Origin of the sequence: Bacteroides sp. An269 (assembly GCF_002159755.1) — a bacterium.
GTDB classification, from domain to species: domain Bacteria; phylum Bacteroidota; class Bacteroidia; order Bacteroidales; family Bacteroidaceae; genus Phocaeicola; species Phocaeicola intestinalis.
The window spans coordinates 1-48,886 of sequence record NZ_NFJG01000016.1 but is presented as its reverse complement, the minus strand read 5'-3'; the positions used below and the strand labels follow the sequence as shown (position 1 = coordinate 48,886).

Below are 48,886 nucleotides of genomic sequence, written 5' to 3'. Positions count from 1 at the left end.
CGCTCCTGTTCTTCGTCAGATAGCCCGCTATCTTCCTCATCACAGAAGCGAAAATGCCTCAAAAACTCATCCCAAATCATCGCACGATAAATTCAAAACAGCTTCTTATGACGGATCAGTCTGAAGAACCAATACTGAAGAATCTGCTTGTTTTTATATTATTCATCGCCATATATGGATTCTTTACCAAATGTTCACGCGTTTTTCCGGAGCTACGTAAAGTGGATCGTTCGAAGTGATGTTGAAAGCATCATACCAAGCCTGGATATGAGGCAGGGCACCGTTTACACGCCATTCGCCCAACGAGTGAGGATCGCTCTTGGTATATACACGAATCTGTTCGTCGCGGATGTTTCCTGCCCATAACGTAGCATAGGCAATGAAGAAACGTTGTGCAGGTGTAAAGCCGTTTTTATCTTCCAACGGGGCATCTTTTGTGGCGTTTTGGAATGCCAGGTATGCGATGTTCAAACCTCCGTGGTCGGCAAGGTTTTCACCCAAGGTGAGCTGGCCGTTTCCGTGTAATCCCGGAAGTACTTCGATGTTGTTGAAGAAGTCCACCATTACTTGTGCACGTTCTTTGAAGCGGTCGGCATCTCCTGCTGCCCACCAGTCTTTCAGATTGCCTTCCTTGTCGAACTGACGTCCTTGATCATCGAATCCGTGAGTCATTTCGTGTCCGATTACTACGCCGATAGCACCGTAGTTGGCAGCATCATCGGCTTCCATGTTAAAGAATGGTGGTTGAAGGATTGCTGCCGGGAAGCAGATTTCGTTAGTAGAGGGATTGTAGTAAGCATTGACAGTTTGCGGTGTCATCAGCCATTCATCGCGGTCGACTGGTTTTCCCAAACGGGATATCATGTCGTTGAAGCCCCAGGCAGCAGCACGGCATACGTTTGCCCAATACGAGTCTTTCTGGATTTCAAGTGCTGAATAGTCTTTCCACTTGTCGGGATAACCCACTTTCACGCGGAAAGCATCCAGTTTTTCATGGGCACGCATTTTGGTGCTGTCGCTCATCCATTCTTGTGCATCGATGCGCTGTCCCAGTGCTGTTTGCAGGTTTTTTACGAGGTTGACCATACGTTCCTTGGCTGCAGCAGGGAAATATTTTTCGACATACATTTCGCCTACCAATTCACCCAATAAACCATCGACGCTATTAACGGCACGTTTCCAGCGTGGTTGATTGGCTTGTCGTCCGGACATCACTTTACCATAGAAGTCGAAGCGTGCAGTCACGAAATCATCACTCAATGTGGGAGCTGCAGCGTCAAGCAGGTTGTATTCCAAGTATGAAATGCTTTTGGAGAGCGGCAGGGTATTGATGAGCTTCGCTACTTCCTGAATGGGTTCTATTTGTTCTACGTTCAGTTCGGCAGGTGCTTCGATACCCAAAGCCTTCATAAAGGCATCCCAGTCAATGCCGGAAATCTGCTTCTTGAGTTCGGCATATGTCATTTTGTGGTAATTGGCTTCGGGGTCACGCAGTTCGGTTGCACTTTTCGATACTTTGGCAATGGCAGTTTCTATTTCCATTACGTCTGCTACCTTCTGTTGTGCATCGGTTTCAGTAAATCCGGCAAGGGTGAAAAGTTTTGTAATGTATTTTTTGTATTGCTCGCGGATGTTTTGGGTGATGCTGTCATTGTCGAGGTAATATTCTTTTTCGCCCAAGTTGATGCCGCCTTGTCCCATCTGGAAGATGTTCAGCACACTGTTTTTGGGATCGGCATAAACGTAGTAGCTGAAGAAAGTGCTTATACCTGCTGTACGTCGCATCTCGACTGCCATCGGGATGACCTGGCTTTTGTCAGTAAGTGCGGCTATTTTTTCAAGCATAGGTTTCACTGGTTCGCATCCTTGCTTGTTCAGTGTCACACTGTCCATTGCCATATTATAAAGGTCACCGATTTTCTGTGCGGCGGTTCCAGGTTCGTTTTGTTTGGCTGCAAGTTCTTCAATCAGCCCGCGCAGCTGCTTCTGATTGTTTTCTGCCAGTTGGTCGAATGTGCCGTAGCGTGAATATTCAGCGGTTAGCGGGTGTGCGTCGTTCCATCCTCCGCAGGCATAACGGAAGAAATCGGTACCGGCGGATACGGTAGTGTCCATATTCGCCAAATCAATGCCCGAAGTGTTCGTGGCATTCTTTTGTCCGGTGCAGCCGGCCATTGCCAGTGTGGCAAAAGCGGCTACTGCTACATAATGTTTTGTTTTCATATTGCTATTTTGTTTAAAAACTTAGTTTTGTCTTTATCATTACGAGTAAAAGAATTATGGGGGTGTTTTCCCTGTCAAGTGTAGGTTGAGAATTTATTTCAGTTCTTCCAGTTCAAGTGAAATGGTTTCCCATTCGGTCTCCGCTGCGGCTATCTGCTCTTTCAGTTTCTGATGTTCCTGGTAGAGTGACATGTCGGCTGCACCTTCGGGTGTTGCCATACGGTTTTCGAGTGCCGACACCTGCTGTTCCATTTTTTCGATAGATGTTTCCAGTTCTGCTACCTGTTTTTCCAGCTTGCGTATCTTGCGTGTTTGTTCTCGTTGGGCTTCGTAAGAAAGTTTGCCTTCACTGGGAGGGTCTTTTTCTTCCTTTTTCTTTACACCTTCGGATGTAGATGCGGAGAGATGAAGTTCATTCAGATTTTCTATTTTTTTCTTCTGTAAGAAATCGTATATGCCGCCGATGTGTTCTTTCACCAGTCCTCCGCCGAATTCGTAGACTTTGGTCACCAGTCCGTCGAGAAACTCACGGTCGTGCGAAACGACTATCACAGTGCCGTCGAATTCGCGTATGGCTTCTTTGAGTACATCTTTCGAGCGCATATCAAGGTGGTTGGTAGGTTCGTCGAGAATAAGCAGGTTGACCGGTTCGAGCAAGAGGCGTATCATTGCCAACCGGCTTCTTTCTCCTCCCGAAAGCACTTTTACTTTTTTGTCGGAAGCTTCGCCTCCGAACATAAATGCGCCCAGGATATCGCGTATCTTCAGGCGTATGTCTCCTTTTGCCACGCGGTCGATGGTATCGAATACGGTCAGGTTCTCGTCAAGTAGTTGTGCCTGGTTTTGGGCAAAATAGCCGATTTGCACGTTGTGTCCGATGGTGAGTTTTCCTTCATAGGGTATTTCGTCCATGATGCACTTGACGAGTGTGGATTTTCCTTCGCCGTTCTTGCCCACGAATGCTATTTTTTCACCTCGATGGATGGTAAGGTTCACATCGTGGAATACCACATGGGAACCGTACGCTTTCTTCAGGTTTTCGCATATCACGGGATAATTGCCCGAGCGGATGGCGGGTGGGAACTTGAGGTGTAAGGATGAGTTGTCTTCTTCGTCCACTTCGACAGGTACGATTTTTTCGAGTTGCTTGATGCGGCTCTGCACCTGTACTGCCTTAGTCGCCTTATAACGGAAACGTTCAATGAAGTCTTCAGTGTCTTTTATTTCTTTCTGTTGGTTTTCGTAGGCACGGAGTTGCTGTTCACGTCGTTCTTTGCGGAGGACAACGAACTGGTCGTAAGGTACCCGATAATCATAGATATGTCCGCACGATATTTCGATAGTGCGATTGGTGACATTGTTGATGAAAGCCCGGTCATGGCTGACCAGTACTACGGCTCCCAGTTCCATTTTCAAGAATCCTTCCAGCCACTGAATGCTCTCGATGTCAAGATGATTGGTAGGCTCGTCAAGCAGAAGCACGTCTGGATGGCGCAAAAGCAGTTTGGCAAGCTCGATGCGCATACGCCATCCTCCGCTGAACTCACTGGTAGGACGGTCGAAATCAGAACGGGCAAAGCCCAAGCCCACCAAGGTGCGTTCCAGCTCAGCCTGGTAATTATTGCCTCCCATCATTTGAAAACGTTCGTTTTCGTGTGTAAAACGGTCTATCAGTCCGTGATAGTCTGGCGAGTCATAATCGGTACGGTCTGAAAGTTCCTGGTTCATCTGTTCCAGGTGTTTTTTCATTTCGAAGATATGTTCGAATGCCATTTCTGCTTCGGCACGTACCGTACGTGTATCGCTCAGCACCATAACCTGGGGCAGATAACCGATGGTAACTCCGCGCTGTACCGCTACTGTGCCTTCGGTGGGACGTTGCATGCCGGCAAGTATTTTCAATAAGGTAGACTTGCCTGCACCGTTCTTGCCTACCAGGGCAATGCGGTCTTTCTTGTTGATAACAAACGATACATCTTTGAACAATGGAGTTACTCCGAATTCCACTTTCAAACCTTCTATAGAAATCATATAAATGCCTAGTCCTTTAGTTCTTGAGTTTGTAAGTCCTTAAGTCTTTTCGTTTTGCAAGCTAAACTTAAAAATTCAAAAACTTAAGAACTTACAAATTCATCTACTCATTATTCAGTATAGCGTTCGATGGTCTGTTCGCGGTCGGGACCTACTGATACGATTTTGATGGGAGTACCCAACTGGTCTTCAAGGAAGGAAATGTAGGCGTTGAATTCTTCGGGGAATTCGTCTTCACTAGTCATCTTGGTCATATCGGTCTGCCAGCCGGGCATTTCTACATATACCGGCTCTACACCTTCGGTGATATCGTAGGGGAAATAGTCGATTTCTTCTCCGTTCACTTTGTATGCTACACAAGCTTTCACGATGGGGAAGGCATCGAGTACATCACTCTTCATCAGGATAAGCTGGGTGACTCCGTTGACCATAATGGCATAACGCAATGCTACGAGGTCGACCCATCCACAACGGCGTTCGCGTCCGGTCACTGCCCCATATTCATGTCCAAGGTCGCGGATAGTTTTTCCGGTTTCATCGAACAGTTCGGTAGGGAATGGTCCGGCTCCTACGCGGGTACAATAAGCTTTCATGATGCCATATACTTCGCCAATTCGGTTGGGTGCCAGTCCCAGTCCCGTGCAGGCTCCGGCGCAAATCGTATTGGAAGAAGTAACAAACGGATACGAACCGAAATCAACATCAAGCATCGTACCTTGCGCACCTTCGCACAACACACTCTTGCCTTCATTCAGGAGGCGGTTTATTTCGTGTTCGCTATCCACCAAGTGGAACTGGCGCAGGTATTCGATACCTTCCATCCATTGTTTTTCGGCTTCGGTTATATCATACGAATAGTTCAGGCTTTGGAGAATTTTTTCGTGACGTGCTTTGGCAGCTGCGTATTTCTCGTCAAATCCATGCAGGATGTCGCCTACACGCAGACCGTTGCGGCTCACCTTGTCGGTATATGTCGGTCCGATACCTTTTCCGGTGGTGCCTACTTTCGATGCTCCCTTGGCAGCTTCATATGCTGCATCCAGCACCCGGTGGGTAGGTAAGATGAGGTGTGCCTTTTTCGAAATGTGCAGGCGTTCTTTCAGCGGATGTCCGCTTGCTTCAAGTGCTTCTGCCTCGCTCTTGAATAAAGCTGGGTCCAGCACCACGCCATTACCGATGATATTGACTTTATCGCCTTGGAATATCCCTGACGGAATAGAACGGAGTACATATTTTTGACCTTCAAATTCCAGTGTATGACCGGCATTAGGTCCTCCTTGGAAACGAGCAACAACATCATAACGCGGGGTCAGTACATCTACGACCTTCCCTTTACCTTCATCGCCCCATTGCAAACCTAACAATACATCTACTTTCATATAATCTAATTTTTAAGTTTTTGAAATTTTTCTTCTTTTCGCTACCATACACTTGTTGCATAGCCCGTATATATATAAGGAGTAGTGAGAGGCATGAAAACCTTTCAGTTTGGTATCTACGATGGCTTGTTTCAAGGTTTCATCTTCGAACTCGGAAACCTTGCCGCACGAAGTGCAGATCATGTGATGGTGAGTCTCGTTGTTGTACGAACGTTCATACTGCGATGTATTGCCGAACTGGTGCTTGATGACCAGTCCTGCATCAATCAGTAAGATAATCGTATTGTATAGCGTGGCACGGCTGACACGGAAACGTTCTTTTTCTGCCATATATGAATATAGCATCTCGATGTCGAAATGTCCTTTGATGGTATAAATCGTGTCGAGAATGGCATATCGTTCGGGTGTCTTGCGATGCCCGTTCTTCTGCAAATAATCAGTCAGAATCTGTTTTACCTTTTCTTTTATATTTTCTTCCATCCGCTCAGTCTCTTTCTGGGTCAAAGGTAATCTTTTTTACGTAATTTAGAAAGGCTACAAAGAAAAATTTCTATAAGAAACTGTCTTGAATTTATCATGTGCTGATTTGGGATGAGTTTTTAAGGCATTTCCGCTTCTGTAACTGGCGTTTTCTTTACCGGCTTTAACTTCTGCAAGTCCCGTATCATTCTTCTTTGTTTTTCTGTAGAGTGAACACGAATTCCAGTCCTCCACTCGGATTGTTCTTGGCGAAAATGGTTCCTCCGTGGAAGAGTACGGCGTTTTTTACGATGGCAAGTCCCAGTCCAGTGCCTCCAAGCTTGCGCGAGCGTCCCTTGTCTATCCGGTAGAAACGTTCGAAGATGCGGTTCAGGTGTTCTTCGGGTACGCCTACTCCTGTATCGGAAAAGCTGAAATAGTAGTATTTCTCGTCTTCGCGGAAACAGTTGATGCGGACGGTCACACCGGTTCCTGCGTATGCAATGGCGTTGTCCATCAGGTTACGGAAGATGGAATAGAGGAGCGAACTGTTTCCGTTGATGATAAGTCCGTAGGGCACTTTGTTGATGACCGTGATGTGTTTTTCTTCCAATGCCAGTGCCAGCTCGTTCAGCATATTCTTCAGCATCAGGCTCAGGTTTACCTGTTCGCGTTCTACCAGGTTCGGGGCTTCATCCATGCGTGTCAGCACCGAGATGTCACGCAGCAGGACGGTGAGTCGGTTGCTTTGCGCATAGCTTCGTTCGAGGAATGCCTGCATTGTTGCCGGAGGCAGGTTGGGGGTGTTTAGTATTGTTTCCAGGTATCCCTGTATGCTGCTGACTGGTGTCTTCAGTTCATGGGCGATGTTTTGGGTGAGTTGCCGCTTCAGGCGTGCCTGTTGTTCTTCCTGTGAGATGTCGTTGATGGATATTTCGAATGAGTGATCTTGGAAAATGATGCATTCTACCGAAAAAGAACGTCCGTTCTTGTCCACATGAAGCGATAGTTTTTTCTCTTCTTTGCTGAAGTTTCCGTCGTTGCGGTTCAAAAAGTCGGTAATGGGATGCAGTTCGGCAATGTTGAACACTTCTTCGGTCGAGGTCAGGTTGTGGTCGGAGATCGTGTTGGCATATTGGGTAAAAAGGTTGTTTACCAGTATTTCTTTTCGCTCGCGGGTGAAGACCCCCAATCCTTCATGTGAGGTTTGCAGGTGCGATATCAGTTTCTCGCGTTCGATATACAGAGCTTCTTTGGCACGGTGCAGGCGCTGGTATATCTTGATGATGTGTTGGGAGATTTCGCCCAGTTCGTTTTTGGGGAACGATTCAGAAATGTCGATCGGTTCGTTGCGGTCGGCACGTAGGGCGAATTGTTGCAGTCGGGTGATGGACATCCCCAACTTTCGGGTGTAGCGGTAGAACAGGATGACCAGCATCAGGCTGATGGTCAGTGTAAACCATACGAATTCCGAGTCGGCTTTGAGGTGCTTGCTTAGGCTTACGTTGTAGGGCAGTGCTGAGCGGATGATGAGTTGTTGTGAAGGATAATAGTGTGCCGAATAGAAATATTCTTGCCCTTCGATGCTGGCAGAGATGCGGTTGATGTCATAGCCGCTTCCATACATCAGTGCGTCTTGCACCTCTTTACGGGTACGGTGGTTCTCAAACTTGCTTACATCGGGTTGGATGTTGTCGTATATCACTTTACCTTGGGTGGTAATGATGGTTACACGGATATCGGGAATGATATGGGTAACAACGTATTGTTGCAATGAATCGGTATCGAGGGACTTGCACGAGGTGATGAAGTCATACATCCGGTTATTGTAATTCTGTAATTGCATGTTCAGCAAATCGCTCTTGTATGCTTTTTCACGCTGGTATTGAAAAACGAGGAAGCACGTCGCGAAGATGACGAACAGCAGGATGACCGACAGGAAAAGCCGTTTACTGAACGGTAACAGACGGTATATCAGTTTAGTCATAAGCTTTTTTTTAGGTACTAGTTGACTAGGTACTAGGTAGCTAGGCTCTAGATACATCGGCAGAATTGTTTAAACCTAGTACCTGATTCCTAGTGTCTGAAAATAATTTATTCGCATTCGAAGCAATAGCCGTATCCCAGACGGGTAACGATATGTTTGCCGTATTCGCCGATTTTCTTGCGCAGGCGGGTGATGTTAACGTCTATCGTGCGGTCGAGCACGTACACCTCATCGTTCCACACCTTCGAGAGGATGTCCTCGCGAGAGAACACACGTCCTGAGTTTTGGAGCAGCAGCAGTAGGATTTCGAACTCTTTCTTGGTGAGTGAAACTTCTTCGCCGTTGATTGTCACCTTTTTCTGTGGCACATTGATGACCAGTCCCTTGTATTGCAGTTCTTCACTGTCTTTCAGCTGGAGGTTGGCGGTGCGGCGCAATACGGCTTTCACGCGCATGATGACTTCGCGTAGCGAGAATGGCTTCGAGATATAGTCGTCAGCACCTAGGTTGAAGCCCGTGATGGTATCGTTTTCCGTGTCTTTGGCGGTAATGAAAATGATGGGGATGTTGGCGGTGTCTTTGTCTGCCTTCAGCATGCGCGCCATCTTGAATCCGGAAATTTCGCCCATCATCACGTCCAGCAGCAACAGGTTGTATTGCGTAAGGTCCAGTTTCAGGGCCTCTTCTGCCGAGTTGGCAGTATCGACTTTGTAACCCTCCATTTCGAGGTTGAACTTCAGGATTTCGCACAAATCGTCTTCATCGTCTACTACAAGGATTCGGTATTCGTTCATGGTTCTGTTTTTTTAGTTAATAATTAATAGTTAATAATTAATAGGGTATAATGGCGATATTTGCCTTTATTAACTATTAATTGTTAATTATTAATTAATAGAAAATCTGTGTAATCTGTGGTGAAAAATTCACTTGCAAAGATGAGGCTTTCTTGTTTCGGTATTGTGAAATAGGTATTACAATCCGGTTACAAAGTAGGGCGGGTAAACTCTCCGGCAATGGGACGGCTCAGCTCGTTGCGCACCTGTTGCGGGGTAAGCCCGTGCCCTAACAGGAACATCAGTTTGGTGAGCACACTTTCTACAGTCGAGTCGTATCCGCTGATGACGCCCGCGTCCAGCAGGTGCAGGCCGGTTTCGTAGCGTGCCATTTCCACCATGCCTGTAGGGCATTGCGAGATGTTGACGATAATGATGCCGCGCTCCGTAGCTTCTTTCAGCAGGCGGATGAACCAGGGCTTTTGCGGGGCATTGCCCGAGCCGTAGGTCTTCAGCACCACAGCCTTCAGTCCCGGGGTGCGTAAGACGCCCTGTACGATGTTTTCCTGTATGCCGGGGAAGATGGTGAGGATGATGACATTGGTGTCGAACACGAAGTGGGGGTGCATCGGCACATCGGGATGCGCTTTGCGGATGCGGTCGTATTCATACTTGATGTGGATGCCTGCCGTAGCGAGCGGGGGATAGTTGTACGAGCGGAAAGCGTTGAAGTTCTCGGCGTTGATTTTCGTCGTGCGGTTTCCGCGCAGCAGCAGGTTTTCGAAGAAGATGCACACTTCGGGCACCACTGCCGTACCGTCGGGATGCTTTGCTGCGGCAATCTCGATAGAGGTTATCAGGTTTTCTTTTCCGTCGGTGCGCAGCACGCCGATGGGCAGCTGGCTTCCTGTCAGGATGACCGGTTTGCTCAGGTTTTCCAGCATGAAGCTTAGTGCAGATGCCGTATATGCCATGGTGTCCGTTCCGTGCAGGATGACGAATCCGTCGAAGTTATCGTAATTGTATTGGATAATCTTGACCAGTTTTGCCCACAGTGCCGGTTCCATGTCCGATGAGTCGATGGGTGGGGTGAACTGGTACGAAGATATCCGGTAGTTGAACCGCCGCAGTTCGGGCACGTTTTCCTGAAGCTGGTCGAAGTTAAAGGCTTCCAAAGCCCCTGTTTCGGGGTTTTCTATCATACCGATGGTTCCGCCGGTATATATAAGGAGTACGGATGGATAGTCGGACTTAATCATAATTCGTGTCTGTTTTGTGCATGCAAAGGTACGAAATAGCGTGCGAAATCCGAAATGTTTTCTATGGTAAATAACAAAATGTTTGCCTTTGAGTGAGGAATTGAAAGCCCAGATGGGTATTATTGTGGCTAATTGATAGCTTATATCTCAGTCAGCTAAATTTGTAAATCAGTGTAGACAAGAAATGAATTTGTAATTCCGGATAGAATCATAGCAAGGCGCATCCGGTTGCGGAAGCCTGCGGATAGAGGTGCGTCGGCAACGCATATAGGTCCATCCGCTGTAAGATTATTAATCTTCAGGCTGCAAGATTATTAATCTTACAAGCGGAAGATTATTAATCTTACACCAGACGAGGTTGTCCCGTGTCTTGGGCAAAATGCGGATATTCATTAAAAATATTTCTTTGCCTGCACACTCCACGTGCAGACAAAATCAGGATGAACCATATAACAGACCTGATAACTTGCCGGCGGAAAAGATTTGTATGCACCAGCAACAAAATCCCCTTGCTGCTGAAGATGAAAAGGCATGACACGCAAGTGTTCCCTGAAATCGACTTCTTCTTCTCCCATCAGCTTGTAGAGCGTTTCCTTTGCCGACCAGTGCAAGAGCATATAATATAAGGTGGAGGTACGTGAATCTCCGGCAAACCCTTTTACCGCTTCCGTCTCTCCGTCCAGCTCTTCGGCACACATGAAACGGCCGGCAATCCTCAATACCCGGTCTGCCACCTGCTCGATATCCACTCCTACTTCGGCAGACGGATGCAGTGCTACAGCCACATACCCCCTGGTGTGAGAAATCGAAAGCCGATAGCTCTGGTCTGTAAGGAAAGGTTTGCCCGAAGGAAAATGCCCGACCTGTTTCTCTTCACCGCACAATGCCTTAAGCAATACACGCACCGCAAGATACTCGGTACGGCGTGACTCTGCACGCAGTGCGGACAGTTCAGCATCGTAAGGCAATGAGTCACCCAACATCGCACGCAACTCTCCGCCGGTTTCTTCCACCTTCCAGATGGCAAACACAGCGCCATCGCTTTTCCAACTCTTAAACAGCGACATTCTTCCGGGTTACTTTTACTTTCACAATACGATGGGCATTCATCTGAAGCACTTCGAACACAAAATCCTTGCAACGGATAATCTCATGCAGTGCCGGGAACTCTCCTTTCAGTTCGAGCACCAGTCCTGCCAAAGTATCGGCATCGCCAGCCAGCTCTTCGAAATCATCCGGGTCGACATCCAATATCTTATAGAAATCGGACAGCAACGTTTTCCCCTCAAAAACATACACGTTATCCGAAACCTTTACATAGCTGCGTTCTTCTTCGTCATATTCATCATTGATTTCCCCAACGATTTCCTCGATAATGTCTTCCATCGTGACCAGCCCCGATGTACCTCCAAATTCGTCCACCACAATCGCTATATGGATCTTGTTTGCCTGAAAATCACGCAACAGGTCATCAATCATCTTGGTCTCGGGCACGAAATAGGCAGGCCGTATCAAGTTCTGCCACTTGAAAGTGTCGTCTTTTTCCAAGTAGGGCAACAAATCCTTAATATACAGAATGCCCTTTATATTATCGCGCGATTCTTCATAAACGGGGATACGGGAGTATGCATTGTCCACCACACACCTGATGACTTCCGAAAACGGGGTGCCGATTTCCAAATCTACCATATCCAGCCGCGAAGTCATTACCTCTTTTGCCGTTTCCTCTCCGAAACGGATGATGCCTTCCAGCATATTGCTTTCTTCCGAAATCTCACGTTTGTCGGTCAGCTCCAAGGCTTGCGAAAGTTCGTCCACAGAAAGGCCGGTCTTTTTATGCTTCTGCGCCATCCTGTTCACAAAAAAGGCAGAACGTACCAGAATGTCTGAAAAGGGACGGAAAACCCTACGCAGGAAGACAATGAGAGGCGCTACTTTCCGGCAGAACCCCAACGAATCTTGTGCCGAATAGATGCGAGGCATAATCTCGCCGAACAATAACAGCAGGAATGTCAAGACGATGACACAAAAGACCAGCCGCAACCCCTCTGCCTCTTCCCCACGCATCACATCGGAAAAGAAGAAAGCCCCCAGCACGACAATCGTCACATTGACGAAATGATTGGATATCAGAATCGTTGCAAGCAGACGTTCCGAGTCGTCCAGCAACTTACGGATACGCTTGTCGGCCGCCGATTTTTCTTCATCCACTTCTTCCCTGTCGTTTTCAGACAAGGAGAAGAAAGCTATCTCCGAAGCCGAGACAAGACCGGACACACACAATAACAACACAGCCAGCACAGCAGCTGCCAACGCTCCTACGGAAGGAGATGCAAACGTGAAGCCGCTACACCACTCTTCAATGATAGATAAACACGAGTCAGGATCCAAAACAAAAAATTTTAGTTAAACATCAGGTTTATATGCCATCGGTCAGAAAGGCAAATCATCAGAAGTGCCAGCCTGCTGCGCCGAAACACTCGCCTGCTGTGCCGCAGCAGGCTGGGAAGGGGCGGTTGCCGGCTGGGGAGAACGCGGAGTCAGCATCTCCATATTATCGGCAAAGATTTCCACCACATAACGCTTGATGCCGTTCTGGTCGTCATACGAGCGCGAGCGTATCTTTCCTTCAATATAAAGTTTGTCCCCCTTGTGTACATATTTCTCGGCAGTCTCTGCCAGTCCGCGCCACAACACGATGTTATGCCACTCCGTACGTTCGGGCACCTGCGTGCCGTTTGCCAATGTATAGGCTCTGTCTGTAGTGGCCAAAGGGAAAGCGGCTACCGCCACCCCATTATCCAAATAGCGTACATCCGGGTCTTTCCCGACATTTCCAATCAATTGCACTTTATTCAATGACATATCTAAATCGTTTACTGATTATTTGGTTTCAAAATTACAGAAAAAAAACGAGATATCAAACGCGGAACCGCAAATTTGTGCAAATCGCCGACCGGGACGCATTGGAACGCCCCCTGCGGCATCCCCCCCGGGGCGATGCGCACTACATAACAGTCGGCATAAATCACCCGATGTGACAAGACATGCTTCACCTGCTTTGCCACCAACCGCACAGACAAGATTTCGCATTCCGCAAAAAGCTGCCTGTATGCCGGCAGCACGCATACCTCTTCTTCTTCCATCGCCCGTCCGGTTTCTATCAACGGGAACTCATACAGGTTGTGCCAGATATCCCCCGCCTCCCGCTTGTGCAAGAAGGTATCCCCGCCGGCATCTATATAAAAATAAAGGAAATACCGGTTGCTCACTTTGGTTTTGTGCTGCTTGCGCGGAAGCACATCCACCAATCCTTTCTGCAATGCCACACAGCTGTCTGCCAACGGACAGAACATGCACGAAGGGGATGAGGGCACGCACTGCAAGGCTCCAAAGTCCATTATTGCCTGGTTGTACAGGGCAGGAGCAGACTTTTCGAGCAACTCTCCAGCCAATGCCGCATAAAGTTTCTTGCCTTGCGTGGTGTCAATCGGTTCTTCTACCCCCAGCCAGCGTGAAAGCACCCTGTACACATTGCCGTCGACCACGGCACAAGGCATACCGTAGGCAAACGAGCAAATGGCGGCGGCGGTATAATCGCCCACTCCTTTCAATTTACGTACCTCTTCGTAAGTATCCGGGAAAGTCCCGCGCGCAGCTATTGAACGTGCCGCCTCGTGCAGGTTCCTTGCCCGTGAATAATAGCCCAACCCCTGCCAATATTTCATCACTTCGTCTTCACCGGCCGCAGCCAAAGCAAACACGTCCGGAAACCGCCGGATAAAACGGCAGTAATAATCGTACCCCTGTACCACACGCGTCTGCTGGAGTATGATTTCAGATATCCATATTTTATAAGGGTCTTTCGTGTCCCTCCACGGCAAATCCCGCTTGTTCTCCTCATACCAATGTATCAAGGTTTCACCGAACCGATTCATAACTTTTCCATTGCTTTTGATTAAAAACACTAAAAACATCTGCAAAATTACAGGTTTTAAGGATGCTTGAAACAGTTTTTTAAAATTTTGTTCGAAAGAAATTTTTCCATAAGCGAGAAAAGCTATATATTTGCAATCCAAAAAATTAAGATAACGTATAACAATAATTATTAGCGAAATGACTAAAGCAGAGATTGTAAACGAAATTGCCAAAAGCACCGGCATTGACAAGCAAACGGTACTCACTACGCTGGAAGCATTTATGGATTCAGTAAAGACGTCATTATCAAATGATGAAAACGTATACCTCCGTGGATTCGGCAGTTTCATCGTGAAGAAAAGAGCGCAGAAGACTGCCCGGAACATTTCAAAAAATACGACCATCATCATTCCGGAACACAACATTCCGGCATTTAAGCCAGCAAAGACGTTTACTCTTTCAGTAAAGAAATAATTAACATTAGTATTAACCCTATAAAATTTTGAAGCTATGCCAAGCGGAAAGAAAAGAAAAAGACATAAAATGTCAACTCACAAACGTAAAAAAAGACTGAGAAAGAACAGACACAAAAGCAAAAAATAATTGTTAGTCTGTCCGACTTCAATAAAGAACAAACTTGCAAAGCTCCTTCATAGTCTTTCAGGTTTGTTCTTTGTGTATTGAGAATCTTTTGTTTCAAAAAAAGTATTAACCCGTAAACTAAGTATAACAAGTGACAAGCGAATTAGTAGTAGATGTACAGCCGAAGGAAATCTCCATAGCTCTGCTGGAAGACAAGAACCTGGTAGAGTTCCAGAAAGAAGAAAGAAACCTTTCCTTTTCCGTCGGCAATATGTACGTGGGCAAAGTCAGAAAGCTGATGCCCGGACTGAACGCCTGCTTCATAGATGTCGGTTTCGAAAAAGACGCTTTCCTTCATTACTTAGACCTCGGACCTCAATTTCTTTCTTACCAGAAGTATCTGAAACAAGTTATCAGCGACCGAAAGAAGCTTTATCCCATATCGAAGGCATCCATGCTGCCCGATATTGAAAAGGACGGAAGCATCTCGAACGTCCTGCAACAAGGACAAGAGGTTATCGTACAAATTGTCAAAGAACCCATTTCCACCAAAGGACCGAGACTGACCTGCGAATTGTCGTTCGCCGGCAGATACCTGGTACTGATCCCGTTCAATGATAAAGTGTCGGTATCGCAAAAAATCAAGTCGAGCGAAGAACGCGCACGCCTGAAACAATTGCTGCAAAGCATCAAGCCGAAAAACTTCGGCGTCATCGTACGCACGGTGGCAGAAGGGAAGCGCGTGGCTGAACTGGACGCCGAACTGAAAGTATTGCTGAAACACTGGGAAGAGACCATCACAAAAGTACAAAAGGCAACCAAAATGCCTACACTGGTCTACGAAGAGACAAGCCGCACGGTAGCCATGCTGCGCGACCTGTTCAACCCTTCGTACGAAAACATCTACGTGAACGACGAGACCGTTTACAATGAAGTAAAGAATTATGTAGCCCTGATAGCCCCCGAACGTGTGGGTATTGTCAAGCTATACAAAGGCCAGCTTCCCATTTTTGATAACTTTGCCATCACCAAACAAATCAAGTCATCGTTCGGCAAAACCGTTTCTTATAAAAGCGGGGCTTATCTGATTATCGAACATACCGAAGCGCTGCACGTAGTGGACGTGAACAGCGGTAACCGTTCGAAATCTGCCAACGGACAAGAAGCCAATGCCCTCGATGTGAACTTGGGCGCAGCCGATGAGTTGGCGCGCCAACTCCGATTAAGAGATATGGGAGGAATCATCGTTGTCGACTTTATCGACATGAATCTTGCCGAGAACCGTCAGAAACTGTACGAGCGTATGTGCCAGAACATGCAAAAAGACCGTGCCAAGCATAACATTCTGCCCCTCAGCAAATTCGGTCTGATGCAGATAACGCGCCAGCGCGTGCGTCCGGCAATGGATGTGGCTACTGATGAAGACTGCCCCACCTGCTTCGGCAAAGGAAAGATAAAGCCTTCCATCCTGTTTACAGATACACTGGAAAGCAAAATTGACTACTTGGTCAATAAGTTGAAGGTCAAGAAATTTACATTGCACATCCACCCCTACGTGGCTGCTTACATCAACCAAGGCATCATGTCGCTCAAGCGGAAGTGGCAGATGAAATACGGCTTCGGAATCAAGATTGTCCCGAACCAAAGCCTTGCCTTCCTGCAATATAAATTTTATGACGCGCACAACGAAGAAATAGACATGAAAGAGGAGTTCGAAATCAAATAGACAAGCAAACAAAGAACCTCCCAAAAACAATTATCCCCTTGCCTGCTCCTTAACAACATAAGGAAGGCAAGGGGATAATCCGTAAGATACACTTCCCGTTATTTCCGTTTCATTTTCTGCATCATGCCTGCCATCTTGCTGCCCGTTACCATCTTCATCATCTTGCGGGTCTGGTCGAACTGCTTCAAGAGGCGGTTCACTTCCTGAATGCTTGTTCCGCTACCTTTGGCAATACGGTTCCGGCGGCTTCCGTTCAGGATTTCAGGATGTGTGCGCTCTTGGGGAGTCATCGAATAAATAATTGCCTCAATGCTCTTAAAGGCATTGTCATCAATATCGATATCCTTAATCGCCTTTCCTACGCCCGGAATCATCGAAGCCAGTTCTTTCAGGTTACCCATCTTCTTGATTTGCTGGATCTGTCCCAAAAAGTCGTTAAAGTCGAACTGGTTCTTCTGGATTTTCTTCTGCAAACGCTTGGCTTCTTCCTCATCGTATTGCTCTTGTGCACGCTCTACCAACGAAACGATGTCGCCCATACCCAGGATACGGTCTGCCATACGTGCCGGATGGAAAAGGTCGACGGCATCCAGTTTCTCGCCCGTACCAACAAACAGGATAGGCTTGTTTACCACCGTACGGATGGAAAGGGCGGCACCGCCACGCGTATCACCATCCAATTTGGTAAGTACCACACCGGTGAAGTCGAGACGTTCGTTAAATTCACGGGCTGTGTTCACCGCATCTTGTCCGGTCATCGCATCCACCACAAAAAGGGTAGCATCCGGAGTGATGGCATTTTTGATAGCGGCAATCTCGTTCATCATCTGTTCGTCTATCGCCAACCGGCCGGCTGTATCGACAATAACCAGGTCATACCCTTTCGCCTTGGCTTCCTGAATGGCATTCAAGGCTATCTGTACCGGATCTTTGCTGTCCGGTTCGCTATAGACCGGTACTTCCACTTGCCCGCCCAGCACTTTCAACTGGTCGATGGCAGCCGGACGGTAAACATCACATGCTACCAGCAAGGGCTTACGGTTCTTCTTCGACTTGAACATCCGTGCCAGCTTGCCCGAAAAGGTTGTCTTACCCGAACCTTGCAGACCCGACATCAGGATAACAGCCGGACGGCCTTTCAACTCCAGCTCCACCGTATCGCCTCCCATCAGCTTCGCCAGCTCATCGTGAACAATCTTTACCATCAACTGGCTGGGCTTCACGGCTGTCAGGACGTTCTGCCCCAGTGCTTTCTCTTTTACCGTATCGGTAAAGTTCTTTGCCACCTTATAGTTTACATCGGCATCCAGCAACGCACGACGTACATCTTTCAGGGTCTCCGCCACATTGATTTCGGTGATTTTGCCTTCACCTTTCAATATCTTGAACGACCGCTCCAGTCTTTCACTTAAATTATCGAACATAATTCTATTTACTATTTAGCGATTTACTATTTACTATTTAGCGATTTATTATTTACTATTTAGCGATTTACTATTTACTATTTAGCAATTTACTATTTAATTTTTATGCCACAGAGGCACAGAGATGTACGCCGTCTCTGCACCCAATAAAAAAGCAGCGTGCAAAAATAGTAAAAAACTTGCAGGCTTCAAATCTTTTTGTTCTGCCATTTCGCTTTTTTCAGATAAATCACACTGAAAACCAACATCAGGGTATAGTAAATCACTTCGGTAGTGAAACAAATCTCCACCGGAGCCTGCACCACCATGCCGATGATGATGATGTAGAGGGCATAAAACACCTGTATGCCAATTTCGAGCACCAATGCCGCCTGTGTATTACCTGTTCCCGAAATACCGTTGAAATACACATTGGAAAGTGCCGCAATCAGCATCGCCACGCACACTACATAAAGTGCCAGTTCCGATTCATGAAGCAATGCCTCCTCGCCTGTATATACCGAAAGGATGGCATGAGGAAATGCCACGCACAACACTACACAAACCACCATGATGAGGAACGACATCCGGGCGATGCGGTTCAGCAGATGCATCACCTTCGACACACCTCCCGAACCGATAAGGTTGCTCACCAACGAGTTCGCCGTAGTAGAAAGTGCCTGCACCGGAATAAGCAAAACGACGTAGACACTGCGCACAATATTGGCTATCGCCAGCTGGCGCTCGCCCAACCGCTCCAGTGCCATAAAAAATACGAACCAGATAGCCATCGAGAGGAAATACTGCACCATCGTGAAACAGGAAATATGCAAGATACGCACCACCATGTTCCAGTCGAACTGCCCGAAGCGGTGCAGCCCGTACTTATGAAGGTCTATCTTCGCATAGGTATATACAAGGTAAAACACCAGCGAAGACGCCTCGGCTATCACCGAAGCCAGTGCCGCCCCGCGCACACCCATCTCGGGGAAACCCCACTCACCGAACACCAATACATAGTCGAGTATTACATTGACCGCAGCCATGACCACAGCACTCATCGTAAGCACTTTCGTCTTAGTAATACCTATATAAAGGGCACGGAACATCACGTTGACAAATGCAAACAGGAACCCCCAGATGCGCCACGTAAAAAACTCGTAAGTAGCATGGTAGATATTGTCTGATGTAATGAGCAGGCGTATCAGAGGCTCGGCAAACAGATACATTGCCGCCAGCAGCACTACCGCCATCCCGAAACTAAAGGCAGAGCCCTGCCACATAATCGGCCCCACGGCATGGTAGTTCCCCTCACCATTACGCCGCGCTATAAGAATCTGCGAACCCACACTGAAACCGAAAGCCACCGTATAAATGCAGATATACAGCAGTCCACCCATAGCCGAAGCTCCCAGTGCCACTTCGCTCACATGTCCCAAAAAGGCAGTATCGGTCACGTTGATGACATTCTGTGCCAGCAATCCCAAGAAAATGGGATAAGTTACATTCCATATTTCTTTGTTCGTGTACATAACAGATTGTTTGATGATATAATTCTTGAAACAAGCGCACAAAGATACGGATTTTATACATACAAACCTAATCCTACTCTTTTCCCCAGGCCTGGAAACTGTCTCTGCTATACTATAGGTATAGATATATTTACTATTTTTCGATTTACGAAGTACGATTTTATAGTAAAACAAAATTGGTTTGCGAAAAATTCTTGATGTATTGTCATAATCGAATGGAGTTTCCATTGGAAATGGGCACTCAGCATGACAAATGATTTTTCGCAATTCATTTTTGATTGACTATAATATCAAAATAGTAAATAATAAATTGTCAAATCGTAAATTAATAAATCTGTGGTGATAAATCGCACAAGCCGTTTTTATATCTCCAACCCATGTAGTGCCAGGTGCACATATTTTTTTTGCATGTCGGCAGGTTTGCATACGACACCATCTATCATCAGCAGGTCAATGTCGAGTGGAATAATCCCTGTCTGCTTACTGGCAGGAGTGCGCCCGCAAGCTTTTTCTATGTCCTTGAAAAAGCTCCTCAAAGTATCTGGATCCCAAGTGGTTTCAAACAGTGCCGCCCGGTTGAGATAAGGAGCATGATGTATGCTCCCTTCGGGTGCGGTCTGTATGGTTTTCCCCCATCGGATACAAGGAAAATAATGTCTTAATACTTTCTCGGCTATATTCATATGCATTTCCGCATGGTAATTCGACCCGATACACAAGACACATTGATGCATTTTTTCCATAAATAGTTCTTTTAATCTTTCCAACCTGCCAGAAACTGCCCGGAATCCGTCCAAGAATAACGGTATAGCGTCCATAAATACATGAAACCGGCACTGCCTGAAAAACAATGCAAGTTATAAAAAAGATCATAAACCCGCAAAAAGGGAGCCGAAAACATTCACTTCAGAACGGAACAGGATGATAAATACCATTCTGCAACCAGCCTGAATGACGCGCCAAACACAGACAACTTACTTTACCATACGAACCCGCCTTTTTTAAAACAAAATAACAAAGAGGCAGAAAATAATCGGGCGAAATACATGTCGGATAGTTTTTTTTCTTAACTTTGCGGTGCAACTGAAATGCAAACACTTTAAACAAAAAATATTGAGACTATGATGACTATTGACAAATTCAACTTTGCCGGAAAGAAGGCAATCGTCCGCGTGGACTTCAATGTACCTTTGGACGAAAATGGTAAGATTACCGATGACACTCGTATCCGTGGCGCTCTGCCTACCTTGAAGAAAATCTTGGCTGACGGCGGCGCTTTGATTATCATGTCGCACATGGGCAAGCCCAAAGGCAAAGTAAACGCCAAATATTCGTTGAGCCAGATTGTTGATGCTGTATCAGCAGCTCTGGGCACTCCGGTTCAGTTCGCTCCCGACTGCGCCAAAGCACAGGATGCAGCCGCAGCCTTGAAACCGGGCGAAGTATTGTTGCTGGAAAACCTCCGCTTCTATCCCGAAGAAGAAGGCAAACCCGTAGGCATCGAAAAAGAAGACCCTGCTTACGAAGCCGCTAAGAAAGAAATGAAGGCTCGCCAGAAAGATTTCGCCAAAACATTGGCTTCGTATGCAGACTGCTACGTAATGGACGCATTCGGTACGGCTCACCGCAAACACGCTTCTACAGCCGTTATCGCCGACTATTTCGATGCAGACCACAAGATGCTGGGTTACCTGATGGAAAAAGAAGTGAAAGCCGTTGATAACGTATTGAAAGACATCAAACGCCCGTTCACCGCTATCATGGGTGGTTCGAAAGTTTCTACCAAAATCGGTATCATCGAAAACCTGATGGATAAGGTAGACAACCTGATTCTGTGCGGCGGTATGACATTTACTTTCGCTAAGGCTCAAGGCGGCAAGATCGGTAAGTCTATCTGCGAAGATGACAAGCTCGACCTGGCTCTCGACATCATCAAGAAAGCAAAAGAAAAAGGTGTAAACCTGGTATTGGGTACCGACTGTATCGCAGCTGATGACTTCAAGAACGATGCCAACACACAAGTTTGCCCGGCTAACAACATTCCTGACGGATGGGAAGGATTGGATGCAGGTCCTGCAAGCCGCGAAGCATTCAAGGCTGCTATCGTAAATGCCAAGACTATCCTGTGGAACGGTCCTGCCGGCGTATTCGAATTCGATAACTTCACAGGCGGTTCGAAAGCCATTGCAGAAGCCATTGCAGAAGCTACCAAGAACGGTGCCTTCTCACTGATTGGTGGTGGCGACTCTGTAGCTTGCATCAACAAGTTCGGCATGGCAGACCAGGTATCTTACATCTCTACCGGTGGCGGTGCATTGCTGGAAGCCATCGAAGGCAAAGTATTGCCGGGTGTAGCTGCTATCTGTGGCGAATAATGGTAAGAATATAAAATAACACTTACATAAGAATTGTCATCCTGAGCAAAGCGAAGGATCTCACATCCACAGATGTACACGAGATTCTTCACTTCGTTCAGAATGACATTTTTTTTACTTTTTTCATGGCAGGCATCTATCTACACATCCCCTTCTGCAAACGGCGGTGCATCTATTGCGATTTCTTTTCGACGACCCAAAGCGGACAGACAGACCGATACATCGAAGCATTATGCGCTGAACTGGAACAACGGAAAGATTATCTTGAAGATGAAGAAATCGAGACCGTCTACATGGGCGGAGGAACACCTTCACAATTGCAGGAGAAACATTTCGAAGCACTGTTCGACACCCTATATCATCATTACAGCATCCGCCTCGATGCCGAAATCACTATCGAAGCTAATCCGGACGATTTACACCCCACCTATATCCGGATGCTCCGGCACTTCCCCTTCAACCGCCTGAGCATGGGGATACAGACATTCAACGATGCCACCCTGTCTGTCCTGCAACGCCGGCACAATGCCCGACAAGCCTTGGAGGCATTCTGGAACTGCCGGGAAGCCGGTTTCGGAAATATCAGCATCGACCTGATGTACGGATTGCCGGGAGAAACACTCGCCACATGGCAAGCCGACCTGAAGCAAGCCGTCACCCTGCATCCCGAACACATCTCTGCCTACCACCTGATTTACGAAGAAGGAACACCCCTCTGGAAACTCCGCGAACAGCATCGGGTAAACGAAATAGACGAAGACTTGAGCGTAAACCTATTCACCGAACTGATTCATACACTGAAAAACGCCGGATACGAACATTATGAGATATCCAACTTCTGCCTGCCCGACAAATATTCACGCCATAACTCCAGCTATTGGACAGGCAAAACATACCTAGGATGCGGAGCTTCTGCCCATTCATATAACGGCACGTCACGCCAATGGAACATCGCATCGCTTGAAAAATACATAACAGGCATCGAAAACCATAAGCCTGATTTTGAAAAAGAAGAGCTCGACCTCTACACCCGCTACAATGATTTTATCATTACCAGCCTGCGCACCATGTGGGGCATGTCCCTGACCAGGCTCAAGACCGGTTTCGGAGAAAAACTATACGATTATTGTATCCACCTTGCCACACCCCATTTACAACAACATACTTTACAACAGACCGGCGATTTCCTGAAGCTTACCGAACAAGGTATTTTCATATCCGACAGCATCATGAGCGACCTGCTTTGGGTGGACGATTGAAACAAGATTGAACAAGATTACCCCCCTCTGGAAGAAATTTTCGTAAAAGAGGTTGCATAGTTTCACTTTTTTATCTATTTTTGGCAAAACGTTTAAAAATGTAAGTCATTATGAGCAATAAACAGAAAAGATTCATCTTACCCGAAGACGAAATACCACGCTTCTGGTACAACATTCAGGCAGATATGATAAACAAACCGCTGCCTCCCTTAAACCCTGCTACCAAAGAACCGCTCAAACCCGAAGACCTTTACCCTATCTTCGCCAAAGAACTTTGCCAGCAGGAATTGAACCAAACAGATACATGGATCGAGATACCCGAGGAAGTGCGCGACATGTACAAATACTACCGGAGCACCCCGCTAGTACGTGCATACGGACTGGAAAAAGCATTAGACACCCCTGCCCACATTTATTTCAAGAATGAAAGTGTCAGCCCAATCGGCTCGCACAAGCTGAATTCGGCACTGGCACAAGCCTATTATTGCAAAAAAGAAGGCGTAAGCAATATCACAACCGAAACAGGAGCCGGACAATGGGGAGCAGCCCTGTCGTATGCAGCCAACGTATTCGGACTGGAAGCTGCCGTATATCAAGTAAAAATCAGCTACGAGCAGAAACCATACCGGCGCAGCATCATGCAGACTTTCGGCGCACAGGTGACTCCTTCACCTTCCATGTCAACCCGCGCAGGAAAAGACATCCTGACCAAATACCCTAACCACCAAGGTTCACTGGGTACAGCTATCTCGGAAGCAGTAGAACTGGCACGCACGACACCTAACTGCAAATACACTTTAGGCTCTGTATTAAGCCATGTCACCCTCCATCAGACCATCATCGGACTGGAGGCCGAAAAGCAAATGGAAATGGCAGGCGAATATCCCGATGCCATCATCGCCTGCTTCGGCGGAGGTTCCAACTTCGGCGGCATCGCTTTCCCGTTCATGCGGCACACCATCCTGGAAGGAAAGAAAACCCGATACATTGCAGCCGAACCGGCATCATGCCCCAAACTGACACGAGGCAAATTCGAATACGACTATGGAGACGAAGCCGGATATACCCCGCTGCTTCCGATGTACACATTGGGACACAATTTTACCCCTGCCAACATCCATGCCGGAGGCTTGCGTTATCACGGAGCTGGTGTCATCGTATCGCAGCTGATAAAAGACAACCTCATGGAAGCCGTCGACATCCAACAATTGGATTCGTTCAAAGCCGGCTGCCTTTTCGCCAAAGTAGAAGGCATCATCCCGGCACCGGAATCATGCCACGCCATCGCTGCCACCATTAATGAAGCATTGAAATGCAAAGAAAGCGGCGAAGAGAAAGTGCTTCTTTTCAACCTCTCCGGACACGGCTTGATCGACATGAGTGCTTACGACCAATACCTGGCAGGCAATCTCACCAATTATAGCCTGAGCGATGAGGAAATAAACAAGAGCCTGGCAGAAGTGAATGAACTGAATAAATAATGCGGAATATAGGAATGTGCTAATGCGGGAATAAACCTCCAATGCATTAGCACATTTTTTATCCGCACATATAAATGAATGCCTTCAACCAACTGAAACCATGATGCGCTAACCGAAGATATATTACCTTGCCGTTTCAGTTATCTCCTCAAGCCATAGCAGTTATCTGATATTGCCCATGAAGCATATCTTCGTTCTGCAAACATAGGTACTTAATGGAAAAATGTGGAATTTCATCAAAAAAAACACCTCAAACGCTTGCAAATTCAAAAATAATGCGTACCTTTGCACCCGTGTTCGAGAAACACCTTCTCAACACGACAAAGGATGGCCCGTTCGTCTATCGGTTAGGACGCAAGATTTTCATTCTTGAAAGGGGAGTTCGATTCTCCCACGGGCTACTTCCAAAAACAACATCTGCCAAGGCAGAAAAGAAAGATGGCCCGTTCGTCTATCGGTTAGGACGCAAGATTTTCATTCTTGAAAGGGGAGTTCGATTCTCCCACGGGCTACCCGAAAAGAGTTATCCGAGAAATCGGGTAACTCTTTTTCGTTTTCGGATATTTTCATTACCTTTGCTGGAAAGCATATATAAAATAAGGAGAGGAGATACCTACATGAGTACCACAAACGTAAATGCGGAACTGTTCCGCCAGTTGAGTTACATCGCCGATGATGAAAACTGCATGAAGAAAGCATTGGACTATATCAGGAAACTTGCTATCCAAAAAGAGAAAGCACAGCCCCTTACCGCCACTGATACATTGGCAGAAGACATTGTGCCCTATCGCACGAAAGAAGAACTGAAAGAAGGATTCAATCAAGCTTGCCAAGAAGCAAAGCACTATAAAGATGGGAAATTGCAACTACAAACATGGGAAGAAGTATATCATGAACTATAATGTAAAACCGACTCCCTATTTCCTAAAAGAACTCAAACGCCTCAGCAAACGTTACCGATCTTTAAAAGAAGACGTAAATCTGCTTGTTGCTTCATTACATGAGAATCCATTTCAAGGAACTGATCTAGGTAAAGGACTACACAAAATCAGAATGTCTATTACTTCGAAAGGGAAAGGTAAAAGCGGTGGGGCAAGAGTCATTACACTGACCTTACTTGTTACATCGGATAAAGCAGATATATTGCTGCTCACATTATACGACAAATCCGAATGTGAAAACCTGACCGATGCCGAGCTGAAAGCCATCCTTGCACAAAACGGACTCTGAAACACCTATACGACTTATGCATCAAGAAAACATACAAACACTGTACCAAACATATACCGGACATCTCCCCGAAGACATCGAACCATTGGCTGGCGCAGGCTCTAACCGCAATTATTACCGCCTGAAAGGAAACCCGCAACTGATAGGCGTATATGGCACATCGGAAGCTGAGAACCGTGCTTTCTTGTACATGGCACAACACTTCGAGGCAAAAGGGTTGCCCGTTCCGCACGTTTATGCCCAAACCGACGATGCCATGGCTTACTTGCAAGAAGACCTGGGAGACATCTCCCTGTTTCAAGCCATTGGGCACGGACGTACAACAGGTACATTCAGCAACGAAGAAAAATCCTTGCTGAAACAAACCATCCGCCTGCTTCCACGCATACAATTCGAAGGAGCGGAAGACATGGATTTCTCCGTCTGCTACCCGCAAGCTGAATTCAACCGGCGCAGCATCCTGTGGGACTTGAATTATTTCAAATATTGCTTCTTAAAAGCCACGGGCATTGACTTTCAGGAAAATTTACTGGAAGACGATTTCGAAAACATGACGCAAGTATTGCTTGCCGATACATTTTCCACCTTCATGTACCGCGACTTCCAAAGCCGTAATGTAATGATACGGGAAGGGAAACCTTACTTCATCGACTTTCAGGGCGGACGGAAAGGACCCGTTTATTACGATGTGGCTTCATTCTTATGGCAAGCCAAAGCACGATTCCCGCAACATTTACGTGAAGAGCTGATACACGACTACTTGGACGCCCTTCATGCCTATTGCCCCATGCCCGAATCCTACTTTAGGGAACAGTTAAGGCAATTCGTCCTCTTCCGCACCTTACAAGTATTGGGTGCCTACGGATTCCGTGGTTACTTTGAACAGAAGCCACACTTCCTGCAAAGCATCCCGTATGCCATCGAAAACCTGGACCAATTATTGGAAGAGGATTTTCCGGCATATCCTTACCTATGCAAAGTGCTGAAACAATTAACCAGGCTTCCCGTATATGCCACCGAACTGAACAAGCGCAAGCTTACGGTGCGGGTCATGAGCTTTTCCTATAAGAAAGGGATTCCGGAAGACCCGTCCGGAAACGGAGGCGGATATGTATTCGATTGCCGTGCCATCCACAATCCGGGCAAATACGATGCCTACAAGCAACTGACCGGACGCGATGAGCCGGTTATCCGGTTCCTGGAAGAAGACGGAGAGATACTGACCTTCTTAGAACACGTATACGCACTGGCCGATGCCCATGTGCAACGCTTTCTGGAAAGAGGTTTTACCCACCTGAGCATCTGTTTCGGATGTACAGGCGGACAACACCGCTCGGTTTATGCAGCCGAACATGTGGCACAGCATATCCACGAAAAATTCGGAGTAAACGTAGAAGTGAACCACCGCGAACAAAATATCACTTACAAATACTAAGTAAGTATACAAAATAAATGATACTATTCGAAACACAGATTTTCGCGGATTAACGCAGATTAAGGACAGATAAATAGAATAATCATCTGCGAAAATCCGTGTTAATCCGCGTTTCTGAACTGACAGATGATATAACTAATTCTCAACATCTACTTAAACATGAAAGCCATGATATTTGCCGCCGGTCTGGGAACCCGGCTCAAGCCCTTGACCGACCGGATACCCAAAGCATTGGTTCCTGTAAACGGAATCCCCATGCTGCAACATGTCATCCTAAAGCTAAAGCAAGCCGGATTTACTGAAATCGTCATCAATATCCACCACTTTGGCGAACAAATCATCAGCTTCCTGCAAGCCCACCAGAACTTCGGCATTACGGTTCGCATCAGTGATGAAAGAGAAGAATTGCTGGATACGGGCGGAGGCATCAAGAAAGCCATTCCTTTCTTTAGCGGCAATGAGCCTTTTTTGGTGCATAATGTGGATATATTGTCAGACACCGACCTGAAAGACTTATACGATTATCACCGGCAAAGCACAAACGATGCAACCTTATTGGTCAGCCAACGGGAAACCTCACGCTACTTGTTGTTCGATAAAGACAATGCCCGCCTTTGCGGCTGGATAAACAAACAGACCCTGCAAACCAAGCCCAACGGTTTTGTCTATCATCCCGAACAACACGAAGCGTATGCCTTCAGCGGAATCCATGTCATCTCACCTTCCCTTTTCCGGTATATGGACGGACATTGGACCGGAAAATTTTCCATTACCGACTTCTATCTTCAAACCTGCAAAGAAGCACGCATCGGTGGATACATAGCACAAAATCTTCACCTGATAGATATCGGAAAACCGGAAACATTGGCGCAAGCGGAAAAACTTTTTGAATGAAGAATGAAGAATCGTTTTCAGCCGAATGGCATTTTTCATTCTTCATTCTTAATTCTTCATTTAAAAAAGCTCCAGCTTGTTTTTCCGGGCTTCTTCCAGCGATGCAAACTTTACCTGCTTCTCTTTGTTGCCTTCACGCAGTGCCTCATATTCACCTGCCAATTCTTTTACAAAAGCATCATGCGTTGCCGGATTCAGCAAGCGGGCGGCAACGGGAGCATTCAGCGATGCATCTTTCATATAAATTACCGGCCCGTGATAGACCGGAGCTATCTTCAGTGCCGTATGAAGCTTTGAAGTCGTAGCCCCTCCAATCATCACCGGAATATGCACGCCGGCACGGTCGAGCTCGCGCACCACATGCACCATTTCCTCCAACGAAGGGGTTATCAATCCGCTTAATCCTACGATGTCGACTTTCTCACGTATCGCCGTTTCTACAATCTTCTCGGCGGGAACCATCACACCCAGGTCAATGATTTCGTAATTGTTGCACGCCATCACGACCGACACGATATTCTTCCCGATGTCGTGCACATCTCCCTTTACCGTAGCTACCAGCACCTTTCCTGCCTTCTTCGCCCCTTCTTTCTTCTGCGCTTCGATGTAAGGCTGCAAGATGGATACCGCCTTCTTCATCGTGCGTGCCGTCTTTACCACCTGAGGCAAAAACATCTTGCCCGAACCGAACAGCTCCCCTACCTGGTTCATACCCTTCATCAGCGGTCCTTCGATGATGCTTACCGCATCGGGATAGCTTCCTAAAGCCTCTTGTAAGTCTTCTTCCAGATAATCGCCGATGCCTTTCACCAACGCATATTGCAGGCGCGCATCCACATCCGCATGGTTTCTCCATGCCAAATGAGCATCTGCCGCCTGTGCATTTCCGGCATTCTCTTTCTCCGCCTTCAGCTTTTCCGCCACCTCTATCAACCGTTCGGCAGCATCGGCACGGCGGTTCAGCACCACGTCTTCGATACGTTCCAAAATATCGGCAGGAATATCGGTATAAAGCACCGACGATGCCGGATTGACGATACCCATATCCATGCCTTGTGCTATCGCATGATACAAGAATACGGCATGCATCGCCTCGCGGATGTAATTATTCCCACGGAAGGCAAAAGACAGGTTGCTCACTCCCCCGCTGACATGTGCTCCCGGCAGGTTCTTCCGGATCCATCCAGTTGCACGAATAAAGTCGACGGCATAATTATTATGTTCTTCCATCCCCGTAGCTACCGCCAGCACGTTGGGGTCGAAGATGATGTCTTGCGGCCGGAAGCCTACTTGCTCCGTCAAAATCCGGTACGCGCGGCTACACACTTCTATCTTCCGCTCGTAGGTATCCGCCTGCCCTTTCTCATCAAAAGCCATGACAATAACCGCCGCGCCATATTGCTTGACCGTACGGGCATGTCCGATAAAGGCATCTTCGCCTTCTTTTAATGAAATGGAATTGACAATGCCTTTGCCCTGCACGCATTTCAGCCCGGCAAGTATCACATCCCACTTGGACGAGTCTATCATAATAGGTACGCGCGCGATATCGGGTTCCGATGCGATGAGGTTCAGGAAGGTGGTCATCTCCTGAGCGGCATCCAGCAAACCGTCGTCCATATTGATGTCAATCACCAACGCTCCGTCCTCCACCTGCTTGCGGGCGATGGACAAAGCTTCCTCGTATTTTTTTTCATTAATCAGCCGAAGGAACTTGCGCGAGCCTGCCACGTTACACCGCTCGCCTACGTTGACGAAATTGATTTCGGGCGTAACTTCCAGCAACTCCAAGCCCGAAAGCCATAAATACTTCGAAGCATCCACCCGTTGATGCGGTTTTCTGCCTTCCACCAGCGAAGCAAACCGCCGGATATAGGCTTCGGTCGTTCCGCAACATCCACCGATGATGTTCACCAAGCCCTCATCGATGTACTCTTTTACTTCCCCCTCCATTTCTTCGGGAGTCTGGTCGTATTGTCCCAGCGTATTGGGAAGCCCGGCATTGGGATATGCACTGATATAATAAGGCGCGCGGCGGGCAAGTTGCTCCAGGAATGGCTTCAATTGCTTGGCACCGAACGAACAGTTCAACCCAATAGAGAAGATATCGGCATGCTGCACCGAAGCCAGGAATGCGTCAAGCGTTTGTCCCGAAAGGGTACGTCCGCCCGTATCCGAGACCGTGACCGAAAGCATCAGAGGCACCTTGCGTCCGCATCGCTCCATCGCCTGTTCTGCGGCACAGATAGCCGCCTTCGCATTCAAGGTATCAAAAATGGTTTCTATCAGAATCGTGTCTACCCCACCTTCCAGCAATGCCGTCATCTGTTCCAGATAAGCCCCGGCAAGCCCGTCGAAGGTCAGGGCACGGTAAGCAGGATTGTTCACATCGGGACTCATCGAGCAGGTCTTGTTGGTAGGGCCTACCGACCCTGCCACCCAACGTGGCTTCTCCGGATTCTTTGCCGTATATTCATCGGCAAGCCGGCGTGCCAGACGTGCCGCCTCACGGTTGATTTCCGCACAATACCCTTCCAAATGATAATCTGCCATCGACACACGGGTGGCATTGAAGGTATTGGTCTCGATAATATCGGCACCTGCCTCCAAGTATTTACGGTGGATATCTGCTATCACATCCGGACGGGTCAGGCACAACACATCGTTGCACCCTTTCAACATGCCGGGCACCTCGCGGAACCGTTCTCCACGAAAATCCTCTTCCGTCAGTCCGTATTGCTGAATCATGGTTCCCATCGCCCCGTCCAGCACCAAGATACGTTCGTTTATCTGTTCTTGTATTGTTTTCATTGCTTCTTTTCTTAGGAACTAGTTGACTAGGGACTAGGTGACTAGGTTATAAATACAATTAGCGAAACTATTCAAAATCTAGTCCCTAGTACCTAGTCAACTAGTCCCTAAAATTATCGTTTAAACATCCGGTCCATCATCCGCTTGTCTTCTTTCTCCTTCAGGCTCTGGCGCTTGTCGTATTGCTTCTTTCCTTTGGCAAGGGCAATGACCACCTTTGCCAGCCCCTTCTCGTTGATATACATACGGGTAGGCACGATAGTGAATCCCGGCTCTGCCGAAGTACGTTCCAGCTTGCGAAGCTCTTTCTTTGTAAGCAAAAGCTTGCGGTCACGCCGTGCCGCATGATTGTTGTACGAACCGTAAAAGTATTCGGCGATGTGCATGTTCTTCACCCACAACTCGCCGCGCGAAAAGAAACAGAACGTATCGACCAGGCTCGCCTTGCCCTGACGGATAGACTTGATTTCGGTACCCGTCAGCACGATGCCTGCCGTATAGGTGTCGATAAACTCGTAATCGAACGAGGCACGTTTGTTTTTGATATTTATGTTGCTTGCGTTTGTTTTCATCAGTTCAAAATTACAGATAATTGATTAAACAGATATTCTATCAATGCCGGACAAATCAGTATAACAAGTGTGGCCACAATGGTAAATGCCATCTGCTGCCGTTCGGGTACTTCCAGCCAGCGACGCACTCCCTCGAACACCACCACGAGGGTATAGATTTGCAATATCCAGTGGAGCAAGTCGATGGACACCAGCCCGCTGATGATGTCGAGCACGAACGTGACTACCATCGAATAGCCCACGAACACCAGCATCTTTCCGTATGCGTCACCCCGTTTCAGCCAGCCCATGCCCAGCTTGTTGAGCAGATAGGCAGACAGAAAGAAACCGCCGAACAACGCCACCGCTACGGCACAACACCGCGTAAGTGCCAACTGGAACATCAGCGAGGAAAAATCTCTCCCGATGAACGTACCGATAAACTCCGACAACCCGCACAGCCCGATAAGCGGATAAACAAATCCCGACTGGATGTCGCGTACACCTCCACGCTCCATTATCTTGTCCCAAGCCTCTCCCGGTGCCGAAAGCAGGGAGACGATTTGATGAAATAATCCTTTATACATAGTCACTTCTCTCTTCTTAGGATGCAAATGTACAAAAAAAGTGCTAAAAATAAAGCCGGGCACCCAAATGCCCGGCTTTATTTTTATTTCTTTGCACTTTGGGATGAAAAAATTCATCTCTTGCCGCGAAGCAACTTGGATATCCCCTTGCTTCCCGACAATGCTTCATTAAATTCGACAATCTTCTGATAGTCAAGCTCTGCCTTTCCTTCCAAAACCAGATTATCGGCATAACTTACGTCTTTCGTATTCTGTTCGAATGAAATCGTTATCTTGTCCGGACGCTTGCTGTACTTTTCCTGATAACGTGCCATGGCATCGATAATATTGAAGTGCCACCATCCTCCCGAAAGCTGGGTAAACTCATCATCCTCTTCCACATTCAGCATCTTATGACGCAGATAAAGAGTCATGCCGCTTTCCGAAAAATCCTTGTCGGCATCATAATACAAGGCAAACTCGTGTTGGGCCATCTCCGCTTCGCGTTGCTCCAAATCATTTGTGTCCACTTCTTTACGCACAAAAAGCTCTATCGGAAGGAAGATATCGTCCTGTTTATAAAAAAAGTCGTATGGCTTATTATCAGAATCCAATACCACATCGGATATCGGCGCATTGGCATCGCCTTCAGCCGGAGACTGAGGAAGCCACTGCCCCTCCCTTATCAGCGAATAGCCATAAACATTCGCGTCAATCTCTCCACCCGACATGTCCTGTCCGTAATCGTACGAATAATACAGCTGAATATAATCGGAAGCCCAAGGCAGGTCTTCCAAATCCTGCGGATTTAACGGAGCAACCTTATACCCCATCTGGCTGGTATAAGTACCGGTTAAAGCATCTTTCTTTACTATTTCATAATACGACACCGTTGTACTGTTATCTCCACCATCCAAGCATGAAGTAACTCCCAACATAAGACTCAATCCTGCAACAAGCAGTCCATATTTCATGTGTTTCATATACTATTCCTTTACAAATTCAAATTCGGGTTAGCGCCTACAAAGATGCAGAAAACCCTGCACTTTTCAAAATAAAAGCCGGACAAATATTGCCCGGCTTTTAAAGTTTGGCACTTAGAATAAATTACACAAGCATTGTCCGCCTCTGAATAAGATTAGCGTTCCAGCCACGTCTTATAATTTTTCACCATATCTTCATAATTGAACTCATAAGTACGATCCGCCACCATATTATCCTCATAGCTTCCATTTGAAGAATTTTGCTCGTATGAAATAACGATTCGTGTCGGTTCTTTACCGAACATCTGCTGATATTGGGCAAATGCCGAAGCCATATTAAAATGGTACAAATTGGATACTGTCACATTGAAGTTATCATCATCTTGCAGATCCGTTACATTATGACGTAAATAGAATGTCATTGAGGAACTTGTAAAATCTTCTTCCGCATTATAATACAAACTGAACTGATGCTTGTCTATTTCCTCCAATACCTCATCATTGTCTACATTCCGACGGAAGAAGTTGATAGAAAGAATCATATCGTTCAATTGATAAAAAGCCACCGCATTTCCATCTCCTGTAGCAAAGTAATTTACCGGTGCATTGGCATCCGTATCCGTCGGACGGCGTGCAAGCACAGATCCGTCATTAACCGCAGCCAATGTCATCAATGTCACATTTATTCTATTATCGGTTGTATCAGTCACTTCCTCGGCTTCATAAGAATACATAATATAAGAAAATTCTGTAGAAGGCCAGGTTGTCACTTGCGATGCATTCAGCGGTTCGTATACGGCACCATATTGGTTGACAAATGAATGGGTACCCAAATAACTACTGTTCCGCACAATTTCAGCACCATAGCCGACACCTCCATAATCCGAATCTCCATTATCCAAGCAAGAAGTAAATCCCAACATTGTTGTCAATGCCATAGCCAGCACGCTCAATTTAAACTTTTTCATGTTCTTCCTTTTTTATTTGATTTTGCAATTAATTTGATAAACTTTTTAGCTAGAATGCAAAGATGCTGAAAATACTGCATCGGTTTACGTTTTTTAACGTATATTTTTCAACCAATCATCTTCACTGCTCCATACACCTATCTTCATCGCCCGATGAAAGTACGTGCACCGGCACTTGCACCTATATGCAACGCCCCACGAAAGCACATAGCCAATGCTTCATGCTTCACTCTTCATCCTTCACTATTTCGGCAAACTGCTCTAAGTGCTCGTCTACATACCGCGCCACCTGCCCGGTCACCTCTTCTTCCATCTCCATGAACCGCTCTTCCAGCTCATCAAACACTTCGTAACGCTCGTACATTGCCATAAACTCATCTTCGCTACACTCACGCTCCAAGTCCTCGCGGTTTTCCTCGTAAATCTTCCGCGCCGCGTATACCAGCTTCGAGAACTCCTTCGCCCCCATCAGGCGCATCGCCTTCGCAAAAGGGTTGAGAAAGATGTAAGGACCGTATCCGTTCTGGATAAGTTGTACAAAACCGCCCTCGCCCACTTCTTCGCAAAACAGGCGGTATCCCAAAAGCGTATGCTGCCATCCGTTGAGCAAAGGCATCGTGCCGGCATCGATTTGCCCGCCCGTCACTTCCAGATAGCGGTCGGTAAACACTTGCAGAAACTCGTCCATCCCTTCACCTGCCGCCCGGCGCAACGCTTCATCGCTTACTGTAATCTTCTTTTCTTCCATCTTCTTGTTTCTCTTTTTGAACACAGAGACACAGAAACACAGAGAAATAAAGTCTGAATATTTTCTTTTTACTCTCTTTATTCCTATAATATAAAAACTCTGTGCCTCTGCGTCTCTGTGTTCGATTATTATACGATAGAAATCACGCCGCAAAGATAAGGCTTTTCGGCCATATACGAAAAAGATTTTGCCAAGTTGACATTACAAAACAGCAAGTCTCATAAAAAATATCATTAAAAAGCGACAAAAAGTTCGTTCCGTCCCGTTGCATAAATCAATAAAACAACTAACTTTGCGTGCGGAATCAAGAGGGACTGCCTCTGAGACCCGACTAAGAACTACTTATTTTTTATTACTCAATAAAACGTAACGAATATGACTTATTCACACGAAGTTGAACACATGTGTTGTGTCGCAAAAGGACCTAACCACGGTCCGGCTCCTATTCCTGAAGAAGGGAAATGGATTCAGGCAAAAGAAATCAAAGACATTTCAGGTTTGACCCACGGTGTGGGATGGTGCGCTCCCCAGCAGGGTACTTGCAAACTGACGCTGAACGTAAAAGAAGGCGTTATCGAAGAATGTCTGGTAGAAACCATCGGTTGCTCGGGCATGACTCACTCTGCTGCCATGGCATCTGAAATCCTTCCGGGCAAGACCATCCTGGAAGCATTGAACACCGACTTGGTTTGCGACGCTATCAATACGGCTATGCGTGAACTGTTCCTGCAGATTGTTTACGGCCGTACTCAGTCGGCTTTCTCAGAAGGCGGCTTGGTAATCGGCGCAGGACTGGAAGACCTAGGCAAAGGTCTCCGCAGCCAGACCGGTACATTGTATGGTACAAAAGCCAAAGGTACCCGTTATCTGGAACTGACCGAAGGTTATATCACCCGTATGGCTCTTGACAAAGACAACCAGGTTATCGGTTATGAATACGTTCACATGGGCAAGTTCATGGAACAAGTGAAGAAGGGTGTTGACGCTAACGAAGCGTTGAAAGCTGTTACCGGAACTTACGGCCGCTTCAAACCCGAACAAGGCGCAGTTAAATATATTGACCCACGTAAAGAATAATAGGAGGACACAGATTATGATTAGACCAGTACAGTTTGAAAGTCAAGACCGTCGTATGAAGCAGATTCTGGCTGCATTGAACGAAAACGGCATCAAAGACATTGAAGAAGCTAACAAGATCTGTGACGAAGCAGGCCTCGACCCCTATCTGACTTGTCAGGAAACACAAGGTATCTGTTTCGAAAATGCAAAGTGGGCTTATGTGGTAGGTTGCGCCATCGCACTGAAGAAAGGCTGCAAGAACGCTGCTGACGCAGCCGAAGCTATCGGTATCGGCTTGCAGGCATTCTGTATTCCGGGTTCTGTAGCAGACGACCGTAAGGTAGGTCTGGGTCACGGAAACCTGGCAGCCCGTCTGCTCCGCGAAGAAACACAGTGCTTTGCTTTCCTGGCAGGCCACGAATCATTCGCCGCAGCCGAAGGTGCTATCAAGATTGCCGAAATGGCAAACAAAGTCCGCAAGAACCCGTTGCGCTGCATCCTGAATGGTTTGGGTAAAGACGCCGCTATGATTATCTCTCGTATCAACGGCTTCACATACGTTCAGACGAAGTTCGATTACTTCACCGGTAAACTGAACATCGTAAACGAAACTCCGTATTCAGACGGTCCGCGTGCGAAAGTAAAATGCTACGGTGCCGACGATGTTCGTGAAGGTGTAGCTATCATGTGGCACGAAAACGTAGACGTATCTATTACAGGTAACTCTACTAACCCGACCCGCTTCCAGCATCCGGTAGCAGGTACATATAAGAAAGAACGTGTACTTGCCGGCAAGCCTTACTTCTCAGTAGCATCAGGTGGCGGTACAGGCCGTACACTTCACCCGGACAACATGGCTGCAGGTCCTGCTTCTTACGGTATGACCGACACGATGGGCCGTATGCACTCAGACGCTCAGTTCGCAGGTTCTTCATCAGTTCCCGCACACGTAGAAATGATGGGATTCCTCGGTATCGGTAACAACCCGATGGTAGGATGTACCGTAGCTTGCGCTGTGAATGTGGCTTTGGCTCTGAATAAGTAATATAAGTTACTATACATAGATAAGAGGCTGTCTCAAAAAACTAGAGATGGCCTCTTTTTCTTTTTTATATAGCTACTACAATTTTAAGAAAAACTCCCATATATAATCCCATTCGCAAAAATGTTGCAATTAAGAAGCTGTTTTGAATTTATCGTGCGATGATTTGGGATGAGTTTTTGTAGAGACGCAAAATCTTGCATCTTTACTATGGGAAGATAGCGGGCTATCTGGCGAAGAACAGGAGCGGAAAGGACCAAAAAATCGCCCAAAGCACACACGAAAACGGATACATCAAGCCAAGAAAAACTTTTTGGAGAAATTCAAAACAGCTTCTAAAAACATTGGGATAACCTCGTCTGGTGTAAGATTAATAATCTTCCGCTTGTAAGATTAATAATCTTGCAGCCTGAAGATTAATAATCTTACAGCGGATGAACCTATATGCGTTTGGCGCCGCACCTATATCCGCAGGCTTCCGCAACCGGCTGCGTCTTGCTATGATATTATCTGGAAGGGCGGTGGTTGGCAAGCATTTCTCAGAGTCAGAAGATGCACATTTTGATGCCGCTAAAGTACAATTATGAATTGTTTTCTTCGATGTGCCGTTTCTTGAAAACAGCAGGTGATATGCCGCAATGCCGCTTAAAGAATTTTCCGAATGCCGACTGGTCGGAGAAGTGCTGCATTTCCGCCACGTCTTGCACAGATAGTGCCGGATTGTGTAAACAGACTTTTGCTTCGGCGGCAAGCAATTCTTCCAGCATGGCACTTGCCGTCTTTCCGTGCAGCCGTTTCAAGTCGGCAGACAAGGCATCTGCCGATACGCCCAGTTGTGCGGCATACCAGCTTACTCTGTGCTGCTCGCGGCAATACGTGTGAGCTAAGTAGAAGAATTGCGAAATAACATCGTTCCAATGCGGATTTATGGTGGAACGGACATCTTGTTGGCGATGAAAAAAGATATTCCACAACTCATACTGCCAGGCACAAGCCAATGCCTGTATCAGTTCACGGCAAAACAGATGAGAATTTGCTGACAGGGTAGAGAACATCATTTCTTCCAGTCGGGACAAGTCACGGTCTTCATCTGCATTTACCGAAGTAAAAGGATGTTTGGCAAATTGTTCCATTCCTTCTGCTATTTTATTGCGTATCGGGAGAGTGGTCTCCATGAAAAAGTGTTGCTCCATTACGATGAAAGAGGTGCGATATTTCCCTGCCAGCGTCACATTTGCCCATTTGCGGTTTCTCAAGAAATCCACATATACCGGAGAGTCAAATCCCAAACGTTCGCCATTGACTGTCAGCCTCAATTCACCTTCGTGCACCTGTAAGAACACATGCCATCCGTCAGGTACCCATTCGCCGGACAAGCGGAAATCTGTTCCCTCCATACGGACCATTACCAGACTATTGTTGTAGGCAGCCCAGTCCAGTTGCCCGTCAGAAGACAGATCTTTGCGAATCCAAGCTACCACTTTTTCCTTAAGACTTTCCATCATTGCTTGATTTTTCGCAAAAATAACAGAACCCAGTTGTCTTCCAAAGCCTTTTTCCACTTATTAGAACTATTAAAGCAAAAAAGCCTTAAGCTCCGGATTGAAACCAACAATATGTGAATCGTAACCAAAAGCATACCGATAGCACTGTTTACATTTGCGGCAAATTTTAAGTTAAAAAAGCAAAGCAAATTAAGAATGAAAAGAATGTTAGCATGTGCAGGAATCGGTTGTCTGCTATTGGCAACGTCCTGCAAGGAAAAACCGGCAGGTGCAGGAGAGAGCACCTACAAGACCATGACTGTGGCGGTGGAAAGCCGTACGCTGACGCGCGATTATACCGCCGTCATCAACGGACGGCAAAGCGTGGAGATACGTCCTCAGGTAAGCGGCACCATCACTAATGTATGCATCGAAGAAGGAGCAAAAGTTAGCAAAGGACAAACTCTCTTCGTTATCGACCAAGTGCCTTATCAGGCGGCGTTGCAAACGGCTCTAGCCAATGTAAAGAGTGCGGAAGCATCTGTTGCCACCGCTAAGATGACGGCAAACAGCAAGGAAAATCTGTTTGAGGAACACGTCGTGTCGGCTTTCGACCTGCAAACGGCACGCAACTCGTTGCTGGAAGCCGAAGCCGCATTGGAGCAGGCGCAGGCTGCCGAAACCAGCGCACGGAATGATTTGTCGTATACAGAAGTGAAAAGTCCGGTAGACGGGGTGGCAAGCATGATACTCTATCGTGTAGGCGCACTGGTAGACGCTTCCATCACCACACCGCTCACCACGGTGTCGGATGATGAAGAAATGTATGTTTATTTCTCGATGACCGAAAATCAGATACTGACACTGGTGCGCGAGAGCGGGACCTTGGAAGAGGCAATGAAGCAGATGCCGGAAGTATCGCTTTGCCTGAGCGACGGGTTGATGTACACCCACAAAGGAAAGATAGACGCGATAAGCGGCACCATTGATACCGGAACCGGAGCGGTCAGCCTGCGTGCCACTTTCCCCAACCCCGAACGGATGTTGCGGAACGGGGGAAGCGGAACCATTGTCTTCCCTTACCGGATGGACAGCGTGCTTGTTGTGCCGCAGGAGGCAACCTATGAAATACAAGACAAAGTGTTTGTTTATCGCGTGGTAGACGGTAAAGCGACATCGGCTTCTGTTACCGTCTTCCCGGTCAACGACGGTAAAGAATACATCGTGACACAAGGACTGAAAGCCGGCGATGTTTTTGTAGCGGAAGGGGCAGGGCTTCTGCAAGAAGGTACACCGATTGCTATCGGAAAGCAATAACTGATAACATTTGTCTAATGAATGATTTTAACGGAAAACGATTATGAAATTACAAACTTTTATAAACCGCCCATCCTTGCCTGTGTGATATCGGTGCTTATTCTGTTGGTGGGGCTTATCGGTTTGGCCAACCTGCCGATGGAGCAATACCCCGATATCGCACCGCCTACCGTCATGGTATCGACCACTTACACCGGTGCCAATGCCGAAACCGTACAGAAATCGGTTGTCGTCCCGCTGGAAGAAGCCATCAACGGCGTAGAGGATATGATTTACATGACTTCCACCTCTACTAATACCGGTGCCGGCGACATCACCGTCTACTTCAAGCAAGGCACCGACCCCGATATGGCGACCATCAACACCAAGAACCGTGTGAGCGAAGCCGAAGGACTGCTGCCTGCCGAAGTGACCCAAATCGGTGTAACAGTAGAAAAGCGGCAGAACTCGATGCTGAAAATCATCGCCCTCTATTCGCCCGATGACTCGTACGACCAGACATTCATCAACAACTACTTCAAAATCAACATCGAGCCTCGGCTGTCGCGTATCAGCGGCGTGGGAAACGTCAATGTCATGGGAGATGACTACGCCATGCGCATCTGGCTCGACCCGCAAAAGATGGCGCAATACGGACTGGTGCCTGCCGATGTGACGGCTGTGCTCGACGAGCAGAACGTGGAAGCCGCTACGGGTACTTTGGGTGAGGATTCGGAAAACGCGTTCCAATATACCTTGAAATACCGCGGACGCTACGAGAAGCCCGAAGAGTTCGGCAATCTGGTCATTACATCCTTGGAAAGTGGTGAAGTGCTCCGCCTGAAAGACATCGCCACCATGGAACTGGGGACGCAAAGCTACAGCCACAGCAGTGAAGTAGACGGACATCCGGGAGCCACCGCCATGATTTCGCAAACGGCAGGCTCGAACGCCAACGAAATCATCAGCGAGATAGACAAACTGATGGAAGAAGTGCAGCAGGAACTGCCCAAAGGGCTGGTGCTGGTCGACCTGATGAGTACGAAAGAGTTTCTCGACGCTTCCATCCACGAAGTGGTGAAGACGTTGATAGAAGCCATTATTCTTGTCGTTCTCGTAGTGTACGTTTTCCTGCAAAGCGTCCGTTCCACCATCATCCCGACCATATCCATTCTCGTGTCGCTGGTGGGAACATTTGCTTTCCTTTACGTGGCAGGATTCTCGCTGAACTTGCTGACCTTGTTTGCCCTTGTATTGGTCATCGGGACGGTGGTCGACGATGCAATTGTTGTTGTAGAAGCGGTGCAGGCACAGTTCGATGAAGGCATACGCTCGCCCTATCAGGCAACCAACCGGGCGATGGACGGCATCGCGACGGCAATCGTCACTACCTCATTAGTTTTTATGGCGGTGTTTATCCCCACTTCGTTCATGGGTGGCACCAGCGGTACGTTCTACATGCAGTTCGGGCTGACCATGGCGGTAGCGGTAGGCATCTCCGCCGTCAATGCACTGACGCTGTGTCCTGCCCTCTGCGCCCTGCTGATGACTCCTCATGCCGATAAGGCGAGCGGACAGAAGCTGAGTTTCTCGTCCTGGTTCCACCAGGCATTCGAAGCCTCGTTCAACCGCCTCGTGCTGCGTTATAAGAGCGGTGTGAAATGGTTCTTCCGACGCAAGTGGCTGGTAGGCGCGGGAGTCATCGCTTCCATCGCCCTGCTTGCGGTGCTGATGAAAAACACCAAAACCGGACTGGTGCCCGATGAAGACATGGGTACCGTTTTCGTCAACGTGACCACGCCTCCGGGCAGCAGTCTGTCGCAAACCATCAAGGCTATGGCGGAAGTGGAAGCCTGCCTCAAGGACATCCCACAGATAGAGCGTTACTCCAACGTGGCGGGCTACAGCATGTTGGGAGGACAGGTAGCCAGCGGCGGTATGCTCATCGTCAAGCTGAAAAATTGGGACGAACGGCAGGAGGACGAAGACTACATCACCGCCGTCATCGAGGAGATATACCGTCGTACCGCCAACGTACACAGTGCCAAACTTTTCGCCTTTGCCCAACCCACCATCATGGGATATAGCACAGGAAGCGGTGTGGAAGTCTATATCCAAGACCGTGCCGGAGGCGACATCACGACCCTGAAAAGCCATGCCGACAAGTTTATCGCCGCACTAAACCAGCGTCCCGAAGTGCAAACGGCTTATTCCACCTTCGACACGAAGTTTCCCCAATATAAAGTGGAGGTGGACGCCGCACGGTGCAAGCGGATGGGCGTGTCGCCCACCGATGTATTGAGCGTGATGTCGGGGTATATCGGAGGCAGCTACTCGTCCAACTTCAACCGTTTCTCCAAGCTCTACCGCGTTTATGTGCAGGCAGACAAGAATTTCCGCCTGGACACCGATGCGCTCAACAACATGTTTGTCCGCACCGATGAGGGAGGAATGGCTCCTATCGGGCAGTTCGTTACCCTGACCAAGACGTATGGTCCCGAAACCCTGACACGCTTCAACCTGTACAGCAGCATCCAGGTAAACGCCATGATGAACGACGGCTACAGCTCGGGCGATGTCATCAAGGCGGTGGAAGAAGTGGCGCAACAGACCTTGCCCGTGGGCTATGGTTACGAATACGGAGGCATCACCCGCGAAGAGGCGGGAAGCGGTTCGAATACCATCATCGTGTTCGCCATCTGCATCGTATTCGTCTACCTCATCCTTTGCGCTCTTTACGAAAGCCTGTTCATTCCTTTGGCGGTTATGTTGAGTGTGCCGTTTGGGCTGTTGGGAAGCTTTACCCTGAGTAACCTGTGTGGGCTGGAGAACAACATCTACATGCAGACCGGACTGATTATGCTCATCGGACTGCTGGCAAAAACAGCGATTCTGGTCACCGAATATGCAGCCACACGCCGCCGGCAAGGCATGAGTCTTGCCCAGGCAGCCGTATCCGCCGCAACTGTCCGCTTGCGCCCCATCATCATGACCGTTCTCTGTATGGTCATTGGTATGCTGCCCTTGGTGTTCGCTTCGGGTGCCGGAGTCAATGGAAACATTTCGTTGGGTACCGGAGTGGTAGGCGGTATGATTGTGGGCACCCTTGCCTTACTCTTTGCAGTACCTGCACTGTTCATCGTCTTCCAAGCCATGCAGGAACGGTTGATGCCTGCAAGAAAGCACGATGATGACTAACTTTTTGCTTTGCGATTTGTGGACGCACCGCCATACACGGTATGGTATCGCGCCCGCAAAAAGCAAGGTATGATGTTCTGATATATTTTTATTTCGACACACCTTTATATATATGAGAAAACTATTATTCGCAGCCGCAACGGTATGTCTATTGGGAAGTTGTGGCATTTACAACCGATACGAACGCCCGGAACTCTCCGTAGCGGCGGACAGTCTTTACCGGACAGAAGTAAAGGCTGATACCGCTTCTTCGGTCGCAAACCTGTCGTGGAAAGAACTTTTCACCGACCCTTATCTGCAAGCCTTGATACAACAGGCATTGGAAATGAACACCGACCTGCGTATCGCTTACCTGAAAGTGAAAGAAATGCAGGCACAGCTTGTCTCTGCCAAACTTGCTTACCTCCCTTCCGTACAGCTTGACCCTCAAGGCACACTGAGCAACCTGGATGGCAGCAAAACCAGCAAGACATACGAGGTAGGGGCTTCGGCAAGCTGGGAAATAGATATTTTCGGCAAACTGACCAATGCCAAACGCAGCGCACGTGCCGCACTGGAGGAAAGCGATGCTTACCGTCAAGCTGTACAAACCCAACTGATAGCCACTGTAGCGGACAGTTATTACACCCTCCTGATGCTGGACGAACAGGAGCGCATCACATCCGAAACGGTTGCAAGCTGGAAAGATTACGTTCATAGCCTCTATGTACTGATGCAGGCAGGTGAAGCCGACCGTGCCACCGTAAGCCAGGCAGAGGCGAGCCGTGCCTCGGCAGAAGCATCCCTGCTCAGCCTGCAACAACAAATAGCCGAAACAGAGAACAGTTTGTCTTCCGTCTTGGGCGAAGTGTCTCACCGTATCCAGCGCGGGAACCTGAGCAATCAGCGGTTTCCTCAACGCCTGTCTACAGGGGTGCCTCTCGAACTGCTCTCCCGCCGTCCCGACATCCGGCAGGCTGAGGCAGCATTGAAACAGGCTTTTTATGCCACCAACCAGGCACGTGCCGCTTTTTATCCCAGCATTACGTTAAGCGGTTCGGCAGGCTGGACCAATAACGGAGGAGCCGTCGTTACAAACCCGGGGAGTTGGCTGCTGCAAGCCATCGGGTCTTTAGTACAGCCTATATTCAATCGTGGGCAGAACATTGCCAATCTGAAAACAGCGAAGGCACAACAGGAAGAAGCCTTGCTCACATTCCGTCAATCGCTGCTCGATGCCGGAAAAGAAGTGAATAACGCTCTTATCCAATGGCAAACCGCCCGTGAACGTATCCGGCTGGACGAGGAACAGGTGAAGCATCTGCAAACAACAGTTCACGACACTGAACTGCTGATGGAATACGGCACGACCAATTACCTGCAAGTGCTCACCGCCCGCCAGTCGCTCTTGTCTGCAAGGCTGGATTGTGCTTCAGACTGTTATCAGGAAATCCAGGGTGTCATCAACTTGTATCATGCCTTGGGTGGAGGCGCAGAGGCAGATTTATGACTTTCATGCTCTATATGCAGGGTCTGCTTGTGAAAGCCGGCCCTTCAAGCCATCCCCGACACACCGGCAGGATGGCTTGTTATCTCATAATTTATTGGCACATTATCTCATTATTATTGACACATTGGCACATTAGCATGTCAGTTCATTGTCAATTAAGAAAACTTTATTATCTTTGTCGGCGGTATAATTTATAAAAATATTCGTACTATGGACCGCACGAACATTATCGGAGAAAAAATAAAGGATTTGCGCACCGCCAAGGAAATCAGCATCGACGAACTGGCGGAACGTACAGGGCTTACCGCCGGACAGATTGAACGCATAGAAAACAACATTGACATCCCCTCGCTTGCCCCGCTGCTGAAGATAGCGCGCGCACTGGGTGTACGGCTGGGGACTTTCCTTGACGACCAGTCGGAAGAAGACGGCCCCGTGGTGTGCCGCCGCGGAGAAGCGGACGACACCATCAGCTTTTCGAACAATGCCGTCGACGCACGCCAGCACATGCACTACCATTCGCTCTCGCGCAGCAAGGCGGACCGCCACATGGAACCGTTCATCATCGACATCGATGCGAACAACGATGCCTTTACCTTGTCGGCACACGAAGGGGAGGAGTTCATCATGGTGCTGAAAGGAACGCTCGAAATCAATTACGGGAAATATACTTACCTGCTGGAAGAGGGGGACACGATTTATTACGACTCCATCGTGCCGCATCACGTGCATGCCTTCGAAGGACAGGCGGCACAGATTCTGGCGGTGATTTATACACCGGTTTGACGGTGGATGTATGTTTCACCACAGATTACACAGATTTTATCAATTAATAATTAACAATTAATACTTGGCAACGGAAACATCCGCCGTTATTCATTATTAATTAAATCTGTGTCTGTGGTGAATGAATCGATTATTTTTAATCTGTGTAATCTGTGGTGAAAACTTAAATATTATGATTCAACTTTCAGAACGGACATTGGGCGACTGGCTGGAACACTGGGCTGCCGTGTCGCCGGACAAAGAATACCTGGTTTATTCCGACCGCAACCTGCGCTTTACGTGGAGCCAGTTCAACCGCCGTGTGGACAACATGGCAAAGGGGCTGCTTGCCATCGGGGTGACCCATGGCACACATGTGGGCATCTGGGCGAAAAACGTGCCCGACTGGCTGACCTTCCTCTATGCCTGTGCCAAGATAGGTGCCGTAGCCGTTACGGTGAACACCAACTACAAGCAGGCGGAACTGGAATACCTGTGCGAGAACTCGGACATGCATACCCTCTGCATCGTAGACGGTGAGCGGGACAGCAATTTTGTGGAGATGACCTACAAGATGCTGCCCGAACTGAAGACTTTCGAGCGCGGGCACATGAAGAGCAAACGCTTCCCCTACATGCGCAACGTTATCTATATCGGGCAGGAGAAATACCGCGGGATGTATAATACGGCGGAAATCTTGCTCCTGGGGAACAACATCGAGGATGATGTGCTGGCGGAAGCCAAGAAGAAAGTGAACTGCCACGACACGGTGAACATGCAATACACGTCGGGCACCACGGGATTCCCCAAGGGCGTGATGCTGACGCATTATAACATTGCCAACAACGGTTTCCTGACGGGCGAGCACATGAAGTTTACCCAAGACGACAAGCTGTGCGTATGTGTGCCCCTGTTCCATTGTTTCGGCGTGGTGCTTGCCACGATGAATTGCCTCACCCACGGCTGTACGGAGGTGATGGTGGAACGTTTCGACCCGCTGGTGGTGCTGGCATCCGTCCATAAGGAACGCTGTACGGCGCTTTACGGTGTGCCTACGATGTTCATCGCCGAGCTGAACCACCCGATGTTTGACATGTTCGACCTTTCGTGCCTGCGTACGGGCATCATGGCAGGCTCGCTCTGCCCCGTGGAGCTGATGAAGCAGGTGGAGGAGAAGATGTATATGAAGGTGACCAGCGTGTACGGGCTGACCGAAACTTCGCCGGGCATGACGCATAGCCGCATAGACGACCCTGCCGAGGTGCGCTTCAACACCGTGGGGCGTGACTTTGAGTTTACCGAGGTGAAGGTTATCGACCCCGAGACGGGCGAGGAATGTCCCGTAGGCGTGCAGGGCGAGATGTGCAACCGGGGCTACAACAACATGAAGGGGTATTACAAGAACCCGCAGGCCACCGCCGAGGTGATAGACCGGAACGGTTTCCTGCACTCGGGCGACTTGGGCGTGAAGGACGAGCACGGAAATTACCGCATCACGGGGCGCATCAAGGACATGATAATCCGCGGGGGCGAGAACATTTATCCGCGCGAGATAGAGGAGTTCCTCTACCAGATGCCGGGCATCAAGGATGTGCAGGTGGCAGGTGTGCCGTCGAAGAAATACGGCGAGGCGGTAGGTGCCTTCATCATCCTGCACGAGGGCTGCACGATGAACGAGTTCGACGTGCGCGAGTTCTGCGAGGGCAAGATTGCCCGCTACAAGATACCGAAGTATATCTTCTTCGTCAAGGAGTTCCCCATGACGGGAAGCGGAAAGATACAGAAGTTCAAGCTGAAAGAACTGAGCCTCAAGCTTTGCGCGGAGCAGGGGATTGAGGTGGTTTAGTTTTTTTAGGTGACTAGGGAACTAGGTGACTAGGTACTAGGTGACTAGGGAACTAGGTACTAGGTGACCCAATGGTATCTGAAACCTAGTCACCTAGTCCCTAGTCACCTAGTCACCTAATAAGTCCCCTACCTCATATTGCGGTATTGTTTGGGCGATACTCCGGTATAGCGCTTGAAGTATTTCCCGAAGAAAGAGATGTCGGGAAAGTTCAGCGAATAGGCAATCTCCTGTATGGTCAGTTCGGTGGAGCGTAGTTTGGCTTGTGCATCCTTGATGACGAATGCCGAGATGATGTCGGTGAGCGTCCTTCCTGTTGTTTTTTTGATGGTGGTGCTCAGGTGTTGGGGCGAAAGATGCATTTTGTCGGCATAGAACGAGATGTTCCGTTCGGTCTTGTAGTTTTCTACTACGACACGTATCAGTTCTTTCACGATTTCCTGGCTGCGTGTATAATGCTGGGCGTTTTTTGCCAGTGGTTCTTGCCTGTTGATATTTCCCAATTCAATAATCAGTCCGGTCAGAATCAGCGGAAGCTGTTCTTCCCTTATCAGCACATTGCCCAGCCTTTTTGCCTTTATCAGTACTTTGAAATAATCGCCGAACAGGTCTGCCATTTCAGGAGACAAGCTGATGACCGGTTCTTCCAGAATAGAGGGGGCATACTGTATTGTGTTGGAAAACAGGAAAGGGTGCTGTATCAGTGTGGAGGAGAATCCGACAAAGGCGAACCGGCAATCGGGTGTATCCTCTGTTATCTGTACGAACTGGTTGGGATAGATTACGGCTATCGTATTCTTTTTCAGTTCGTATTGGGTCAGGTGGATGGTGATTTTGCATTTTCCTCTTACACAAAGCAATATCAGGCACCCTGATATCTGCTCTGGAGTTTCGAAAAGTTTCTTAAGATTACCGATTACATCAATGCCTGCTATGAAGTGGGTTTCGGCGGGTATAGCGGTTAGTGAACTTACTCGTTTCATTATTTCCTTCTTAATATTAGCAAGCAAATATAGATTTTTTATGCTTCAGTTCCAAATGTGCTTCGTCTGCTTTTCCGAACTTTAAAAGAACTTTGCAGAAGTTAAGCCGGCACCAAGTGGTGCCGGGTTCTTATTTTCCGTCTTTCAATTTTTTTATCAGCCACGAAGAAGCTACAGAGGTGGCATATGGCAAGTTGGCGCCGAATCCGTGGTTCTCTCCCGGTATCAGGGTCATTTCGCTTTTCTTCATGGTCTGGTGGAATCTTTCTCCGTAAGTGTAAGGTACTATCCGGTCGTCCATTCCATGTATCACAAGTACAGGGCCGTCGTACCGGCTTGCCGTTTCATATATCGGCAGTTCGAGGGCGGTCTGGATGTAGTTTCTTCCCAGTTTGTGTCCTGAAGGCATGGTGATGTATTCAGGGGCGTGCCAGGGGTCGTATACGACTCCCATTGTGTTGCCCCGCAGGGCATCATCGCGCAATACGGCGGCAGGTGCCATCAGTACTACACTCCGGATGGCATATTTGCCCAGTCGTCCTGCGGTCATTGCCGAAACCACCCCTCCTTGCGAATGTCCCAGCAGGGAGATGCTGGCGGTTTGCGGCAGGTTGCGTGTAAAGGCTATGACGGCCAGTGCATCGTCTATTTCATTGGGGACGGTCATATTGATGAAATCACCTTCGCTTGCTCCATGTCCGTTGAAGTCGAAACGCACTACGCCGATTCCGGCTTCTGTCAGCTTGTCGCTGATGGTGTCGAACAAGGGTCCTTGCATATTGGCGGTAAATCCGTGGCAGAGTATGACCATCGGGCATTTTTCTCCTTGTTGGAGTGCTGGGAGCTGCAGGCGTGCCGCCAGCCGTCCCATCGGTCCTTTGATGTAGAAGGTAGAATCGGTTTGTGCCGATGCGCTGATGCAGCCCAGCATGAGGGCAAGTGTAAAGAATAGTTTTTTCAGTTTCATATTGTCTTTAGAATTTATGGATGAATGCATTTCACCTTCATCCTATTGGCATTTTGCGGATAAATTTAAACAGGCTCTTAGAAGCTGTTTTGAATTTATCGTGCGATGATTTGGGATGAGTTTTTGAGGCATTTTCGCTTCTGTGATGAGGAAGATAGCGGGCTATCTGACGAAGAACAGGAGC

The 48,886-nt window shown here is 47.9% G+C and carries 39 protein-coding genes and 2 tRNA genes; 18 read left to right on the top strand and 23 right to left on the bottom strand.

Features of this window, described 5'->3' with window-relative positions; genetic code table 11:
• Nucleotides 1-183: 183 nt before the first annotated feature.
• The 11 genes from B5F71_RS05355 to mutY all read right to left on the bottom strand — a co-directional run bounded on the left by B5F71_RS05355 (nt 184) and on the right by mutY (nt 14,049).
• The gene (locus B5F71_RS05355) at nt 184-2,223 is read right to left on the bottom strand and encodes a M13 family metallopeptidase (protein ID WP_087208275.1); all 2,040 of its coding nucleotides are present in this window, start codon (nt 2,221-2,223) and stop codon (nt 184-186) included.
• Nucleotides 2,224-2,316: 93 nt separating this feature from the next.
• The gene (locus tag B5F71_RS05350) at nt 2,317-4,254 is read right to left on the bottom strand and encodes an ABC-F family ATP-binding cassette domain-containing protein (protein ID WP_087208273.1); all 1,938 of its coding nucleotides are present in this window, start codon (nt 4,252-4,254) and stop codon (nt 2,317-2,319) included.
• A 110-nt stretch (nt 4,255-4,364) separates the two neighbouring features.
• Entirely contained in the window at nt 4,365-5,633 is a 1,269-nt protein-coding gene (locus tag B5F71_RS05345) for an adenylosuccinate synthase (protein WP_022038763.1), read from the bottom strand.
• A gap of 12 nt (nt 5,634-5,645) precedes the next feature.
• Entirely contained in the window at nt 5,646-6,113 is a 468-nt protein-coding gene (locus tag B5F71_RS05340) for a transcriptional repressor (RefSeq protein ID WP_087208271.1), read from the bottom strand.
• Between the two features lie 184 nt (nt 6,114-6,297).
• Nucleotides 6,298-8,079 (bottom strand): ATP-binding protein, encoded by a 1,782-nt coding sequence (locus tag B5F71_RS05335; protein ID WP_087208269.1) that lies wholly within the window; start codon nt 8,077-8,079, stop codon nt 6,298-6,300.
• A 107-nt stretch (nt 8,080-8,186) separates the two neighbouring features.
• On the bottom strand, nt 8,187-8,873 hold the full coding sequence (locus B5F71_RS05330; RefSeq protein ID WP_022038766.1) for a response regulator transcription factor: 687 nt from the start codon (nt 8,871-8,873) through the stop codon (nt 8,187-8,189).
• A gap of 188 nt (nt 8,874-9,061) precedes the next feature.
• The gene (locus B5F71_RS05325; protein ID WP_087208267.1) at nt 9,062-10,111 is read right to left on the bottom strand and encodes a type I asparaginase; all 1,050 of its coding nucleotides are present in this window, start codon (nt 10,109-10,111) and stop codon (nt 9,062-9,064) included.
• Nucleotides 10,112-10,503: 392 nt separating this feature from the next.
• Nucleotides 10,504-11,178 carry a 4'-phosphopantetheinyl transferase superfamily protein gene (locus tag B5F71_RS05320; protein ID WP_022038768.1) on the bottom strand — a complete coding sequence of 225 codons (675 nt, stop codon included), beginning with the start codon at nt 11,176-11,178 and terminating at the stop codon, nt 10,504-10,506.
• Nucleotides 11,165-12,502 (bottom strand): gliding motility-associated protein GldE, encoded by a 1,338-nt coding sequence (gene gldE / locus B5F71_RS05315; RefSeq protein WP_087208266.1) that lies wholly within the window; start codon nt 12,500-12,502, stop codon nt 11,165-11,167. Before gldE ends, B5F71_RS05320 begins: the two co-directional genes overlap by 14 nt.
• Nucleotides 12,503-12,544: 42 nt before the next feature.
• Complete coding sequence (locus tag B5F71_RS05310) at nt 12,545-12,976, bottom strand: single-stranded DNA-binding protein (RefSeq protein WP_087208264.1); 432 nt, start codon at nt 12,974-12,976, stop codon at nt 12,545-12,547.
• An 11-nt stretch (nt 12,977-12,987) separates the two neighbouring features.
• Nucleotides 12,988-14,049 carry an A/G-specific adenine glycosylase gene (gene mutY / locus B5F71_RS05305; protein WP_087208282.1) on the bottom strand — a complete coding sequence of 354 codons (1,062 nt, stop codon included), beginning with the start codon at nt 14,047-14,049 and terminating at the stop codon, nt 12,988-12,990.
• A 178-nt stretch (nt 14,050-14,227) separates the two neighbouring features.
• On the opposite strand from mutY, the gene B5F71_RS05300 reads away from it, so the two are divergent.
• Complete coding sequence (locus tag B5F71_RS05300) at nt 14,228-14,503, top strand: HU family DNA-binding protein (RefSeq protein WP_022038772.1); 276 nt, start codon at nt 14,228-14,230, stop codon at nt 14,501-14,503.
• A gap of 259 nt (nt 14,504-14,762) precedes the next feature.
• Entirely contained in the window at nt 14,763-16,337 is a 1,575-nt protein-coding gene (locus tag B5F71_RS05295) for an Rne/Rng family ribonuclease (RefSeq protein ID WP_022038773.1), read from the top strand.
• Nucleotides 16,338-16,435: 98 nt separating this feature from the next.
• Here B5F71_RS05295 and ffh read toward each other — a convergent pair whose 3' ends face one another.
• The 3 genes from ffh to B5F71_RS05280 form a co-directional block, all read right to left on the bottom strand.
• A complete protein-coding gene (gene ffh, locus B5F71_RS05290; protein WP_087208262.1) occupies nt 16,436-17,761 on the bottom strand; it encodes a signal recognition particle protein in 1,326 nt (441 codons plus the stop codon).
• Nucleotides 17,762-17,949: 188 nt separating this feature from the next.
• A complete protein-coding gene (locus tag B5F71_RS05285; protein WP_022038776.1) occupies nt 17,950-19,272 on the bottom strand; it encodes an MATE family efflux transporter in 1,323 nt (440 codons plus the stop codon).
• A gap of 362 nt (nt 19,273-19,634) precedes the next feature.
• Nucleotides 19,635-20,015: a 2-amino-4-hydroxy-6-hydroxymethyldihydropteridine diphosphokinase gene (locus B5F71_RS05280; protein ID WP_087208261.1), complete on the bottom strand. Its 381-nt coding sequence runs from the start codon at nt 20,013-20,015 to the stop codon at nt 19,635-19,637.
• 378 nt (nt 20,016-20,393) lie between these two features.
• Here B5F71_RS05280 and B5F71_RS05275 point away from each other — a divergent pair, with 378 nt between their 5' ends.
• The 9 genes from B5F71_RS05275 (at nt 20,394) to B5F71_RS05235 (ending at nt 27,946) form a co-directional block, all read left to right on the top strand.
• A complete protein-coding gene (locus tag B5F71_RS05275) occupies nt 20,394-21,647 on the top strand; it encodes a phosphoglycerate kinase (protein WP_087208259.1) in 1,254 nt (417 codons plus the stop codon).
• A gap of 125 nt (nt 21,648-21,772) precedes the next feature.
• Nucleotides 21,773-22,906, top strand: a complete 1,134-nt coding sequence (gene hemW / locus B5F71_RS05270) for a radical SAM family heme chaperone HemW (protein ID WP_087208257.1) — start codon at nt 21,773-21,775, stop codon at nt 22,904-22,906.
• A gap of 110 nt (nt 22,907-23,016) precedes the next feature.
• Complete coding sequence (locus tag B5F71_RS05265; RefSeq protein WP_022038780.1) at nt 23,017-24,387, top strand: TrpB-like pyridoxal phosphate-dependent enzyme; 1,371 nt, start codon at nt 23,017-23,019, stop codon at nt 24,385-24,387.
• 329 nt (nt 24,388-24,716) lie between these two features.
• Nucleotides 24,717-24,788: transfer RNA gene (locus tag B5F71_RS05260), tRNA-Glu, on the top strand.
• 39 nt (nt 24,789-24,827) lie between these two features.
• Nucleotides 24,828-24,899: transfer RNA gene (locus B5F71_RS05255), tRNA-Glu, on the top strand.
• A gap of 105 nt (nt 24,900-25,004) precedes the next feature.
• Nucleotides 25,005-25,289 (top strand): hypothetical protein, encoded by a 285-nt coding sequence (locus tag B5F71_RS05250; protein WP_087208255.1) that lies wholly within the window; start codon nt 25,005-25,007, stop codon nt 25,287-25,289.
• Nucleotides 25,279-25,617, top strand: a complete 339-nt coding sequence (locus B5F71_RS05245) for a type II toxin-antitoxin system RelE/ParE family toxin (RefSeq protein WP_013616102.1) — start codon at nt 25,279-25,281, stop codon at nt 25,615-25,617. Before B5F71_RS05250 ends, B5F71_RS05245 begins: the two co-directional genes overlap by 11 nt.
• 16 nt (nt 25,618-25,633) lie before the next feature.
• Nucleotides 25,634-27,052: an RNase adapter RapZ gene (locus B5F71_RS05240; RefSeq protein WP_087208252.1), complete on the top strand. Its 1,419-nt coding sequence runs from the start codon at nt 25,634-25,636 to the stop codon at nt 27,050-27,052.
• Nucleotides 27,053-27,211: 159 nt separating this feature from the next.
• Complete coding sequence (locus B5F71_RS05235) at nt 27,212-27,946, top strand: nucleotidyltransferase family protein (protein ID WP_087208250.1); 735 nt, start codon at nt 27,212-27,214, stop codon at nt 27,944-27,946.
• Between the two features lie 60 nt (nt 27,947-28,006).
• Here the strand turns inward: B5F71_RS05235 and metH are convergent, their stop codons facing one another.
• From metH to B5F71_RS05205, 6 genes are all read right to left on the bottom strand, one after another.
• Nucleotides 28,007-30,757 carry a methionine synthase gene (metH, locus tag B5F71_RS05230; RefSeq protein WP_087208247.1) on the bottom strand — a complete coding sequence of 917 codons (2,751 nt, stop codon included), beginning with the start codon at nt 30,755-30,757 and terminating at the stop codon, nt 28,007-28,009.
• Nucleotides 30,758-30,870: 113 nt separating this feature from the next.
• Nucleotides 30,871-31,329 (bottom strand): SsrA-binding protein, encoded by a 459-nt coding sequence (smpB, locus tag B5F71_RS05225; RefSeq protein WP_013616098.1) that lies wholly within the window; start codon nt 31,327-31,329, stop codon nt 30,871-30,873.
• Nucleotides 31,329-31,895: a Yip1 family protein gene (locus B5F71_RS05220; protein ID WP_087208281.1), complete on the bottom strand. Its 567-nt coding sequence runs from the start codon at nt 31,893-31,895 to the stop codon at nt 31,329-31,331. Before B5F71_RS05220 ends, smpB begins: the two co-directional genes overlap by 1 nt.
• A gap of 113 nt (nt 31,896-32,008) precedes the next feature.
• Complete coding sequence (locus B5F71_RS05215) at nt 32,009-32,857, bottom strand: hypothetical protein (RefSeq protein WP_143269850.1); 849 nt, start codon at nt 32,855-32,857, stop codon at nt 32,009-32,011.
• A 155-nt stretch (nt 32,858-33,012) separates the two neighbouring features.
• On the bottom strand, nt 33,013-33,825 hold the full coding sequence (locus B5F71_RS05210) for a hypothetical protein (RefSeq protein WP_087208243.1): 813 nt from the start codon (nt 33,823-33,825) through the stop codon (nt 33,013-33,015).
• Between the two features lie 226 nt (nt 33,826-34,051).
• Complete coding sequence (locus B5F71_RS05205) at nt 34,052-34,573, bottom strand: DMP19 family protein (RefSeq protein ID WP_087208241.1); 522 nt, start codon at nt 34,571-34,573, stop codon at nt 34,052-34,054.
• A gap of 375 nt (nt 34,574-34,948) precedes the next feature.
• Here B5F71_RS05205 and B5F71_RS05200 point away from each other — a divergent pair, with 375 nt between their 5' ends.
• Both B5F71_RS05200 and B5F71_RS05195 read left to right on the top strand, forming a co-directional pair.
• Nucleotides 34,949-35,650 carry a hypothetical protein gene (locus tag B5F71_RS05200; RefSeq protein WP_087208240.1) on the top strand — a complete coding sequence of 234 codons (702 nt, stop codon included), beginning with the start codon at nt 34,949-34,951 and terminating at the stop codon, nt 35,648-35,650.
• A 16-nt stretch (nt 35,651-35,666) separates the two neighbouring features.
• Complete coding sequence (locus tag B5F71_RS05195) at nt 35,667-36,677, top strand: GGGtGRT protein (RefSeq protein ID WP_087208238.1); 1,011 nt, start codon at nt 35,667-35,669, stop codon at nt 36,675-36,677.
• A gap of 578 nt (nt 36,678-37,255) precedes the next feature.
• On the opposite strand, the gene B5F71_RS05190 is transcribed toward B5F71_RS05195, so the two are convergent.
• On the bottom strand, nt 37,256-38,179 hold the full coding sequence (locus B5F71_RS05190) for a helix-turn-helix domain-containing protein (RefSeq protein ID WP_087208236.1): 924 nt from the start codon (nt 38,177-38,179) through the stop codon (nt 37,256-37,258).
• A gap of 195 nt (nt 38,180-38,374) precedes the next feature.
• Between B5F71_RS05190 and B5F71_RS05185 the strand changes: the two genes are divergently transcribed.
• The 5 genes from B5F71_RS05185 (at nt 38,375) to B5F71_RS05165 (ending at nt 46,752) form a co-directional block, all read left to right on the top strand.
• Nucleotides 38,375-39,475: an efflux RND transporter periplasmic adaptor subunit gene (locus tag B5F71_RS05185; RefSeq protein WP_164488570.1), complete on the top strand. Its 1,101-nt coding sequence runs from the start codon at nt 38,375-38,377 to the stop codon at nt 39,473-39,475.
• A 21-nt stretch (nt 39,476-39,496) separates the two neighbouring features.
• Nucleotides 39,497-42,652 (top strand): efflux RND transporter permease subunit, encoded by a 3,156-nt coding sequence (locus B5F71_RS05180; RefSeq protein WP_087208232.1) that lies wholly within the window; start codon nt 39,497-39,499, stop codon nt 42,650-42,652.
• 112 nt (nt 42,653-42,764) lie between these two features.
• Nucleotides 42,765-44,141, top strand: a complete 1,377-nt coding sequence (locus B5F71_RS05175) for a TolC family protein (protein ID WP_087208230.1) — start codon at nt 42,765-42,767, stop codon at nt 44,139-44,141.
• A gap of 210 nt (nt 44,142-44,351) precedes the next feature.
• Nucleotides 44,352-44,927, top strand: a complete 576-nt coding sequence (locus tag B5F71_RS05170) for an XRE family transcriptional regulator (protein WP_013617556.1) — start codon at nt 44,352-44,354, stop codon at nt 44,925-44,927.
• A gap of 172 nt (nt 44,928-45,099) precedes the next feature.
• A complete protein-coding gene (locus B5F71_RS05165) occupies nt 45,100-46,752 on the top strand; it encodes an AMP-binding protein (RefSeq protein WP_022040132.1) in 1,653 nt (550 codons plus the stop codon).
• Between the two features lie 128 nt (nt 46,753-46,880).
• Here the strand turns inward: B5F71_RS05165 and B5F71_RS05160 are convergent, their stop codons facing one another.
• A complete protein-coding gene (locus B5F71_RS05160) occupies nt 46,881-47,735 on the bottom strand; it encodes an AraC family transcriptional regulator (protein ID WP_087208279.1) in 855 nt (284 codons plus the stop codon).
• Nucleotides 47,736-47,865: 130 nt separating this feature from the next.
• Complete coding sequence (locus B5F71_RS05155) at nt 47,866-48,702, bottom strand: alpha/beta fold hydrolase (protein ID WP_087208277.1); 837 nt, start codon at nt 48,700-48,702, stop codon at nt 47,866-47,868.
• Nucleotides 48,703-48,886: the final 184 nt, after the last annotated feature.

Coding starts and splice junctions, on each gene's coding strand:
- B5F71_RS05235 (WP_087208250.1), top strand. CDS start 27,212: ATGAAAGCCATGATATTTGCCGCCGGTCTGGGAACCCGGCTCAAGCCC.
- B5F71_RS05275 (WP_087208259.1), top strand. CDS start 20,394: ATGATGACTATTGACAAATTCAACTTTGCCGGAAAGAAGGCAATCGTC.
- B5F71_RS05175 (WP_087208230.1), top strand. CDS start 42,765: ATGAGAAAACTATTATTCGCAGCCGCAACGGTATGTCTATTGGGAAGT.
- B5F71_RS05245 (WP_013616102.1), top strand. CDS start 25,279: ATGAACTATAATGTAAAACCGACTCCCTATTTCCTAAAAGAACTCAAA.
- smpB (WP_013616098.1), bottom strand. CDS start 31,329: ATGAAAACAAACGCAAGCAACATAAATATCAAAAACAAACGTGCCTCG.
- B5F71_RS05185 (WP_164488570.1), top strand. CDS start 38,375: ATGAAAAGAATGTTAGCATGTGCAGGAATCGGTTGTCTGCTATTGGCA.
- B5F71_RS05280 (WP_087208261.1), bottom strand. CDS start 20,015: ATGGAAAAAATGCATCAATGTGTCTTGTGTATCGGGTCGAATTACCAT.
- B5F71_RS05240 (WP_087208252.1), top strand. CDS start 25,634: ATGCATCAAGAAAACATACAAACACTGTACCAAACATATACCGGACAT.
- B5F71_RS05160 (WP_087208279.1), bottom strand. CDS start 47,735: ATGAAACGAGTAAGTTCACTAACCGCTATACCCGCCGAAACCCACTTC.
- B5F71_RS05170 (WP_013617556.1), top strand. CDS start 44,352: ATGGACCGCACGAACATTATCGGAGAAAAAATAAAGGATTTGCGCACC.
- B5F71_RS05180 (WP_087208232.1), top strand. CDS start 39,497: ATGATTTTAACGGAAAACGATTATGAAATTACAAACTTTTATAAACCG.
- B5F71_RS05165 (WP_022040132.1), top strand. CDS start 45,100: ATGATTCAACTTTCAGAACGGACATTGGGCGACTGGCTGGAACACTGG.
- B5F71_RS05265 (WP_022038780.1), top strand. CDS start 23,017: ATGAGCAATAAACAGAAAAGATTCATCTTACCCGAAGACGAAATACCA.
- B5F71_RS05325 (WP_087208267.1), bottom strand. CDS start 10,111: ATGATTAAGTCCGACTATCCATCCGTACTCCTTATATATACCGGCGGA.
- B5F71_RS05335 (WP_087208269.1), bottom strand. CDS start 8,079: ATGACTAAACTGATATACCGTCTGTTACCGTTCAGTAAACGGCTTTTC.
- B5F71_RS05190 (WP_087208236.1), bottom strand. CDS start 38,179: ATGATGGAAAGTCTTAAGGAAAAAGTGGTAGCTTGGATTCGCAAAGAT.
- B5F71_RS05320 (WP_022038768.1), bottom strand. CDS start 11,178: ATGTCGCTGTTTAAGAGTTGGAAAAGCGATGGCGCTGTGTTTGCCATC.
- metH (WP_087208247.1), bottom strand. CDS start 30,757: ATGAAAACAATACAAGAACAGATAAACGAACGTATCTTGGTGCTGGAC.
- B5F71_RS05355 (WP_087208275.1), bottom strand. CDS start 2,223: ATGAAAACAAAACATTATGTAGCAGTAGCCGCTTTTGCCACACTGGCA.
- mutY (WP_087208282.1), bottom strand. CDS start 14,049: ATGAATCGGTTCGGTGAAACCTTGATACATTGGTATGAGGAGAACAAG.
- B5F71_RS05310 (WP_087208264.1), bottom strand. CDS start 12,976: ATGTCATTGAATAAAGTGCAATTGATTGGAAATGTCGGGAAAGACCCG.
- B5F71_RS05215 (WP_143269850.1), bottom strand. CDS start 32,857: ATGAAACACATGAAATATGGACTGCTTGTTGCAGGATTGAGTCTTATG.
- hemW (WP_087208257.1), top strand. CDS start 21,773: ATGGCAGGCATCTATCTACACATCCCCTTCTGCAAACGGCGGTGCATC.
- ffh (WP_087208262.1), bottom strand. CDS start 17,761: ATGTTCGATAATTTAAGTGAAAGACTGGAGCGGTCGTTCAAGATATTG.
- B5F71_RS05155 (WP_087208277.1), bottom strand. CDS start 48,702: ATGAAACTGAAAAAACTATTCTTTACACTTGCCCTCATGCTGGGCTGC.
- B5F71_RS05210 (WP_087208243.1), bottom strand. CDS start 33,825: ATGAAAAAGTTTAAATTGAGCGTGCTGGCTATGGCATTGACAACAATG.
- B5F71_RS05300 (WP_022038772.1), top strand. CDS start 14,228: ATGACTAAAGCAGAGATTGTAAACGAAATTGCCAAAAGCACCGGCATT.
- B5F71_RS05195 (WP_087208238.1), top strand. CDS start 35,667: ATGATTAGACCAGTACAGTTTGAAAGTCAAGACCGTCGTATGAAGCAG.
- B5F71_RS05330 (WP_022038766.1), bottom strand. CDS start 8,873: ATGAACGAATACCGAATCCTTGTAGTAGACGATGAAGACGATTTGTGC.
- B5F71_RS05285 (WP_022038776.1), bottom strand. CDS start 19,272: ATGTACACGAACAAAGAAATATGGAATGTAACTTATCCCATTTTCTTG.
- B5F71_RS05250 (WP_087208255.1), top strand. CDS start 25,005: ATGAGTACCACAAACGTAAATGCGGAACTGTTCCGCCAGTTGAGTTAC.
- B5F71_RS05350 (WP_087208273.1), bottom strand. CDS start 4,254: ATGATTTCTATAGAAGGTTTGAAAGTGGAATTCGGAGTAACTCCATTG.
- B5F71_RS05205 (WP_087208241.1), bottom strand. CDS start 34,573: ATGGAAGAAAAGAAGATTACAGTAAGCGATGAAGCGTTGCGCCGGGCG.
- B5F71_RS05345 (WP_022038763.1), bottom strand. CDS start 5,633: ATGAAAGTAGATGTATTGTTAGGTTTGCAATGGGGCGATGAAGGTAAA.
- B5F71_RS05220 (WP_087208281.1), bottom strand. CDS start 31,895: ATGTATAAAGGATTATTTCATCAAATCGTCTCCCTGCTTTCGGCACCG.
- B5F71_RS05340 (WP_087208271.1), bottom strand. CDS start 6,113: ATGGAAGAAAATATAAAAGAAAAGGTAAAACAGATTCTGACTGATTAT.
- B5F71_RS05200 (WP_087208240.1), top strand. CDS start 34,949: ATGACTTATTCACACGAAGTTGAACACATGTGTTGTGTCGCAAAAGGA.